This is a genomic window from Pseudomonadota bacterium (assembly GCA_018823285.1).
GTDB lineage: Bacteria > Desulfobacterota > Desulfobulbia > Desulfobulbales > JAGXFP01 > JAHJIQ01.
Map to the genome: position 1 here is coordinate 1 of JAHJIQ010000056.1, position 43,598 is coordinate 43,598.

37 protein-coding genes are annotated in these 43,598 nt (G+C 50.4%); 16 read left to right on the top strand and 21 right to left on the bottom strand.

The window, feature by feature from the left end:
- Nucleotides 1-369: 369 nt before the first annotated feature.
- From KKG35_12930 to KKG35_12950, 5 genes are all read right to left on the bottom strand, one after another.
- Nucleotides 370-1,404 carry a hypothetical protein gene (locus KKG35_12930; protein MBU1739029.1) on the bottom strand — a complete coding sequence of 345 codons (1,035 nt, stop codon included), beginning with the start codon at nucleotides 1,402-1,404 and terminating at the stop codon, nucleotides 370-372.
- 295 nt (nucleotides 1,405-1,699) lie between these two features.
- Nucleotides 1,700-2,002, bottom strand: coding sequence for a hypothetical protein (locus KKG35_12935; protein ID MBU1739030.1), 303 nt, complete (start codon nucleotides 2,000-2,002; stop codon nucleotides 1,700-1,702).
- Between the two features lie 248 nt (nucleotides 2,003-2,250).
- The gene (locus KKG35_12940) at nucleotides 2,251-3,429 is read right to left on the bottom strand and encodes a zinc-ribbon domain-containing protein (GenBank protein ID MBU1739031.1); all 1,179 of its coding nucleotides are present in this window, start codon (nucleotides 3,427-3,429) and stop codon (nucleotides 2,251-2,253) included.
- A gap of 6 nt (nucleotides 3,430-3,435) precedes the next feature.
- The gene (gene metF, locus KKG35_12945; protein MBU1739032.1) at nucleotides 3,436-4,323 is read right to left on the bottom strand and encodes a methylenetetrahydrofolate reductase [NAD(P)H]; all 888 of its coding nucleotides are present in this window, start codon (nucleotides 4,321-4,323) and stop codon (nucleotides 3,436-3,438) included.
- A 132-nt stretch (nucleotides 4,324-4,455) separates the two neighbouring features.
- Nucleotides 4,456-8,130: an AsmA-like C-terminal domain-containing protein gene (locus tag KKG35_12950; protein MBU1739033.1), complete on the bottom strand. Its 3,675-nt coding sequence runs from the start codon at nucleotides 8,128-8,130 to the stop codon at nucleotides 4,456-4,458.
- A gap of 523 nt (nucleotides 8,131-8,653) precedes the next feature.
- Between KKG35_12950 and KKG35_12955 the strand changes: the two genes are divergently transcribed.
- The 12 genes from KKG35_12955 to KKG35_13010 all read left to right on the top strand — a co-directional run bounded on the left by KKG35_12955 (nucleotide 8,654) and on the right by KKG35_13010 (nucleotide 22,696).
- Complete coding sequence (locus KKG35_12955) at nucleotides 8,654-9,622, top strand: Gfo/Idh/MocA family oxidoreductase (protein ID MBU1739034.1); 969 nt, start codon at nucleotides 8,654-8,656, stop codon at nucleotides 9,620-9,622.
- Between the two features lie 18 nt (nucleotides 9,623-9,640).
- Nucleotides 9,641-10,792 (top strand): lipid-A-disaccharide synthase, encoded by a 1,152-nt coding sequence (lpxB, locus tag KKG35_12960; protein MBU1739035.1) that lies wholly within the window; start codon nucleotides 9,641-9,643, stop codon nucleotides 10,790-10,792.
- A gap of 133 nt (nucleotides 10,793-10,925) precedes the next feature.
- On the top strand, nucleotides 10,926-12,203 hold the full coding sequence (locus KKG35_12965; GenBank protein ID MBU1739036.1) for an OmpA family protein: 1,278 nt from the start codon (nucleotides 10,926-10,928) through the stop codon (nucleotides 12,201-12,203).
- Nucleotides 12,204-12,279: 76 nt separating this feature from the next.
- Nucleotides 12,280-14,763 carry a right-handed parallel beta-helix repeat-containing protein gene (locus tag KKG35_12970; protein MBU1739037.1) on the top strand — a complete coding sequence of 828 codons (2,484 nt, stop codon included), beginning with the start codon at nucleotides 12,280-12,282 and terminating at the stop codon, nucleotides 14,761-14,763.
- Between the two features lie 59 nt (nucleotides 14,764-14,822).
- Nucleotides 14,823-15,479 (top strand): carboxypeptidase-like regulatory domain-containing protein, encoded by a 657-nt coding sequence (locus KKG35_12975; protein MBU1739038.1) that lies wholly within the window; start codon nucleotides 14,823-14,825, stop codon nucleotides 15,477-15,479.
- Nucleotides 15,480-15,616: 137 nt separating this feature from the next.
- Nucleotides 15,617-16,255, top strand: coding sequence for a hypothetical protein (locus tag KKG35_12980; GenBank protein MBU1739039.1), 639 nt, complete (start codon nucleotides 15,617-15,619; stop codon nucleotides 16,253-16,255).
- Between the two features lie 25 nt (nucleotides 16,256-16,280).
- The gene (locus tag KKG35_12985; protein ID MBU1739040.1) at nucleotides 16,281-17,387 is read left to right on the top strand and encodes a YedE-related selenium metabolism membrane protein; all 1,107 of its coding nucleotides are present in this window, start codon (nucleotides 16,281-16,283) and stop codon (nucleotides 17,385-17,387) included.
- 142 nt (nucleotides 17,388-17,529) lie between these two features.
- Nucleotides 17,530-18,516, top strand: a complete 987-nt coding sequence (locus KKG35_12990; protein MBU1739041.1) for a right-handed parallel beta-helix repeat-containing protein — start codon at nucleotides 17,530-17,532, stop codon at nucleotides 18,514-18,516.
- A complete protein-coding gene (locus KKG35_12995; protein MBU1739042.1) occupies nucleotides 18,516-19,838 on the top strand; it encodes an MFS transporter in 1,323 nt (440 codons plus the stop codon). Before KKG35_12990 ends, KKG35_12995 begins: the two co-directional genes overlap by 1 nt.
- A gap of 3 nt (nucleotides 19,839-19,841) precedes the next feature.
- Nucleotides 19,842-20,390: a DNA-deoxyinosine glycosylase gene (locus KKG35_13000; protein ID MBU1739043.1), complete on the top strand. Its 549-nt coding sequence runs from the start codon at nucleotides 19,842-19,844 to the stop codon at nucleotides 20,388-20,390.
- The gene (locus KKG35_13005; protein ID MBU1739044.1) at nucleotides 20,387-20,641 is read left to right on the top strand and encodes a hypothetical protein; all 255 of its coding nucleotides are present in this window, start codon (nucleotides 20,387-20,389) and stop codon (nucleotides 20,639-20,641) included. Before KKG35_13000 ends, KKG35_13005 begins: the two co-directional genes overlap by 4 nt.
- 279 nt (nucleotides 20,642-20,920) lie before the next feature.
- The gene (locus KKG35_13010; protein ID MBU1739045.1) at nucleotides 20,921-22,696 is read left to right on the top strand and encodes a right-handed parallel beta-helix repeat-containing protein; all 1,776 of its coding nucleotides are present in this window, start codon (nucleotides 20,921-20,923) and stop codon (nucleotides 22,694-22,696) included.
- 103 nt (nucleotides 22,697-22,799) lie between these two features.
- On the opposite strand, the gene KKG35_13015 is transcribed toward KKG35_13010, so the two are convergent.
- The 10 genes from KKG35_13015 to KKG35_13060 all read right to left on the bottom strand — a co-directional run bounded on the left by KKG35_13015 (nucleotide 22,800) and on the right by KKG35_13060 (nucleotide 33,085).
- The gene (locus tag KKG35_13015) at nucleotides 22,800-23,450 is read right to left on the bottom strand and encodes a histidinol phosphate phosphatase domain-containing protein (protein ID MBU1739046.1); all 651 of its coding nucleotides are present in this window, start codon (nucleotides 23,448-23,450) and stop codon (nucleotides 22,800-22,802) included.
- A 500-nt stretch (nucleotides 23,451-23,950) separates the two neighbouring features.
- On the bottom strand, nucleotides 23,951-25,288 hold the full coding sequence (gene miaB, locus KKG35_13020) for a tRNA (N6-isopentenyl adenosine(37)-C2)-methylthiotransferase MiaB (protein MBU1739047.1): 1,338 nt from the start codon (nucleotides 25,286-25,288) through the stop codon (nucleotides 23,951-23,953).
- A 64-nt stretch (nucleotides 25,289-25,352) separates the two neighbouring features.
- Nucleotides 25,353-26,630, bottom strand: a complete 1,278-nt coding sequence (locus KKG35_13025) for a TolC family protein (protein ID MBU1739048.1) — start codon at nucleotides 26,628-26,630, stop codon at nucleotides 25,353-25,355.
- Nucleotides 26,631-26,656: 26 nt separating this feature from the next.
- Nucleotides 26,657-26,905: a DUF4911 domain-containing protein gene (locus tag KKG35_13030; protein MBU1739049.1), complete on the bottom strand. Its 249-nt coding sequence runs from the start codon at nucleotides 26,903-26,905 to the stop codon at nucleotides 26,657-26,659.
- Entirely contained in the window at nucleotides 26,902-28,347 is a 1,446-nt protein-coding gene (locus KKG35_13035) for an adenylosuccinate lyase (GenBank protein ID MBU1739050.1), read from the bottom strand. The genes KKG35_13030 and KKG35_13035 overlap by 4 nt, the downstream gene beginning before the upstream one ends.
- Before the next feature lie 196 nt (nucleotides 28,348-28,543).
- Nucleotides 28,544-30,301, bottom strand: coding sequence for a single-stranded-DNA-specific exonuclease RecJ (recJ, locus tag KKG35_13040; GenBank protein MBU1739051.1), 1,758 nt, complete (start codon nucleotides 30,299-30,301; stop codon nucleotides 28,544-28,546).
- Nucleotides 30,298-30,849: a CDP-alcohol phosphatidyltransferase family protein gene (locus tag KKG35_13045; protein ID MBU1739052.1), complete on the bottom strand. Its 552-nt coding sequence runs from the start codon at nucleotides 30,847-30,849 to the stop codon at nucleotides 30,298-30,300. Before KKG35_13045 ends, recJ begins: the two co-directional genes overlap by 4 nt.
- The gene (gene miaA, locus KKG35_13050) at nucleotides 30,846-31,817 is read right to left on the bottom strand and encodes a tRNA (adenosine(37)-N6)-dimethylallyltransferase MiaA (protein MBU1739053.1); all 972 of its coding nucleotides are present in this window, start codon (nucleotides 31,815-31,817) and stop codon (nucleotides 30,846-30,848) included. The genes KKG35_13045 and miaA overlap by 4 nt, the downstream gene beginning before the upstream one ends.
- Nucleotides 31,818-31,997: 180 nt before the next feature.
- Nucleotides 31,998-32,378, bottom strand: a complete 381-nt coding sequence (locus tag KKG35_13055) for a response regulator (GenBank protein ID MBU1739054.1) — start codon at nucleotides 32,376-32,378, stop codon at nucleotides 31,998-32,000.
- A gap of 5 nt (nucleotides 32,379-32,383) precedes the next feature.
- Nucleotides 32,384-33,085 carry a response regulator gene (locus tag KKG35_13060; GenBank protein ID MBU1739055.1) on the bottom strand — a complete coding sequence of 234 codons (702 nt, stop codon included), beginning with the start codon at nucleotides 33,083-33,085 and terminating at the stop codon, nucleotides 32,384-32,386.
- Between the two features lie 339 nt (nucleotides 33,086-33,424).
- Here KKG35_13060 and serC point away from each other — a divergent pair, with 339 nt between their 5' ends.
- From serC to KKG35_13080, 4 genes are all read left to right on the top strand, one after another.
- Nucleotides 33,425-34,507, top strand: coding sequence for a 3-phosphoserine/phosphohydroxythreonine transaminase (gene serC, locus KKG35_13065; GenBank protein ID MBU1739056.1), 1,083 nt, complete (start codon nucleotides 33,425-33,427; stop codon nucleotides 34,505-34,507).
- Nucleotides 34,508-34,510: 3 nt separating this feature from the next.
- Nucleotides 34,511-35,380: a radical SAM protein gene (locus KKG35_13070; GenBank protein ID MBU1739057.1), complete on the top strand. Its 870-nt coding sequence runs from the start codon at nucleotides 34,511-34,513 to the stop codon at nucleotides 35,378-35,380.
- Between the two features lie 12 nt (nucleotides 35,381-35,392).
- Nucleotides 35,393-36,454, top strand: coding sequence for a 23S rRNA (adenine(2503)-C(2))-methyltransferase RlmN (gene rlmN / locus KKG35_13075; GenBank protein ID MBU1739058.1), 1,062 nt, complete (start codon nucleotides 35,393-35,395; stop codon nucleotides 36,452-36,454).
- Between the two features lie 169 nt (nucleotides 36,455-36,623).
- Nucleotides 36,624-37,022, top strand: a complete 399-nt coding sequence (locus tag KKG35_13080; protein MBU1739059.1) for a response regulator — start codon at nucleotides 36,624-36,626, stop codon at nucleotides 37,020-37,022.
- A gap of 115 nt (nucleotides 37,023-37,137) precedes the next feature.
- Here the strand turns inward: KKG35_13080 and KKG35_13085 are convergent, their stop codons facing one another.
- The 6 genes from KKG35_13085 to KKG35_13110 all read right to left on the bottom strand — a co-directional run.
- Entirely contained in the window at nucleotides 37,138-37,503 is a 366-nt protein-coding gene (locus KKG35_13085) for a response regulator (protein ID MBU1739060.1), read from the bottom strand.
- 94 nt (nucleotides 37,504-37,597) lie between these two features.
- Nucleotides 37,598-37,954: a hydrogenase iron-sulfur subunit gene (locus KKG35_13090; GenBank protein MBU1739061.1), complete on the bottom strand. Its 357-nt coding sequence runs from the start codon at nucleotides 37,952-37,954 to the stop codon at nucleotides 37,598-37,600.
- Nucleotides 37,955-37,996: 42 nt separating this feature from the next.
- Entirely contained in the window at nucleotides 37,997-38,203 is a 207-nt protein-coding gene (locus KKG35_13095; GenBank protein MBU1739062.1) for a hydrogenase iron-sulfur subunit, read from the bottom strand.
- Between the two features lies 1 nt (nucleotide 38,204).
- Entirely contained in the window at nucleotides 38,205-41,273 is a 3,069-nt protein-coding gene (locus KKG35_13100; protein MBU1739063.1) for an FAD-dependent oxidoreductase, read from the bottom strand.
- 64 nt (nucleotides 41,274-41,337) lie between these two features.
- Complete coding sequence (locus tag KKG35_13105; protein ID MBU1739064.1) at nucleotides 41,338-42,930, bottom strand: molybdopterin-dependent oxidoreductase; 1,593 nt, start codon at nucleotides 42,928-42,930, stop codon at nucleotides 41,338-41,340.
- Between the two features lie 48 nt (nucleotides 42,931-42,978).
- On the bottom strand, nucleotides 42,979-43,598 hold a 620-nt coding region (locus KKG35_13110; protein MBU1739065.1), incomplete at its 5' end, for a molybdopterin-dependent oxidoreductase.

Genomic DNA, 43,598 nt, shown 5'->3' on the forward strand with positions numbered 1-43,598 from the left:
GGAATCAGCGGAGCAACTTTCTCCCAAAAGGTATCGGAAACTTCCCAAGATTGAATCTTAGCCATAATCCCTCCAGGTTGTATTTAGCTAACTTGTCGGAATTATAACATATTATTTAGATAACACCCATTTTATTTACGGATAAGTTCTAAGTACCCTGGATTCCCCTCGCCTTGTACCGGACGTTTTTAATGCCGAATTCTGCTTACGGCCGGGTTCCTGTTCCAATAAAAAAGCCTTCTCTTGGTGTTTGAAGTCTGTAGCAGAAGACAAATACCTGTGATTTTGAGAAAAGGGGCCATTTGTAAAAAAAAGACCACCCCAAACAGGGCGGTTTTTTTTTTGTGTTATGAATCGATTTTTATTGCTTTAGGGCAGGTCTTTCTCCCGATGGCAGTAAAAACAACCATCCGTTACATTCCCGGTACCGTTATGTGCTGTCATGGTGTTGTATGGAAATCTCAGAGCATCAGGATATTGGGAGGCATGCGCTCTGTGACAGGAGAGACACATGACCTGGTCGCCAGCTTCAACTGTGGAGGGGTTTCCGGCGAGGGGCTTGGCGACAGGTACGGTAGGATTGTACGTGCTGCCGATTATTGCGGCGTACTCGCCATTGTTGGGGATATTCACATTGGAAGGATGCCTTAACCAGGGATTGTTTCCGGCAATATCATCTGTGTTAGGATCACCACCGTTAACCACGCCGAATATCGGATCAATTACGCCCTGGGCGTGAAAGGCGCCATGACAGCCGGCACAGAAGCGACCGATGCTCAGAGGATCGGTTAACGAAGGATCGGACCTGAGATAGAGGTTGTGATCCGTAGCGGTTTCATATTCCCAGTCGGGGTCTTCAATGCCCCGGACTTCGCCGATCGAGCCGCCCGGGTGACCACCGAGAAAGCGATAGGAGGTGTCGGCGCCGTTATGGTGACTGGTCCGAGTATGACATCCCCGGCAGCCGTTATAGATGGTCTGCGCGGTCGGACGTGAACTACCGACTGGGTCGGCTATGGCCAGGCTTTGATGGCAACTGCCTGAACAACCGACCACATCGCCGGGGGCCCAAGCCATGCCGTCGATTTCAGGGTCGGCAATTCCCTGCACGTTATGGCCGTAATTGTTTCCGGCAGCGCCGGTGGAGGTGAAATAAAAGTTTCCGCCGGCTAGCGGTGTGCCAGGATAACCCCCGGTGTTAAAAACGATGGGAACCAGGTTGCCCGAGCCGTTCATGTCAACTCTGGTGGAACCGGTAGTGGAGGAATGGCAGCCGATACAGTCGGATTTAAGCAGGGTTGCAATTGGTGAGGTACTCGTCCCGGAAGTAAGTGCGTTTGACCCGTCCCAGCCGGCCCCGGCGCCTGAGTGGGCCTGTTCTGCATCGTTCTGACTGTTGTGCATTGTATGACACAGCACACATGCACCCGAGACAGCCGCTAAGGCAACTGCGTTTCCGATGAAAAGAAAAAGAGCTGCAGCCGTGAGCGACAAAAAGGCTTTAGCTTTTGAATGATTAGTTTCCCCTGTTGGCATGATGAATGCCATCCCCCCCCACGCGTGTGCAAAATTTCAGTTATAAAATTTCTTTATAACCACTGTACATAATACAACAGAGAGAGGGGGAAAGTCAAGGCGCGATAATGAATTCGCGAAGATGTTGTTGTTGATTTTCCGTCATTTAAATGGAGCTTTTGTGTCAGTTGAAAGTTGCCTGATTCAAATCAATAAACTGTTGTAATTTCATCTTCTGATCATTTGAAAGAGGGCCGAACGCAACACTCCTTCTTTTGACGATCATCTTCTCATAGGCGATGTCGCTTCTTGTCTCGTAATCCGAAACAACACGGTAAGGAATGTTTTCGAGACGAAATTCCTCATCTTCACCGGAAACGATATCCAGAGTGTGGGATTCTTCCGGCCAATCTTTACGGTCTATATAGCGGAACGACAGCCCTCCCAAACCAATGTCAACGATGAGACCGGGTTTGGTTGAGTTCATGGTGTATGCACCACTCTTTACTTTAACTCGCTGGTGTTGCCTTCTCTCGGATTGAATGGATAACTCATGCATTGGCGCCTCTCCCTCGACAATGATTTTCTTGATCCTCCGATCAGATTAAAACGATTTGCCGCTAATTATACCTGTATTTACTCTGATTTCAACAAATTGTCACCGTCACTTCCTCCAACAGCCGATTCAGATGGCCGGGGCGGTGAATTGTCATCATCCAGGTTTTCTGTCGTCTGTTAACCCGACCCAGTTGCTGAATGGACAATAAGCCCTTTTTGGGCAAGTTTCAAAGACATGAAACCTGCCGTCCCATGCAGAACAGCGATGAGAAAAACTGATATTGGGACAATCCCGGGCAGTTTTAAATATGCCAGGGATATAAGAAGAAACCAGAAAGCAATATAGAGCAAGATTTCGGTGATTGCCAGAGATCTGTATCCGAGATAAATACTGCCGAGACCCGGCAACAGTATGGATCTTTTCCAGGCCTGAGCAGGATCTTTAAATAAGGATTTACAACCTGGACAGCTTGATGGCTGGCCGGTGATCGCAGTATAGCATGCAGGACAGAGATGCCATCTGGAGATACCATCAAAAATTCCTGAGGCCCCTTCTTTTTTTCTTTTGATGATCAGGTCTCTGATTTCTCGTGACAGGGAGGTGCGAACAGTGGTGAAATTCCACGAGTTTCCGTTTCTGGTCTGTACGATCAGAGAAGTGAAGAACATGCCGCGACTCAATCGTACAATCTCTTCGTAAAAGATCTGATAGAGATACCTGGTTGGCTTTTTCACCCTGCAATCCACATTGATGAAGAGCAACCGGAAATTTGTACAGACAATCGCATAATAATTTGTCGGCAGAGTGAGCAGTCCGTTTGCATAAGGGATTTCGGCTGGATAATAGGCGCTTCCCCTGGCAATGTTCAAAACATACTCGTTATTCAGCAGCAAGTTTTCTGTCAAGATCCTGCCGACTGCCTTCAGCAGTTTTACTTTAAATTTGTTGTTACTGTTCCGATACCGGCCTGTTCTGTTTTTTTTGAAAATATCTGCAAACCTGAATTTGTCGGGAGGGAGACTTTGTAAGTCGGGATATAAGGAAGTGATCTCTTCCGGATCAGTCAGGATATCAATGGGGTTTTCATTCTTGTCTGATTCCTCATGAGTACTTTCTGCGGATGCAGACTCGTTTGCTGAACAGGCTTCGTTTTGATGTTCAGGTAATTCCACACCGGAGTCGGTTGAGATGGTCTCCTGAACTGTCAAGGTGTCTGCGCCGGTAGATTCAGATGTTCCCGGAGAAATGATCATTCTGGTGCCGCATTTTTTACATTTTGCGGCAGATTTCTGTGCCGGGGCTATTCCGGTCGGTAACCGGTAGGGAGTAGCGCATTCTGGGCATACGATGGTCATGGCATATCAAACAAGCTGGGAGGAAGAGGTGACGCCAAGTGATTCGTAGATTTTAAGGGTCGCCTCGGAAGAATTCAATGTGTAAAAGTGAACGCCCTTCACATTATTGTCCAGCAGGTCTCGCACTTGTTCCGTTGCCCAATGGATGCCGACATTTTCAACATAGTTATCATCCTGGGCCCTATCAATTGACTTTAGGAGCCTTGCCGGCAATCTGGCCCCACCGGCCAGTTCGGCCATTCTGATCATTCCGTGTTTTGTTGTAATCGGCATGATTCCAGCCAGAATGGGGACATTGATTCCGGCAAGCAGGCACCTTTCGCGGAAATCGTAAAAGTCCCTGTTCTCAAAAAAAAGCTGGGTGACTATGTAATCAGCTCCGGCATCGACTTTTTCCTTGAGAAATTCTATCTCTTTGAGTCGGTTCGGCGTTTCAGGATGTCCTTCGGGAAACCCGGCAACGCCGATGCACATTCCCGGAAAATTCTTTTTGATAAATCCGACCAGTTCTGCGGCATATTTGAAACCATCCGGGGTTTCCTGCCAACCGGTCTGTCCCTTGGGGGGGTCACCGCGCAAGGCCAGAATGTTGCTGATTCCGGAAGCCGAGTAATTTTCAAGGATGGATTTCATCTCGTTTCTGGTTGAACCGACGCAGGTAAGATGTGATACCGCAGTCAGATCGGTTTCCTTGTTAATCCTGACAACCAGATCATGGGTGTTGTCCCTGGTGGACCCGCCTGCACCATAGGTGACGCTGACATAGGAAGGCTTCAGCGGCATCAGGTCTTTGATATGAAAAAAAAGGGCGTTCCAGCTTTCCTCGGTTTTAGGGGGGAAGAACTCGAAACTGAATGATGTTTTCTCTTTTTCCAGGATATCTTTAACAAGCATCTGTTTCTTCCATTAAAAATGATTTGTACCACCGGTTTCGTTTATCAATCGACGATAGTAACTTCCAGAGCGATCAATATCAAGATGATCTTGAATTTGGCAGAGAATATCGTTAAGGGGGAAGCAGGATGTTCAGGGTGAAACTTCCTTGGTCAGAGGACTGAAAACAGTAAACGGCAGGGAGAGAGTGTTTGTTATCAGATTGAACAACCCTTTCCCGATTGCCCCGGGAGGCAGAAGAGTGACTGCCGGATCGTGGAGATTCCCTTTTATTCCTACCGGTATTGATATCAGGGCGTTGTCTGCTCCGCCGGCGATCTTGCCGATCAAAGGAATATTGGTGACAATTGCATCAACTGTTTTGAGTGGCGCCACCATCATGGTCAAGTCAGCCTGGTGTGAGCCCAGATCATATTCTCCCTGGGTGAAGAGATTCAACCCCGAACCCTTCAAGACACCTTTTTCAATGAAAACCTTATTGTCCCTGATGAAACTTTTGATGTCGAATCTGGAGTAGGTGAACCCCTCGTTGGCCATATCAGGCAAGGTGTTTTTCTGAAAAAGATCGGTAAGATTTATGATGCTGAAAGCCTTTGAGAGAAAACCCAAACGTTTGATAAAACCGTTTTCTGAATATATGTTTGCCTCCCCGCCAGTCCAGATACCGTGAGTTCCGCTGACGTTGATATCGGCATGAAACGACCCCTCAATGAGATCCTGTTGTATCCCGAAACATGGCAGGGTCTCCTGCAGGAGTGGCGGGGAGGCACTGTCGGTGTAGATATTGAAAGAGTTGTCTCCCAGGGACGGCGTGGAATGAAATGTTCCGGAAATATCAAGACCGCATACCTTTGAAGATCTGACATTCAGTGAGTAGTTGCTTTCGGGATGGAGGGTAACGAATCCCTGGAACGGGGAGACAATATATCTGTTCCCCGGTTGTTTTGCCGTGTTCTGGTCAGGCGGGGGGGCAGATTCAAAACGGTCTATCTGGAAATTAATTCTGCCGGTGGTCTGAACAGGGGGGGAATCGGTTTGTTTATCACTGTCCTCACCTAGAGACTTTCCGACGCTCTCCAGCACTTCGCCAATGGCCTCTTTGTTGATTTTTTTTGACCTGAGAGCAAGGGCCAGATCCAGCAGGTTGTCTGAGATCCCAACCGTCCCGGATATCTCGAAATCATTTTCTCCTGTCGCAAACAGAGATGGCCTGATGGTTATATTCAGGTCATCAGTTGATGCAATGTCCAATTTTTTAAGTGTGAACCCCCTGGAATCGCTTTTGTCAGGTTTTTTGTATTCACTTGTCCGGAGCCAGCCGTTGAAAGGGCTTGTTTTTCCTGTAAAGGGCAGGAGAAGAGAAAAATCTCCTTCAAGGTGTTCTGCCCTCAGAAGGTTATAAGGCAGGAGCTTTCTGACTGTTGAAGAACTGACGAAACCCTGCCATTTCAGTTTGAAACGGTTGCTGTCGTCTTTGAAATATTCAAGGTTCAGTTTGCCGATTTCTGTTTTGGATGAAAATACCAGTTCGTTGATAACAAATCTGTCTGTATTATCGACAAGATCAATTCTGACCGTTGGTGAATCACCAACACCAAGTCCGGCGGCGATTGTTCCGGTGAGCGATACTTCATCACGGGCCCAGTTTATTTTCAGGTCTTTCAGGGTACACGGCAATTTCGGGAAATACTTTTCAGGGAACAGTTTTTTGCTTTTCAGCCACTCTGCAGATGTTTCCCGGATCGTCCCGTTGAATTTCAACCAGCCATGCAAGTCGGTAAGCCTGGTATGAGTCAATTCTCCGGATACGGTTATCGGTTGCTCGATAAACCAGATTTTTGAGTTTTCAATGCCGATCGTTTTCTCAGTGATTTTCAGTTGCAGATTTTCCGCAAATATCGGGTGGGGAAGCAGGTTGCTTGCCCACCTGGACCCGCTGCTTGAAAGGAGACAGGAATATGACCATGATGCCGGATCGGAAAATTTTCCTTTCACGGTTGTACTTGTCAAGTTCAACGGACCTTCAATATTTTCCAGTTTGTCCGCAACAGACACGGGGATGATTGCCTTGCGTTTGAGTTCTCTGAGGAGGGGAGTGCTGTCTATTGATGATTCCAGTGATTTCACCGAGAACGAAATATCCTTGCTCCAGTCCACATTGCCCGAGAATCTCTGAATCAGATGGGGGCCGATACTGCCCCTGGCGTTCATCCAGGAAACTTTGTGCGGTTCCACTTTCAGTTGCCCGCCATTGAGAAGAATCGGCCAGGGAAGATGGCTGTTTTTAGTTTTGACATTCATCGAGTCAACCAGGACGTTGACCTGAAGGTTATCCAGCGTGTCGCCGATCTTGAGATGCCCTTTCGCCCATCCATTCGAATTGACAAAACGGCCTGTTTCTTTTCTGAACTGATCATGGTCGACAAGATCGATTAAGACTTTCGGCAGATCAGAAACATCAGCCTTGATATCGAGATCAAGTTTAAAGGCCTCCGTTTTGCCGGTGAGATCAAGCAGTAACGAACCGTTATTGCCCATACTCTTCCCGAGTTGCGCGGTGAGTCCGGCACCGGTCAGAAATCCATTCTTGATTTCAATAGGCCCGCTGGCATCTGTCAGGTGCAGGTTTGTCATGGGAGGCAGAACTATTACTCCATCGGCGTCGGCCTTTATTGTCATATTCTCTATATGATCGAATCCTTTGAGGGGAGCCTTGAAATAATATGAGGCGGTTTTTGCTCTGCCTCCGAGAACAATTTCACATACTGTCCGGGCAATATGATTGTCACCCCAGAGAGTCAGGATCGTTTTTCTGATGGAGGTCAGATCAAGATCCCTGCCGGCCAGATCGATCAACCAGAGAGGACTTTCATCATTTAGTGAACTGTCCGGATCAACATTTTCATGCAGCCTGGCGATTCTGCCGGAGAGAGTCAGCTCGGGGGTTTTAAGCTGCAGTTCGTCTATATCGATCTGGAGATTCTCTTCGTTTTTTTCGATCCGGAAACGAGCAGTTCCGCAATTGAGGAACAGTGAGTCGATGTCCGAAGGAGAGGCGAAACACGGGAAATCCCCGTCGGCTTCTACAATATAACGGTTGAACCCGTTTCCTTCGAGATGCCCGCGCAGGTTCAGCATTGAACGGAACGGAACCAGCCTGCCGTCGAGAAGCGCAGGGATGATTTTCTGCACATCTAGGCCGGCCAGTTCGTAGTCAATCCGGTATCCGGCGTCCGTTCGACTGTAGAAGCCCTGGATGTCAAGAATATTACAGAGAGAGGAGCTGCCGGAATATCCGAAGTCGATCCTGTCCCCTGAAAAGGCAAGAGTTGCCTCAATCCCGGATATGACAACGGGGGGAGCCTGAGTGACCCCGGGCGGGAGAATTCTGCCGGGAAAAGTCAGTTGCCCGTTAATTATTTGTATTGACCCGGTGGTGAAAGGGTTTGAGGAATGTTGAAAGCTCAGCAAGTCCGGGTTGTTGATTTCAAGAAGAGGGGAAAAAAGAGATATTTTCCCAAATTCAATTTTCCCGCGAATCAGCGACTTCCAGGAAGGGAAAATGCGTGTTTCGGGCAGATGTATACTCACCCCTTCCTTGTTGATCGATGTGTCGTAGAGAGCCGCATGGGGCAGGGGGAGCCATCGCCAATGAAAACGCTCTGTATCTAGGGCCCACCCGGTTTCGACCGAGATGCGGTTTACAGCCTTGTCTTTTATCGATTTGATTTTCAGAAGTTGCGGGGAGAAACAGAGAAGCCCGACAAATACCAGTACAATAAAAATGACAGGGACGGTTTTTTTCATTTTATTAATATGATCTGGCAATGGCAGGGGCTGGTGGTAGCAATGAGGTCTCCAGGATGAATGTGGCTCAATTCGGGCGGAAGTTCCGCTCTGTTGCGCAGCAAGAGATGTGTGACACTGAGTTTTCTGTAAGCATTGGTTTTATGGTCCGACAGTCACATGTTTCCTATGAGAACCTCATCTGAAAATCAACAAAGATATTATCATGGAGGCAGATATTCACCAACTTTATTGTTTATAGCAGTGGAACATCCGCCTGAAGATTGGTGATTTCAGGAAGATATCCATATTTATCCTGCGGCTGGACTGTGCATCCTGTCTCTGTCTGATAATAAGCTGAAGGTGACGGCTCTGGTCCGGTTTTTTTTTTACAGAAATTCAGATATGGTCAAAAAAAGCGATTTAAGCCGGAAAAACAGCGTTGATTGTTTAATAAAGTCTTGTCCCCGTCTGGAAATTGCCTTAATCTCCTTTGTTCCTGAATATCCCGGTCAAAAGTTTGAAAATAGTTGAGGCGTTGGAAATGAAGAAAGTCAGAGTTGGAGTGATTGGTGTAGGCTATCTTGGGAAATTTCATGCCCAGAAGTATGCCGCCATGGATCATGTCGAATTATGCGGTGTTTCCGATGTGGATCCGAAGATGGCGGAATCGGTTGCCCTCGCCAACAACACCAGGCCTTTTACGGACTACAGATCTCTGCTCAAAGAGGTTGATGCAGTCAGCGTTGTTGTCCCGACCAGTCTGCACCACCGGATCGGCAAAGAATGTCTGGAGGCAGGGGTTGATGTGATGCTTGAAAAGCCGATGACCACCACAGTTGCCGAGGCCGATGAGCTGATCAGCATCGCTTCCGAACGGGGCCGGATTCTTCAGGTCGGTCATCTTGAAAGATTCAACCCGGCAGTCCTTGCCATGGAAGAGTATCTGACAAAACCTTTATTTATCGAATCGCACCGTATCCACATGTTTAAAAACCGGGCGCTTGATGTGGACGTGGTCCTTGATCTGATGATCCATGATATTGATATCATTATGAATATTGTTGATTCTCCGATCCAGACCATCCATACCGTCGGCTTGCCGGTTGTCACCCAGACGACCGATATTGCCAATGCCAGGTTGATTTTTGAAAACGGCTGTACTGCAAATGTGACCGTCAGCCGCATCTCCAGGGATAACATCAGAAGGCTGAGAGTGTTTCAACCGCATTCTTTTATTTCGGTTGATTACGGAAAAAAAGAACTGACGGTGATCAAGCAACTTCCGGAACTTGACAGTGAAGGGATGCCAAGGCGCGAGGTTTTTAATTCATGTTACGTTGAAAAAGATGCTCTTGAAATGGAACTGCGGGATTTTGTCGACAATGTGAGCTCCAGAACCAAACCCAGAGTTTCTGGCATAGAGGGAAAAATGGCATTGAAGATTGCCACGGAAATCATCAGTCAGATCAACGCGCATCTCGCTTCGCACAAGGACCATTTCGGTCTCTGATCGGTTCGGGCGGATTTAATGGCGGATAAAAAGATAATGATCGTTGCCGGGGAGGCCTCCGGTGACATGCATGGGGCCAATCTGATCAAAGCCATGCGGAATGTGGCCCCTGATCTTGATGTTACCGGGATGGGAGGTGCTGCCCTTGTCTCTCAGGGAATGAAGTCTCTCTATGATGCCTCCAGGGTCTCCGTTGTCGGGCTTTTTGAGGTTTTTAACCATCTGGCTGATATCAGAGAGGCTTTGCGTATTCTGGAGAACTGGATGGTGCAGGAAAAACCGGCGCTCCTGATCCTGATTGATTTCCCGGATTTCAATATGATGCTGGCCAAAAGGGCCAAGGCGGCAGGAATTCCTGTTTTCTATTATATCAGTCCCCAGGTCTGGGCATGGCGGAGCGGCAGGGTCAGAAAAATAAAACGTCTGGTTGATCGTCTGGCGGTGATTCTGCCTTTCGAGAAAAAATTCTATCAGGAATGGGGGATGGACGTGGATTTTGTCGGACATCCGCTTCTTGATACGGTGAAACCGGAGAAGAATCGCCGGGAATTGCTTGCATCTCTGAATATTGATCCGGAAAATCCGGGGCACGTTGTCGGGCTGCTGCCGGGAAGCCGGCGTAAAGAGGTCCAGGCCATGCTCCCTCTTTTCCTGGAAGGTGCCAGACTCCTTGAAAAAGAAATCGGCAAGACAACATTTTTGATACCGGCGGCTGAAGCACTTGAGGATTCCGTATTTGCCCAATGCGGATTATCCGATTGCGGCCTGGATATCAGGATCTCCCGTGATGACAGGTATGGTCTGATGTCGGCATGTGACGCTGTTCTCGCCGCATCAGGAACGGTGACTCTTGAGCTGGCTATCCTGAAGGTGCCCATGGTGGTCTCCTACCGTGTCTCGCCGATCTCCTATTTCCTTGGCAGAAAGCTGATCAAAGTGGAATTTGCTTCACTGGTGAATCTGGTGGCGGGCAGGAAGGTCGTTCCCGAGCTGTTGCAGCATGATGCGGTCCCTGAAAAAATATGTTCCGAGCTGCTTGCCACAATTTGCGACCAGGAGTTGCGGGCGGAGATGCTTGCCGGTCTTGAAAAGGTGGTCGCCGATCTTGGTGGCCCCGGAGCGTCACACCGGGCGGCAGAGATTGCTTTCGAGACCGCGGGATTTAAATAGAGAACGGATAATTCCCTTGCGGGACTGATATCTTGTTGACAATGTCGGACGAGGATATAGTATTTAACGATAATTCCTGATGGAGTATTTTTTTTGATGCGATTCGTGTTGTTCAGTTTGCCCGGGGTATCTAATGCGTAAAATCCTGCCACTGTTTATGCTGGCATATTTTCTCTTCCTCCCTGCCGATCTCCATGCGGTTCTCCCGGAATTCATGCTCAAAAAACTGGGGACCTTGAGTGGCGATATTCATGTTGACGGCCAGCCAGTCCCCAATGCCATTATCTCATTTTTTTCAAGCAAGAACGGTCCCCCTCCGGTGGAAGGGGCGATGCGCCGGGTTCCGGAGTTTTTAACCAGAACTGATGGAAACGGCAGATTTAAGACCAGGCTCCATAATGGTGAGTATTATATAGGCATTCTGATAAGAACGCCCGATGCCGGCTCCGGACCTCCAAGGGGTGATGAAAAATTCTTTTTTGCCGGGACTGGCAAGGAGTCATTGCGGACTTTCAGCATTGACCAGGGGCGTGATATTGATGTTGGAATTATTAATGGGTTTTCCCCGGACAAATTTATCCGCAGGGCAGATTTTTTCACCGTGAACGGCATTGTAAGAGATGAGAATGGCGCGCCTTTTCCCGGGGTGATCGTTCTCGGTAAATCGCAGCTCAACATTCCCCGCCCCGGCTTTATTTCAGAGAGAACCGGGGAGGATGGTTTCTATAACCTGAAACTCCCCGCCGGGGGTGTTTATTTTCTGGTTTCCAGAGAAACTATTGCCGGCGGCAGGCCCCACCCCGGAAATTACGTCGGTACTTATGGGATAAAGTCATCCACCGGTCTGGCAACGCCCTCAATATTCAGCGCCGGGAGCCCGCCTCCGGGGGTTTTGGCTGATGATACCGGCGGCAGAGCTTTGACCGTTAGTGGGACCAGCGGAGAAGTTGTCAGTGGCGCCGATATTTTCATGTACCGTGTTCCTGATCCGGAGGCGATCAAATCATCCATCCAGGGAACGACCGGCGCTCCGCAATTTGAAAAAGGAACATCTCTGAACAATATCCTTTTCTCTTCGGGGAGTTCGGTTCTTGATGAAAGTTCATTCAGTGAACTTGAACGCTGGGTTTCTTTCCTGAAGGGCAGGGATGATCTGGCGATTGAATTGAGCGGTTACACGGACAATGTCGGCAGTCTGCAAATCAACAAAGATCTTTCCGGTGAAAGGGCCAGAGCGGTTGCCAACTTTCTAGCGGAAAAAGGAGTGATGTCCCAGCGGGTGACAACTGTTGGGCATGGCGCTGATCATCCTGTCGCCTCGAACGATACAGAAGAAGGGCGGAAACAGAATCGCAGGGTTGAGATCAAGTTTGTCAGCAAACAGGATTCTGTAGCTGTAAGGGAATACTGATCGTCTCCGGGGCAAACGCTGCATCTTCCGAGCAATGTTCTGTTCTCTGTTAGAGGTAAATCAGTTAAAGGAATTAATGATCTTGATATTCAAACGATTCGCCATCCCTTTTCTTTTTCAGGCCTTGTTTTTTGCTGTGCCTGTGCAGGGAGAGGTCCTTTCCGTTGATACCTCCTGGCAGGGGGTGGTCGAGCTGCGGGAAGATGTGGTTGTTCCTCCGGGGATCACCTTGAGGGTCGCTCCGGGAACCATCATCAGGGTTCATCCGTCGGAAGGGACCCGGATTGATCCTGAATATCTTTCTCATCAGACGGAGATCCTGGTCCGGGGCAGCTTGCAAGCGGAAGGGACGGCTGACCGGAGAATCCGATTTACAAACACCGATGAAACAAAGGTCGATCGCTGGGCCGGACTGATCGTTGATGATGGCGGCAAGGTCTCGCTGAAGAACTGTATTCTGGAAAATGGAGAAGCCGGTCTGACTGTCATGGACGGCGAGGCGGACATTTCGGACTCCGGAATTACCAATAACCGTTACGGGATTGTTGCCTATGGCCCGAAATCGACGCTGAAGATTGGTTCTTCAAGGATCAAAAATAATGAGTATGGTCTTTCCCTGTTCGATTCTCCGGGGCTTTTTCTGGCAAGCGGCGTCGAATTCAAGGACAACAGCAAACAGGATCGATTTTCCGGGAATGCCTCTGCAGTTGCCTTTGCCGGGAGGTCTTATGAGGCGGGGGATATCCCGGTAACCGCGGTGTACCGCGATGAGGCGCTGACTTCTTATACCGAGTGGCGGGGGAGAGTCCGGGTGGAAGGCCAGTTGCGCCTGCCGCCGGACAGTCGTCTGATCATCATGCCGGGTACCGTTGTCGAGTTCACTAAAAGAGATACCAATAATGACGGTATTGGTGAAAATGGCATTCAGATTCAGGGGATGATTGTCGCCAAGGGGACTCCCGACCAGCCGATAATTTTTCGCTCCGGAGAAAAGGTGCGAAGGATGGGTGACTGGGATTCAATCAACATCCTGGGCGGTGATCAGGCCCAGAATATCCTTGAATACTGCCGGATCGAAGATGCCTATCGCGCGGTGCATTTTCACTTCTCGAATGTTGCGGTTCACAATTCCGTACTGAAAAACAACTATCGTGGCGCCCAGTTCCAGGAATCAGTGGTCTCGATTATCGGCACCCAGTTCTACGGCAACAAGAGCGGGATTCAGGCCCGGGACTCGGATCTGATTTTCAGGGACAATGAGATCATCGGCAATATGAACGGGGCCAATTTCTTCAGGCTGAATCTTCAGGCTTCGGGCAATGTCTTTGCGAATAATTCATGGGACGGTCTCAGGGTTCGTGAAGGAACCTCGCTGGTCACCGGCAATCTTTCCGCCGGTAACCGGGTGGGGTTGATCATTGCCGATACGGTATACGGTGAATTCTCAGCGAATGTGGTGAGCGGCAATCTGGAGTCGGGATTTCTGGTCAGGAATTCCGACAACCTCATCCTGCGAAGCAATGCGGTTATCAGAAACGGGGTGAACGGGATCAGTGTCAGGGATACCCGGGCGGAGATCAGCGAAAATCTTATCGCCGACAACACTGAACGGGGTGTCGGGATCACCTCTTTCACCGGGACGATTGCCCGCAACAATATTGTCGATAACGGCATCTATGCCATCGGTCTTGAAGGTGGAGACCGGATTTCTGCCGAAGGCAACTGGTGGGGGAACAGCGATCTCGACAAGGAAATTTTCGATGTCCATGATGACCCCGCTCTGGGGGAGGTCGTTTATGAACCCCGACTGGAAAAACCTGTCACTTTCAAATGGCCTCTTAATGAAGTGAGGGTCGACACCTCTTTTTCAGGCATCGTACATATTGACCGGATGATGACTGTCGCCAAAGACAGGGTTCTGTCTGTAAAGCCGGGGAGCACTCTGGTGTTCACCGATGATGAGGCCGGAATACTGGTCGATGGCGGCATATTCAAGGCGGTCGGCACTCCCGGAAAGAGAATCCTTTTTACTTCCCAAACCAAAGATGGTCCTTCCGACTGGCTTGGGATCAGGCTTGAGCGCGCCACAGGGAGCAGCATCGAAAACTGTGATTTCGAATATGCCGAGTGGGGGCTTCATGTCCATTTCGTGGCAATCGACATCACCGGTTGCAGTTTTACCAACAATGATATCGGGATCAAATTCCGGAGCGGCCCGGTGAACTTGAGCCGGTCAAAATTTATCCATAACCGGATCGGCATCAGGTCTTTTCTTGGCAGGATGAATCTCTTTGAAAATGAAATCGTTGAAAACGAGATCGGGATTTTTGTCCGGGAAGGTGGTTCAGGGATGAAGATCTACCATAACAACATCCATAAAAATGAGCGCTACGACATGCGGATGGGTGATTTCAACAAAGAGGATGTTCAGGCCGGAAGCAACTGGTGGGGTGGAGAAAACCCTCTTGACCGGATCTTTGACGGCAGACAGGAACCTGGCATCGGCAAGGTTGTTTTTGAACCTGTTCTTGACCACCCTCTGGACCTTCCGGGACTGTGATTGCTATGGTAAAATTTCTGGTTAAGTTCTCGTTGTCATTGGTTTTGGTTTCAGGATTCATGTTTCCTTTCGATCGTGTTTCGGTCGCTTCGGCAACCACCTTTGTCCTGAAAGGAAGGATTTCCGATCTTGCCGATCGCCCGGTGGAAGGCGCCGAGGTGTATGTTTTTGATTCCGGCAATGTAAAAAGGCCCGCTGACTTTATTTCAAACCGGACCGCCCGGGATGGTCTTTACCGGGTTGAACTGCCGGACGGAAAATACTGGCTGATCGCCATCGACAGAAAAGGGGGTGGAAAATTCGGCCCTCTCGGCAAAGACGATCGCCATTCCGGCGAGCCTGTTGAAATATCTTCTGCCGGAATGAAAGAATATGCTGCTGACTTTACGGTCCTTGATCTGCGTGAGGCCGCGAGAAGAAACCAGAAGAAAAACGACGAGCTGATCAAGATCTCCGGACGGGTGCTTGATGGCGCAGGGAAACCTGTCTCCATGGCTTATGTTCTGGCCGACAGAAACAGAAATGTCGGTGGTTTACCGCACTTCCTCTCTTTGTGGACGGATCAGGATGGTCGTTACACCATCTATGTTCCGCCCGGAGTCCTGTTTGTTGGAGTAGAGAAGAAGTTCCCGCCTGAAGAAGGTCGACCGCTTTCCAGAGAAGTGAATTTTGACAAAGATACGACGAATGTGGATCTTGAGTTTGTTGACCCTTAGACAGCTTGTGATTATTTTATTGCTGTTGAGTTGCTGAGGGGAAGATGACTCTTGCGTGAAACGCAAAAATCCATTGCTAGTTGTAATATTCTTGCCGCGGCGCTTGCTGACGATGTGTTTTATTGAAGTAATTCCATTTGGATGCAGATTTGCTGACCACTGAAGAAGATATAAAAAATCAGGATTCATGCCGGATATCTCCCGAAGAAAGCGGAGACGAACAATCGTTCCCGGACCTGAAAAATCTCGATGGACTCGACAAGGGCTCCCTGCTGGCCGTTGTGCTGCTGGTTTGTGCTCTGGTTGTCGTGCTCCTGCTCCCGGCAAGTGAAGAGCTGTCGTCCTCACCTCGGAACAGACGCTCCGGTTCTCAGGTAGTGACGGTCAGTGCCGAAGCATTGAACAGGATCGCTGTCGCCAGGAAACTTGTCACCAATAATACTCTCGACCAGGCGGAAGAGATTCTTGCCGGTCTGATGAAGGAAATGCCTTATGAAGGTGCGCCATATATGTTGATGGGTGATATTCTGGTCCGCAGGGACCAGCCGATCCAGGCCATGCTCCAATACCGGAAAGGTGTTGATTTAAATCCTGACTTTCTTGATAAAAAGATGACCGATGTGTTCCAGGGAAAGAAAATCAAACTGCTCTTAAACGAAGTCAAAATCGCCATCGATGCGGAGGTCGAAAGCGGTACGGTTGACCGGGAAACAATCTCCATGCATAAAGATGTTCTCTATTATATGCTCCGAAAAATAGCCGGCAGCTGCGGCTGATCCTGGATACAGAGGAGGTACGGCAATGCATAAAGGATGGTTTGTGCTGATGGGGGCGGCGATCGGGGTTGGCGCCTTGACCCTTTCATATTACGGCAATCCGGCAAACACCGGTCTTTGTGTCTCCTGTTTCATGGAAAATACCGCAGGGGCTCTCGGGCTTCATGACAATATCCGAATGCAGTATCTGCGCCCAGAACTGATCGGTTTTGTCCTCGGCGCCTTTATGCTCTCCCTGTATCGCAAGGAATTCGTGCCCTCAGGCGGCAGCTCCCCGCTCATCCGCTTTCTGATCGGTTTTTTTCTGATCATCGGCTGCACCATCTTTATCGGCTGCCCGGTCAAGATGGTATTGCGGCTTACTTCCGGTGACCTGGGAGCGCTGATCGGTCTGGTCGGCCTGATCGCAGGAATTTATATCGGCCTTGAGTTTGTCGAGAACGGTTTTCAGCTGGGCGAGCCGTCGCCTCAACCCCGCAGCAACAGTCTGATTATTCCGCTCTTTATGGCCTTTCTGCTGGTGCTGCTGATCATCGAACCGTCGTTTGTCTACAAAAGCGCCAAGGGTTCCGGAGCCTTGCGGGCGCCGATGCTGCTCTCCCTCGGGATCGGTCTCGTGATCGGGGGGCTTGCCCAGTACACCCAATTCTGTATCACCGGCGGCATCGCCAGGATTTTCCTCTGGGGCCCAAGAGAGGTGTTGAATTGTCCGCGGTCCACAGGATTGCTGATCAGTCTTGGCTCTTTCTTTGTTTTTGCGACCGTAGCGAGTATATTGACCGGCCAGTTCAATCCTGGTCTGCAGGGCCAGCCGAGTTCGAATGACAGTTATGGCTGGGCCTTTCTGGGGATGATGATGGTCGGCTTCGGCTCGATCCTGATCAGAGGGTGTCCGATGCGGCAGCTTATTGCTTCAGCCCAGGGGGATAACGATGCCGGCGCCGCGGTCATGGGCATGTTTGCCGGAGCGGCGATGGCCCAGAACTGGGGGCTGGCCGGAACTCCTGCCGGAACGCCGGTGGCAGGGCAGGTTGCGGTTCTCACCGGGCTTCTCCTGATGATCGTCATCGGCATGATGAACCGGAGAAGGGGGTATGGGATTGCCCGTGAATACCAGGTCGGGCTCGACTGATCCACTCCAGATGTTTCAATCCCATATAATCGCGATTATATTGAAGGAAATGTGGTCGAAGGATGAGAGTATCATCCTGTCGAAGAGCTTTTAGCTGAAATAAAGTGGTAATCACAAACATTTTTCAGGTAAGGATTTCCAGATGAAAAATAGTCTGCGCGTGTTCTCGGTTGTATCAACTCTTTTGCTGCTTCTCTCTTCAGGTGGCTGCAGCCGCCAGGAGAGTGTGGAAATCAGGATGGGCACCCTGGAGAAAGACACCACCTGGAGCGGTCAGGTGACCGTCACCGGGGATGTTTATGTCCCGCCGGGAGTCACTCTTACGGTTTTGCCCGGCACCATCGTCAGATTCAAACGGATCGAGGAGAACATGGACAACAATCTGTACGGACTTGATTCACCGTACTATCCGGTTGCCGAGATCATCATCCGGGGGAAACTTCTGGCGGTTGGAACTCCTGATAAAAACATCGTGTTCACCTCGGCCGAGCTTGAACCGCAGCCCGCCGACTGGGGGGCGATCAATTTCCTCGGCAGCGAAGGCAATGTCGTGAAGTACACGAAACTTTTCCATGCCTATAACGGGATCCATGCCCATGGTTCTTCCGTTGAAATTTCCGACTGCGAATTCGTCAAGAACGGCGTCGGAGTGAGTTTTAAAGTAGAAGAAGAGACACAAGGGGTCCCCTGGTTCGGAAAAAGATCGACGGTGTCGATCACCAGAAGCCTGTTTGCCAAAAACAAGGGCGGTATCGGTCTCCGGAGCTCCGACGCCGAAATCACCCATAACGAGATCATCGACAACAAGTTCTTCGGGGTCTGGCCCAAGGAAAACTGCAAGGGCGTGATCAGCTACAATGAAATAACCGGCAACAAGAAGGGTGTCTATCTCTACCAGGCCCAGGGAATCAATATCGAATTCAATAATATCTATGACAACAAGGATTACAACATCGCCGTTGCCGAAGCCCAGGATTTTCCGGTGGAAGCCCGGAACAACTGGTTCGGTTCGAAAAACCGGCAGAAAATAGATGAACTGATCTTTGACAAACAGGACGACGCGGATCTGGGCGAGATCTTTATCGATCCTGTTCTCGACAAACCGGTCGACTGGAAAGCAGGCAAATAATGAACAGCAATGAACAGAAGTTGACCTGGCTCGCCGGGTTTTCCCATTTTATCACCCATGGCTACATGAGTCTTCTCCCTGCAGTCCTGGTGATGATCACCGCGGAACATTCAATGAGTTTTACCGATATCGGCATTATCGCCAATATCGGCTATTTCCTCTACGGGTTGGGAGCGATCCCGGCCGGGTACCTTTCCGACAAGTTCGGCTCCAAAAGGGTCCTGACCTTCGGGGTTGGCGGGATGGCTCTTTCTTCGTTGCTGGTCGGGGTGTCCCAGGGCATTTGGGGGTTTGCGGTCTGCTACGCCTTTCTGGGTGCATTTGCCAGCATTCACCATCCGGCCGGGCTTTCCCTGATCGCGAGAAGGGTGGAGTCGGCCAAGGGCAAGGCCCTTGGTATTCACGGTGTTCTCGGCAATGTCGGCATCTTTCTGACCCCTCTGGTGGCGGTGCTAGGGATCAAGTTCTTTCACACCTGGCGGGCGGCCTACGTCCTGTATGGTCTTGTCGGCATCCTGTTTGCGGTGATGATGTACCTGTCCCGGGTGGATGACGAGCCCGATCTCCACTGGCGTTCGTTTTTCAGGTGGGGCGGCGCTTTACGTGACCCTGTGGACGATGAGGTTGCAGTGCCCGGATCAGCAACCGGCCAGGCTGCTCCGGCAAAAGGTGGGGCGGATCTGCCGGGCGCAATGCTTATTCTTCCTGTTTCCCTGCTTCTTCTTTACTGCGGGAGTATTCTTTCCGGGTTTATTTTCCGCGGTTCCCTCACTTTCATGCCGTCGCTCCTCCAGCAGGAAGTGCACTTTATCACCAGCAGTGATGAACCGGTTGTGCTTGCCGGAACGGTGACGACGGTTGTTCTCTCCCTCGGCCTGATCGGCGCCTGGTTCGGCGGCTGGATCAACGACAAAATCAAAAGGCCGGAATTTTTCCCGATCATCCTTTTTGCCATCGTGGCGCCGCTCCTTTATATGGTCAGCAGCATGACCGACAACGGTCTCTTGTCATCCATTTCCCTGTTCAGCCTTTTCTATTACGCCTGGCAGCCTTCCCATAACTATCTGATTTCCAGATATACCAAGAAAGCCTCCCACGGCATGGGGTTCGGGGTGAATTTTTTCCTGATCTTCGGGGTCGGCTCGATTGCCACCGCGATCGGCGGCTATGTTGCCGATGATTTCGGGGTCGACCGCTTTTACCTGGTGATGGCGGTCATCGCCGTTGCGGCCCTTGCCGCAGCCATCGGCGTGTATCTGGTGAAACCTTATCTGATCAAGGGTTCCCTGCATCTGGTGCGGGAGAACAACAACGCCCGGTAAACGATGACGGAGAGATCCGGATTCCCGCCGGTTGTCGGAAAAAAGCCGGAGTCATTGATCCTGGGCAGCATGCCCGGCGAAGAATCCCTCCGGCAGGGTGAATACTACGCCCACAAACGCAACTCGTTCTGGACGATTCTCTGTCGACTTCTGGGGTGTGATCCAGCCAATCTTGATTATGAAGGCAGAACAAAACTCCTGGAACACAACCATCTCGCCTTATGGGATGTGCTGAAAAGCTGCAGAAGGGCAGGGAGTCTTGATTCTTCAATCGAAACCGAAACCATCATCGTCAATGACTTCAACTCCCTTTATCAGCAGTACCCGAGCATCAGGACCGTGTTTTTCAACGGAACCCGGGCCGAGCAGGAGTACCGGAAAAGGGTTCTGCCGTTTTTAAAAGATGAAGGTGCCCGCATGAAACTGATCCGGCTGCCGTCGACCAGCCCGGCCATGGCCATGATGAAGGTAGAGGAGAAGATTGAAAAATGGTCATTGATTCTCAAGTATTCGAACTGTTTTCGAAACCCCATAAACTCGGTGGACACGTGAAAAAAATTATCGCTCTTTTGCTGCTCGCCTCTCTTCTTCACTGGCCCGTCATGGCTCCGGCGGATGAATGCATGGATGGAGACTGCGAGAATGGAACCGGCACCGGCTTTACCGAAGAAGGCTTGATCTATAAAGGTGAATGGAAAAACGGTATGCCCCACGGATCCGGCAAGCTCACCATCTCAAAGGACAAAGCAATTGAAGGCCGCTGGGAAAACGGCAAGCTGGTGGATGATCAAAAAGAGAAGTGAAATTCCGGCTGTCACCACTCTCAAGGTTCCCGTCATTCCGGCGAAACAAAACGAAAATGACAAGTTGTTCCCGGAGTTCTTGCCTCGTTGTTTCTGTATTCATAAACGGTATAAAAAAAATGGTCGGGCAGTTGTTCTCCCATGTCGCCATGGTTATGGTGATTTTTACCGGGAGTACCGGGAGATAGGCTGGCGTTCCGCCGTCTTTCCCCTTTATTTTGCTGTGCACGATGTGGTATAATACCCTGTTTTCAATAATTAAAACCGTATGGGGGGGGTATGAATATTCTAGGTCGGTTTCTGTCTAGAGCGTTTTCCTTTTTCGTTCTATCTTTTTTGCTCATATCCTGTGGCAGCGGCGGGGGAGGCGGCGGTGAAGCTCCGCCCGCTGACCCGCCGGTTGATCCTCCGGCCACCTCTCAATTGAGTACTGTTGGTCCTTTATATCCTCTTAATGGTGCCGACTGGAATGATTATGTGGTTGGCGCCGACATTTCTTCCGCTTCAGATACCGCCTGTGTTGCAGGGACTCCACCATGTATCCACGGGGGAGAGGTCCGGAGCATGGAAGTAACAGGCCGGTCAAGCTGTTCCGGCCTGACGGCGAGTGATAATCTGGAGGTCTTTGAATGGATGTGTCAAGTAAGCGGGCCTAGTACAATCCGGTTTGTTTCGACCGGTTTCAAACAGGGGAAAGGACTAAGCAACCTGATCGATTTTACGGGGAGTGGCTCCCTCCGGCAAAACGCCCTGACCGTGCTGGATGGTGCGACCCAGATTGCTCATTCCCTCCCGGCGGTCTGGTGGAGCAATCCTGTGCTGGTTAATAATGACGGCAGTAATTTGTCCTCCCCCGGCACAATTTATATTGTTACTCAGGATGCCAATGCTAAATACACCATCAATGCTGACAGGGTTGCGTTAGTCACAAAACCAAATTTGGTGACTATTAAGGATACAATTCCTAGTACAGCAGACCCGAATGTTTCAGCCAATGGCTTCAATTTTTTATGGTTGGAGGTAAAAGCAGATGCTACAGCTACTCCTCCCGGGCTACTAGGAGTAACGGGAGGAATTTCTTTGACTTCAACCAGACATTCGGTCTTGCACAATGTTGTTGCAGATAATTCTGCTGGCTTGGGTGTGAGTCTTGTGAGTGCTTCATATAACCGCCTGAACAATATCTCCGTTAGCGGTAATGTCAGTTCTGGGGTGTCTCTAAACAATTCCTCAAACAACACACTGAGTGATATTGTTACCGGAGGAAACGGCAATTCAGAGATCACTCTCAATAATTCCTCAAATGACAATATTCTAATCGGGGTGACCGCCAGTGGGAATAATTCCGTAACCGGTGTCAAACTGGATGGTTCTCGGAATAATTATCTGAGCAATGTAACAGTCAGTGGAAACAATCACGGTATCGAGCTGGATACATCTACAAACAATTATTTTGGCAATGTGCTTGCCAGTCGTAATACAAAAAACACGAGTATCGGTTTGTATATGTACAATGCCTCAAGTGACAACTTCATCAATAATCTCACCGCCACCGAAGACAGTAATTACGGTATTCGGCTGGAAGGGGGCTCAAGCGGTAATACCTTTGACGGGCTGTTGCAGGTTGGGCTCAATACTGCTGGTAATTGTTCAGTTGTTGACACGAGTGGAGATCTAGACAGCAGCTGTGCCGGTTCCGTTGCAAGTTCTACAACCATCTCCGATCCAATCTCGTTTGTTGATGCTGCCGGAGGTGATTATGCACTTAAAACCGACGATCAGGTAGTTTTTAATAAATTCACTGCTTTGCCGACAGGAGATGATGTGCTGACGGATGCATGGTTCACGGCCCCTCCCAAGCTCATGAACGCTGTTGAGATAAGTGGTGACGGAATCGGTAATGACAATCTGTTCTGTGAATCGAATGAGACCTGTCTGTTCACTCCGAACATGGGTTCTTACCAGGGGCACGGCAATCTGATTTCGGCCGGCACATTCACCGGTGGGACAATAACCGGGGTGACCTTGTTGAAATATCAGACCAACGGCAATTAACCCTGATCTGATCCGGCATTAATCAAAAACAAACAACAACGGCCACCTTCGGGATTCCTGAAGGTGGCCGTTGTTGTTTAGATATATGACTTGCAACAATCAATCAGGCGGTGACCCTTTCCACCAGTTTGTCCATATCCTTTCTGATCTTCGTGTAATCCTCTTCATTTAAACCGGCGCCGAGGGCTACTTTTTTTGCCATTTCGGCGGTGAGAAAGTCGCCGGGGCCGTGGGCGTCGGCGTTCACGGCGAGCATGGCGCCGATTGCCTTGGCGAGTTTCGCCACGTGGCCGTTGGTCAGGGAATGGCCCTTGCGGCCGGAAAGTTCGAGCATCACCCCTTTTTCTCTGGCGAGTTCCACATCTTCCCTGGTGATGAAGCCCGGATGGGATAGAATATCGACCCCGGCTTCGATGGCGGCTCGGTTGGTTCCAGGTTTTACTGGTTCAACCGGAGTTTCTCCGTGCGCGACGACGATCAGGGCGCCCAGTTCCCTCGCCTTTGCGGTGAGTTTGCTGAACAGCTCCGGCGGCACATGGGTCAGTTCGATTCCGGGGATCAGTTTCGTTTTGGAGTAGGGGTTCAGGTCTTTTGCGGCCTGGACGATTCGGGGGATAATGAAGTCCATGTTCGAGGAATCGGCATGGTCGGTAATGGCCACCGCCGTGTATCCGAGGATTTCAACCCGGCGGAGATGCTCGGCCGGGACCAGTTCCCCGTCACTGAAGAAGGTATGGGTGTGAAGGTCGATCATGTCAATCCTTTACTTTTGGTTATTTTCCAAGATTGCTTCTCTCCGGATCAGATCCGGAATGAAGGTGAAAAAAACAGGTGTTTCTCAAATTTGACGCGGCGGACTGGATGTTACGGTGATTCCTCGCAATTTGAGTCATGGACTCTTCGACAAGCTCAGCGTGAGTGGAATTACTATTGAAGCTCCCCGCGGCAAGCCACGGGGAATCTCCGTATGGAAGGTTGCTTTCATCAGATTCGCTCACTAACCCCGCAGCAGATAGCGAACAGCGTGAGACTTCGAGCTGCGGGGAATGCGTTTCGCTTTGCATGTTCAATTTGTCACTCCGAGCCAGTCGAATTTGTTCATCCTGACCGTGAGCCTGTCGAACTTTCGAAGCCGTTCATCCTGAGCCTGTCGAAGGATGGCTCAACGTCCTTGCTGCCTCACACCAGAAACAAGATTCGGTGGTATTTATAGAAGATCCAAATTTGTACTTGAGCCTTTCCGGATATCTTAAATCAAACGAGCTTCCCGCGCAATGAATGCTGGCACGCTTCCTCAATCAGTGCTTCGTGGGTCTGACCCGGAGCAAGCTCGGGCTTGCCGGCGAAATTCACTATCTGATTGGTGGTGGTCCGGCCGCTCCACTGGCCGTCCCCGGTTCTGCTTTCACCTTCAATCATCACCTGCAGAGTTTGTCCGACATACTCCTGATACCTCTCGACCGTGATCTCCTGTTGCCTTGCCTGCAACCGCCTTAAGCGTTCGCTTTTGACGGTTTCAGCAACTTTTTCCTTGAAAGTGGCCGAGACTGTTTTTGGCCGGTCGGAATATTTGAATGAGAAGGCGCCATGATAGCGGACGTTTTCCAGAAGCTGCATGGTCATTGCAAAATCACCGTCGGTTTCGCCGGGAAAGCCGACGATAATGTCGGTCGTGATGGCGATCTCCGGGGAATATTTTCTCAAACCCGAAACTTTTTCCAGATATTCTTCAATGGTGTATTTCCGGTTCATTTTTTTTAAGACCGCATTGGAACCGGACTGAACCGGCAGGTGGAAGTGCGGGCACAGGTTGGCGAGTTCGGAAAAGCAGGCCATCAGTTTTTCCGACAGGTCTTTCGGGTTTGAGGTGGTGAAGCGGAGTCGCTCGACCCCGTCGATTCCGGCGACCATCTTCAGAAGTTCCGGGAAATCCGGATACGATCCGGCGGGGCGATCGAGACCATAGGAATTGACGTTCTGACCAAGCAGGGTGATATCCTTCACCCCGGCTTTCAACAGGTTTCTGATCTCGTCGGCAATATGATCGGGAGGGCGGCTCACTTCGCGGCCGCGGGTATGCGGCACCACACAGTAGGTACAGAAATTGTTGCAGCCCTGCATGATCGTGACGAACTTCTTGTGCCCGACCGCCGAACTTTCGAGATCCGGAATAAATGACGGAATTTCAAATGAATCCGACTGGCTGATTGCAGTCCGCCGGTCCGCGCCTTCCGACACGGATTGAACCAGTTCCGGCAATCGGTAAATATTCTGCGGGCCGACCACCAGGTCAACATGGGGCATCCTGGCCAGGATGTTGTTTCCTTCCTGCTGGGCGACGCAGCCGGTCATCGCAATGATCAGACCGGGATTATTTATCTTGCTTCGTTTCAGACTGCCAAGCAGGCTCATGGCCTTCTGTTCCGCCTTACCTCTGATGCTGCAGGTGTTTACCACCACCAGGTCCGCTTCATCGATTTCCCTGGTGAGCTGATAATTGGAACGGCATAACAGCTGTCCCATGATTTCGGAGTCGCGCTCATTCATCTGACAGCCGAATGTTTCAATATATGCCTTGCCGGTATTTGCCATGTGTCTATCTAAATCTCTGAGAATCCGAAAATTTAATGGGCGGGAGTGATCCAGTCAGGATCGATCAATCCTCTTTTCTGCCGATGGTCCCCTCGGACCACTTGAGCCGGACGAGGGCGATCTGGAAATCGAAAAGGGCGTTGAAGTTGTTTGTTCTGGCCCGGGTGAGAAGGGTCTCCGAGTCGAGAAGTTCTGTTGAGGTCCCCAGCTGGGCCTGATAACGGGCGGTGTTGATGCGGAAGTTCTCCTCTGCCTGTTCAATGGCCTTGCGGGTGACCCGGATGTTTTCTTCGGCGAGTTGAATATTCAGGAAGGCGTCTCTTGCCTGGAGAACAAGATGATCGAGAAGCTTTTCTTTCCCGGATCGTGCTTTTTCCGCCTGCAGCATGGCTGAGGCGGTCTTGTCTTTCTGCTGTCCCCATGACCAGAAATTCCATGACGCGATGATCTGCGCCTGTTTCACTTCTTCGGACCCCGGGGGATAGTCGCTGGCAGCCGGATCATCTCCCTGGCGGGTATAAGAGGCGTTCAGGTCAAGGGAGGGGAGGTAGGGCGCTTTTTCGAGGATGACTTTCAGTTCAGCCATCCGGGCGGAGGTGTCTGCTTCAGCCAGTTCGGGGCGATTGGTTTTCAGCCTTTCGACTGTTTCCTGCCATGAGGCACGGTAAGGCTGATAATCCAGACTTCCCTGAATCTCCAGGGCAAAATCAACCGGCTGGCGCATCAGGAGATTCAAAGTCGAGCGGGCGAGGGAAGTTCTGCTTCTGGCGAGCAGCAGATTCTGTTCGCCCTGGGCCAGTTCAAGTTCGCTCAAAAGAAGGTCGTTCTTGGGAATCAGCCCGACTTCATGAAAAGCTTTCGCGTCTTTGAGATGCGATTCGAGCCTTTTTAAGGAAAGGGCCGCCTCATTTTCCAATTCTCCCGCTTTCAAAAGATTATAAAAGGCAGTGTGGACCTCAAGAATCAGATCATTTCTGGTCCGGCTCAACTGGTGATCGGCGGTAACCTGGGCCAGATGATTCATATCAACTGCGGTGACCAGGGCTTTCCCATGGTAAAGCGGCTGCTCAAGAATCACCGAATAGGCGTAGTAATTGTCAATGCCGGGGGTTGCCAGCGAATCCGGTTGATAGGTGTAGCCATATCTGGCGCTTAAAGAAGGGTAGATATCCTTTTTTGCGGCAGCATAAAGACCGTTTCTGGATTCGCTTTCTGCCCGGGCGGCTGACAGCCCGGGATCACCCTGCAGCGCCCTGGTGACACACTCGTCAATCGTCAATCCCTGGGCATAAGATGAAACAGGCAGAAGAGAAAGAATTAACAATAGCGAAATTTTATTCATAAAAACAGGTGATAAAATAAAAAAAGTTAATGTTTAACATCAAGTTTGTTTCTGGTGATTGCATCTTGCATGCTGTCGAGAAGGGACACGAGCTCCGGTTTGAAGCCGTGAAAATATTTCAAGCTGATCAGGCCGTCCTTTATATCGACAGTTGAAAGCGTTGAAAGACCATCGTACCCTTCAAGAATAAATTTAAGATACGCGATTTTTTCTTTTGCCACCACTGCGTACAGGCAATTGAGCAGGGGAGGGGTGGTATTTTTTGTCGTTTTCATACCGAAAGAGAGGTGTCGATACCACCCATTAACTCTTTGTGGGCCTCCAATACAGGCGCAACAACTTCATCGAGATATTCCTCGGTTTGCCTGCCGGCCCTGCCGGTGAATTCGCTGCCATCGCCAACAAGCATGGAGAGTTCCTCAAGATCGAATGGTATCGCGGGGTCGTTGGCGAGTCTTTGCAGGAGATCGTTTTCAAGGCCTTCTTCTTTGACGGCTCGACCCGCCTCAACCGAATGAACCTTGACGACCTCGTGCATTTCCTGGCGGCTTTTCCCTCGTTCCACGCTGGCCATGAGAATTTTTTCTGTTGCCATAAAGGGCAGTTCCTGGAGAAGATGTTTTTTGATCTGCTTCGGGTAGACAACCATATCGCTCGAAATGTTAAGGTATAACTTTAACACCGCGTCAGTCAGCAGGAAGGCCTGGGGGATATCCATGCGTCGGATTGCGGAGTCATCAAGGGTTCTTTCAAACCATTGGTTGGCGTAGGTGGCTGAGAAATCGGCGGTCAGCCCCATCAGTTTACGGGAGAGCCCCGTCATTCGCTCGGAGCGCATCGGGTTTCGTTTGTAAGCCATGGCTGAACTGCCCACCTGGTTTTTAGCAAACGGCTCTTCCTGGACCTTGAGGTTGGAGAGAAGGCGTAGGTCGACAGCAAATTTGTGGGCTGAAGCGCCAATTCCAGCGAGGGTTTCGGCTATTTTCATATCAAGTTTTCTGGTATAAGTTTGACCTGTCACTGCAAAAACATCGGAAAAACCAAGCTTTGATGCAACAAGTTCATCCAGTTTTCTAACCTTGTCATGATCGCCCTTGAACAGTTCGATGTAGGTGGCCTGGGTGCCGACGGTGCCCTTGGCGCCTCTGGCTTTGATCTGTGAGGCCAGGTGATTCAGGTAGTCCAGATCCATCAACAGATCCTGGATGTACAGGGTGTGCCTCTTTCCTACAGTGGTCGGTTGCGCCGGCTGGTAATGCGTGTAGCCGAGTGTTGCCAGGTCCTTGTGTTTGCGGCAAAAAACAGCAAGGTTGCTGATGGTGTTCAGCAGGGATTTCTTGATCAGCGCAAGGGCATTTCTCTGGAGGATCAGGTCAGTGTTGCAGCCGACGAACTGAGAGGTTGCCCCCAGATGGATGATTGGCTCGGCGGTTGGGCATTTGAGCCCGTAAGCGTAAACATGGGCCATGACATCATGGCGGATTTCTTTTTCCTTTGCAGCGGCAGCCTGAAAGTCAATATCGTCAAGATTGGCTTTCAGTTCGGCAATCATTTCGGGCTTGATGATGTCAGTCAAGCCCAGCTCGTATTGTGCTTCAGCCAGAGCCAGCCAGCATTTGCGCCAGGTTCTGATCCTGTTGCGCTCGGAAAATATTTTCTGCATCTCCGGGCTTGTATATCTGCTTACCAGCGGCTCCTGGTATATATCGCGGTCCATTTTTTCTCCTGTTAACTGTCTATGCTTGCGAAATTCAATAGCTTGGTGAGGCATGCTTTCAGAGTCAAAAAACCTTTACCAGAATTCTCATAAAAATGCATGGCTAACCAGTTCATCGGATTTAATTGATCCAGGGCCTGTTTGTGCAATGTCGCATAATGTATATTATGTATAATGAAATAAAGATATCGGTAATTCAATTACTTGTGTTGAAAACCTCCGCATCTTCGATCCTCGCCTCCCAATTCGAAATGCCACGAAATTCATTTAAAGTTATTTTATAGGCCAGGTTTATGGAACTCCGGGAAGTCAGATTACTGAAAAGATCCGCCTTGCCGAACCCGACACTGTTTACCGAAACAGACTCTCCTTCATACCGGAGACGGATTGATCCATTCCCGATTCCTTTAATATCTTTCAAATGACCGGCGTCAAAGGAACAACAAAAGATCGGTTGTGGATTATCAAAACCAAATGGCTCCATTTTTTTATAGGTATCAAGGAATGCCGGATCAAATACGTCTTCAAAAGAGGCTCTGAGGTCAACGGTCAATGGCGGTTTCAGTTCACGGTCCTGCAGCTGCCGGTGGACCAGTTCGTGAAATCTCTCCCTGAACAGATCGATGTTCTCTTCATGTATCGAAATCCCGACTGCTGCCTTGTGCCCTCCGAATCTAATGAGCATCTCAGACATATTTTCAAGTATGGTGTGGATGTCGAGACCGGAGACCGACCTGCCGGAACCCGTCGCCGTCCCGTCTTCTTCAATGGTAAAGAGAATGGTCGGATGGTCATATTTGCTGACCATTCTGGAAGCAACAAGTCCCAACATGCCTTTGTGCCAATTCCGACTGGCCAGAACCAGCCCCCTTTCACCTCCGGCAAGCTGCTGATCAGCCGCAACACAGGCGTCGGCGAAAATCTCATCCGAGATGGAACGCCTCTGCTGATTGGCCTCTTCCAGAAGCGATGCATTTCCTTCTGCCGCTAAGGGGTTTTCCGCCATTAAGAGTTCAAGGGCCACCAATGGGGTTCCGATTCTTCCCGCAGCATTTAATCGAGGCGCCAGGTGAAATGAGATGGATTCCGCAGATACTGAACCGGGGGTGATGTTTGCTTTTTTCAGAAGAGCTTTTATCCCCGGCCTTGGTGAGTTTCTGATCATTTCCAGACCTGCTTTCACCAGAATGCGGTTTGCTCCGGTTAAAGGGACCATGTCAGCCACCGTCCCGATAGCGACCAGGTCAAGATATTCCTTGAGATTGGGCTGTCGTTCGTCCTGCCAACAGCCGATTTCCTTCAATCGTGCCCGCAGCCCGGCAATCAGGTAAAATGCAACCCCTACCCCGGCAAGATCGGTGAAAGGAAAGGCGCATTCCGGCAGGTGCGGGTTGATGACGGCATCTGCTTCAGGGATGGTTTCCGAGGGGCGATGGTGGTCGGTAATGATCACCGAATAGCCCATCGCTCTGGCTTCGTCAACTTCCTGATGATTTGAAATGCCGCAGTCGACCGTCACCAGGAGCATGCCGTTCGCCCCGTCCGGAGAATACCTGTTTTTCAATTCTGCCAGGGCTTTGCGATTGAGGCTGTATCCTTCCGTCAATCTGTCGGGAATGTAGCTCGAACAGCGAAATCCGGCGTGTTTCATAAATGTTGCCAGCAACGCGGTTGCGGTGGTTCCATCTGCATCATAATCCCCATATATGACTACTTGAATTTTCCGTTCGAGAGCATTAATCAGCAGGTCGAGTGCAGGTTTTAAACCATGCAGGGTGTCCGGTACCGGGAGTTGGGCGAGTGTTGGGTTGAGGAAAATCCGGGCAGCTTCGCCTGTTATTCCTCGAAGGGCAAGGAGTTTTTCGGCAAGAGAAGGGAGAGCGCTGTCCGCACCCGCCTCGGGCAGATCATCCACATGATCCGCAAGTATTTTCCAGTTTCCGGAGTGACTCATGCCTGATCAGACTCTTCATTGATCCGATCATACAGCCGGAAGCCGATAATGATATACCTGGTGCCGGAGATGGCGGTCATCAGGGCGGTGACAAGCATCAGGTATGCACCGAAACGGGAGTCGGCAGCCGCATGATTATAGGCCAGCAGATAGACAACCGTGGACATCTGGAAGAATGTTGTGATCTTGCTGTCGATAGTGGGTTTGATGTCGGGGAAACGGTCGTAGGCAGATAATACGGCGAGCCCGGACAGGATAATGACGTCCCGGCTGACGATCATCACCGCAAGCCAGACCGGAACGAAATGATAGACGGAGAGAATGATATACGCTGTCGTTAAAAGAAGTTTGTCTGCAAGGGGGTCAAGGAAGGCTCCCAACGAGGTTTTCTGTTTAAAGGCCCTGGCGATGAAGCCGTCGACCCCGTCACTGATGACGGCAATCACAAACACCACCAGTGCGTGGCCATGCTTCCCGGCAAGAAGAAAAATGACCATTACCGGTACGAGAATGATTCTAATGAGGGTGATCAGGTTTGGTAAGTTCATTGCTGTTCGATAAATTTCGTAATGGTAGTCAGGATTTCATCGGATTGCACGGGGCTGAACCACTTGATTTCATGATCCCTGTTGAACCAGGTGAATTGTCTTTTGGCATAATGACGGGTATCCCGTGCGAGATTCTCAACGGTCTCATCAAGATTCCAGGCGCCGACAAGATACTCCGTAACATGTTTGTAACCTATTGACTGCATGGATTTGAGGTCAGCGGAGTAACCTTTTGCAAGCAAACCTTCCACTTCCTCAATCAGGCCTGATTCGATCATGGCCTTCGCCCTTTTGTTGATTCTCTCATAGAGCTTCTCCCGATCAGTTGCAAGGCCGATTTTAAGAGTGTTTCTTCGTCCCTGCGAGGGGTTGTTGTGTTGCCTGGTCAGATGTTCAGACCAGGTTATACCGGTGCTTTCAAATATTTCAATCGCTCTTGCCATTCTTGATCTGTCGTTTCTGTGGATTCGGGCTGCGGAAAGAGGATCGATCTGTTCAAGATAGTTGTGGAGTCTTGCTCTCCCCTCTTCATCGGCAAGCTCCCCGAGAAGTTTCTTTCTGATTGGTTCCTGGTCGCTTTTTCCCTGCGCCACCTGGTCCGGAATATCAAAGAGGCCGTTTTCAAATGCCTTGAGATAGAGACCTGTTCCACCGGTGAGGAGGGGCAATTTCCCCTCAGCAATGATCTTTTGGCTGGCCTCTCCGGCATCACTTACGAAGCGTTGCACGTTATATTCGTCATCAGGATCAACTATGTCAACCAGATGATGTTTAACAATCTGCTGTTCTTCCCGGGTCGGTTTGGCGGTGCCGATGTCCATGTAACGGTAAACCTGCATCGAATCCACACTGACAATTTCTGCATCAAGGAGAGAAGAAATCCGCAGAACGAGATCTGTTTTTCCCACCGCCGTGGGGCCCACAATGGCAATAAGCGGATTGTCTGTTCTATGTTCTTCCGGGTGCATCAGATAAAAATCCAGGCAGAGATCAGGTTTCGATCGGCAAACAACCGTACAATAATTTCAAAGAAGTCAGTTTGTGATATTAACAGCCTGAACACGGCCCAACAAGATTTAAAAAAAAGGGGGAAAGAGGGGCAGGATGATAGAAGAACAGCGCAGACCAGGGAACATATCTTAAAGAGGCTATTTCCCCCAGCGATCGAGGCGTTCAAAGGCAAGTTTTGCCGCCATGAAGAGCATTTCAAGCTTGACCGGTTTGGTGAAATAATCATCGAAACCGGCTTCCCGGCAGTCGGAAAGCTCAAACAGGGTCGCATAAGCAGTCATGGCGAAAATGCATGCCAGAGGATGATCGACCCTGATCTGCCTGCAGAGTTCCAGCCCGTCCATGCTTCCCGGCAATTTAAGGTCCAGAAAAAAAACTTTTATATCCGGAGTAAGCTGTTTCAGGGCATCATCACCATCTTTAGCGCAAACCGTTTCATATCCCTGCGTGGAAAATGCCTTGTCAAGCATATCTCTGATGACCTTTTCATCATCAACGATCATGACTTTTTTATTCATATTCTTCACTCTCGGGATTTTTTTCCTTTATCACTCGACTCATCAAGATCAATGATATTGGTACTTCCAAGATAAGGCTTTGTTTTGTTTCTGGTGAGGCTCATCAGCTTGTGGGTAATATTGCCCATCCGTTCAGCCTGTTCACTGATGATTGTCGCCTGACGGAATATCTTGCTGTCTTCCCGGCAACCCATCTTCAGCAGATCGGCATACCCCATGATTGCGTGTAATGGTTGGTTCAGTTCATGACAAATGGCACCGGCCAGCTCGATAATGCTCTTGAATTTCTCATCCTCGAGCAACTGTTCTTTCATTTGTTTGTTGGTCAGCGCAGAACCTAAGCGGGCCAGAAGCTCAACTCTGCTGATCGGTTTGCATAAATAATCCGTGCATCCGGAGGCGAAAGCTTTTTCCAGAATCTCATCTTCATTGTCGGCAGTCATGAAAATCACCGGAATCTCACTGGTGATGCTGTTTTTTTTCAGCTTCATGCAAGTCTTGATACCATCAGGGTCAGGCATGTTGATATCAAGAAGAATGAGATCTGGCTTGTTTTTCTTCGCTTTCTCAAGGCAGTCTCTGCCCGAAAGCGAGGTCAGAACCCTGTAGCCTTCATCTTTTAGAACATCTTCGACGATATCAAGGCTGATCTGCTCATCATCAACGACCAGAACAGAAGTTCCCGCTTCTTTGCAACTCTTGTCCATGTGATTTCCCAAAGGAACACCTGCCTTAATGTTCTAACAGACCATAACATCTGATTTAATCACAATAAAAGAAAACAAGTCCAATAAAAAAACACTTTCAGGAGTGACGGCCCACCATAATTTATGGTAAATAGCCTCGCAATAGATTATCCATTAATGTTTCGGTTCGGAGATCGAATACATCTGTAAGCAAGCTGACACGATCCCCTGCTTTATGATCTGGAATATACATTGTCCCATTCTGGAGGGAGTTGACTCCGGAGGGGTTGGATAACCCACGTCCGGTCATACCGGAATATCTGTTCATAACAACATAAAGCATTTCCACAGGAGGATAAAATGCCTGAAAGAATTTTCAACTTCAGCGCCGGACCGGGAACATTGCCGGTTGAGGTGCTTAAACAGGCCGCCAGGGATATTGTCAATTTCAACGATACCGGGATCGGCCTTATCGAAATGAGCCATCGCAGCAAGGGTTTCATGGCGGTTGCGGCAGAGGCGGAGGCCTCGCTGCGAGAAATCATGTCTATCCCGGACAATTTCAAGGTCCTCTTTCTTCAGGGCGGGGCTTCCACCCAGTTTGCCATGGTTCCCATGAATCTGCTGGCGCAGGGTAAAAGGGGCGTCTATCTGAATACCGGAACCTGGTCCAAAAAAGCGATCAAGGAAGGGAAATTGTTCGGCGAAGTCGAGGTTGCCTACTCTTCAGAGAAGGATAACTTCAACCATGTCCCCGGTGCCGGTGATTACAAGGTCACTCCGGGTGCCGAATACCTTTACTTTGTTTCCAACAACACCATTTTCGGCACTCAGTTTCATACCTTTCCGAAAACCGACAGCTATCTTGTCTGTGACATGTCATCAGACATCCTGTCCCGCCCCGTGGATTTTTCCTCATTCGGGCTGATCTTTGCCGGCGCCCAGAAAAACATGGGGCCGGCAGGGTGCGCCGTTGTCATTATCCGTGAGGATCTCCTGGACCGGGTTCCTGAAAACACCCCGACCATGTTCAAGTACAAAACCCATGCGGAAACGGATTCCATGTTCAATACCCCGCCCTGCTTTGCGATTTATACCATCGGGCTGGTTCTGAAATGGCTCAAGGGGCTTGGCGGAATACCCGTCATGGAAAAAATGAACCGGGAAAAGGCCGGCATTCTTTATGACGCCATTGACTCTACGGATTTCTACAGAGGGCATGCTTTAAAGGAGTCCCGCTCCTTTATGAACATCACCTTCAACCTGCCGACCCCGGAACTGGAAGCTGCTTTCATCAAGGAAGCGACCTCCCGAGGCTTCGATGGTCTAAAGGGGCATCGTTCAGTCGGCGGTTGCCGGGCCTCGATCTACAATGCTTTTCCCCGGGACGGTGTTGAAAAGCTTGTCGATTTTATGCGGGAGTTTGAAAGAAAAAACGGCTGAAAAGTGCACTACGAAGGAAACATCATCCGCCCGCCCAGTGAGGCCGACAGCATCATCCTCCAGGTGACCGTCGGCTGTTCGCATAACAGATGTTCCTTCTGCGGCACCTATCGTGGCGAGTTGTTCCGGCTCAAAAAAGAAGAAACAATCCTTGAAGATATTGAGTTTGCAGCACGATACTGTGGTCGGCAGAAGAGGGTTTTTCTGGCCGATGGAGATGTCTTAAGCCTGCCGCAGAGAAAACTGGTACACCTCTTTTCCCTGATCCGGGAAAAACTGCCTTTTGTCAACCGGATCGCTCTCTATGGAAATGCCAAAAACATTATCCGGAAAAGTCAGGATGAACTGGCCGAACTGAAAGAACTGGGGTTGGCCCGGGTGTATATGGGCCTTGAAAGCGGCAACAACCAAACGCTTCAGGCCATCAACAAGGGTGTTGATGCCGAAACGCTGATCCGGGCCGGGAAAATGATCCGCGCCGCCGACCTGTTTCTCTCGGTTACGGTTCTCCTCGGTGTTGCCGGTAAAGACCGCTCTTGTGAACACGCCAGGGATACCGGCAAGGTGATCAGTGCCATGGAACCCAGTCAGGTCGGGGTTCTCACCCTGATGCTGCTGCCGGGGACGCCCTTGTCCGATGACGCAGCTTCCGGCAGATTTTCACTCCCTGACAAATCAGGTTTACTCGCCGAGCTTGCGCTTATTGTAAAGAATATTGATCTGCATCAGGTACAGTTTCAGGCCAATCACGCCTCAAATTATCTGCCGGTCAATTGTCGTTTGCCGCGGGACCGGGAGAAGGTCCTGGCGGCTATTGAAATGGCGCAAACTGGTGCCATCTCCTTAAAACCTGAATATCTGCGGGCCCTGTGAACCCTGAGCAGCATGACGAAAAAGATTGATCTGAAAAATCTCAGCGAACAGATGCTCGTTGACTATGTCACCGGAGCCGGGATGCAGGCTTTCCGGGCCCGACAGCTTTTCTCCTGGTTGTACCGTCCTGGAATCACGAGTTTTGAGCAGATGACCGATCTTTCCAAGGAGTTCAGGACTGAGCTGGCCAAGAGTGCTCGGATCAGCCGCCTGGTCCCTGAGATTCAGGAAAAATCGGAGGACGGCACGATCAAGTTCGGTTTTCTGCTTGAAGATGGTTATCTGGTTGAGTCGGTGCTGATTCCAGAAGAGGATCGCAACACCTTATGCGTCTCCTCCCAGGTCGGTTGCGCCATGGGATGCGCCTTCTGCCTGACCGGGAAAATGGGGCTGAAAAGAAACCTGGAACCCTCGGAAATCGTCAATCAGGTCTGCGCCGTAATCGATTCACTGCCCGACGAGGCCTGTTCCAGCGGAGATAAAAAAAGCGGCTGCATCAATAATCTTGTCTTTATGGGAATGGGTGAACCGCTGGCGAATCTTGACAATTTGCTGGTCGCTCTCGATATTATCATGGACCAGCGGGGGCTCGATTTTTCCGGGCGAAGGGTTACCGTTTCCACCTGCGGCCTGGTGCCGAAGATGAGACAGCTGGGCGAGAAGGCGCCGGTTAACCTCGCGGTTTCCCTGCACAGCGTCAAGGATTCAGTCCGGGATGAATTGATGCCGGTCAACAGGAAATATCCCGTCGACAAACTCCTTGAGGCTTGTCGCACATTTCCCCTGCCCCGCCGACGGATGATCATGTTTGAGTATATCATGATCAAAGGCCTGAATGATTCCCTCGAAGATGCCCGAGAACTGGTCGCCAAGCTGAAAGATATTCGCTGCAAGATTAACCTTCTGCCCTACAATGCCTGTCCGGGGATGCCCTACGAAAGACCATCAATCGAGACGATCGAAGCGTTTCAGAATGTTTTGCGAAAAGCAGGGTTTTCCGTTTTTATCAGGTTCAGCAGGGGGAGCGATATATCTGCCGCATGTGGTCAACTTGCGGGGACTTATGGGAAATGAGCTGTAACGGAAAGTGTCTCCCGGGAACTTGAATAAAGCTTACGCAGCTCAGATGGAGTTTTAACAACTCTATTTTCCTTTTAGTCTTTGAGATCTTCAAGCTTGAAATGGTATCATCTCAGATTATTGGAACGATACAGCCCGACAACTCTTAAACCACGGGGTAAACATGCCTTCCATCAGAATTCTCATTGTTGATGATTTCGATACAATGCAGAAAATTATTCGCAACATCCTGCTGGAACAGGGATACACAAATCTGACATTTGCAACCGATGGGGAAAAGGCGGTAAAGATTCTTGCCGATGAAAAGATCGATCTCATTATCTCCGACTGGAACATGCCCAGAATGACCGGGGTGGAACTACTTAAACATGTCAGGAAGGCCCCTGCCCTCGCCCATATCCCGTTTATCATGGTGACTGCAGAGGGAGAAAAAGAAAATATCCTGAAAGCGATCCAGGCTAAGGTTGATCAATACATCATCAAACCTTTTACCCCTGAAATGCTGGCTCAAAAAATCAGGAACGTTCTCGAAAAGGCTGAAAAAATTGCCCGGGAAAAATAACGTCCATCCCCCCTCATGGTGATTCTACACCGATCAGGTAGTGCGCATGCAAAGCGTAAAGAATTCCAGTAACCAGAAGTCTCACGTTATTCGCTCTTAAATGCGTAGAAATTCCTTACCCGCAGCAGAGAACTTTCCCGAGAGCGGTGTTCAGCTGTTGCAGATCAAAGGGTTTGCTCAGGAACCCCTTGACCGCCGGATTACTGCGGAGTGACTCATCCTCTGCCATTGATCCGCTGCAGATAATGACCTTCATTGCCGGTTTTAACGCAATCAGTTTAGGCAGCAGGTCAAGGCCGGAGATGTCCGGGAGGGTCAGATCCAGCAGCAGAATGTCGATTTCGTTTTCATTTTTTTCTGCGGCCTTCACAGCATCTCTGCCGTTTTTTACAGCGGTTACCTGATGGCCGCAGACTTCCAGAAGTTCTTTGGTGGTCTCCATGATCAGGTAGTCATCTTCTACCAGTAAAACGTTACTCACTTGGTACCTCTTTGGCTCGGCTCAATAAAAAAAGCAGGAAGCATTAACCTGATGTTAATGGCTTCCCGCTTGATAAAACAAGTGATTTCAATAATCAGCCGGTGATTGCGGCAATTGTTTTGCTGAGTTTTTCATCAACCGCGACAGCGATCGACTTATCAGTAATCCCCGGGATCTCCTTGCGGAGTTCTTTACTCAAGTTGCCAAACCCCATCCGGAGCTTTCTGTCGCTGACCAGCGCCAGGGCTTTTTCCGCCCTCTGTTTTGCTTCTTCCGGTTTCAGCCCTTCTGCGTGTCCAAGTGGGCCAAGGTTCTTTACCGTATTGGTAAAATCGGTAATCAGTTTAACAAACCTGGGCGCTTCTGCAGCTGAAGCCCATTGCAGACTGAATCGGGCAGGATTGAGCCCGACCTCCTGCAGCACTTTAATGATAAGACCATTCACTCCCATCGCGTCGTAATTACCAACCTGGTAATGACATTCACCAAGTTGTCAGCCGCCGGTGAAGATTCCTGCCGCTCCTTCGGCAAAACCCCGCATCACAAATGCCGGATCGATTCTTCCGGTACACATGACCCGGATGGTCCTTAAATTTGGCGGGTACTGGTATCTCGATACCCCGGCCGAGTCAGCTGCCGCGTAACAGCACCAGTTGCACAGGAAACCGAGAATCTTTGGGTTGAACTGTTCACTGCTCATCTTATTTTTCCTCCAAAGCTACGCCGAAGGCTTCGATCTGGGAATTAATCTGTTCATTTGTGAATCCTCCCATGGAAATCGCAAAAGTGGGACAGTGCGAAGCGCAAATCCCGCATGCTTTGCAGGATGCGACAATGGTCTCGGCTTTAGGTAGTTTCCCGACCTTGACCATGTCAATCGCCTTGTACGGGCAGAGGCTCGTGCAGATACGGCAGCCGATACATTTCTCCTGGTCGACATGGGAAACTATCGGGTCTACGGAAACCACGCCTTTCACCAGAGGGATCGCCGCCTTGGCTGCAGCCGCCTGGGCCTGGACAATGATCTCGTCCAGTGGTTTTGGTGAATGGGCCAGGCCGCAAAGGAACACCCCGGAAACCGGCATTTCTACAGGACGGAGTTTAACATGCGCTTCAAGGTAGAATTTATTTTCATTGATCGGAATTTTAAGCAGTTTGCTCAATTCTTCCGTATCCTCCGGCACAGTCCCGACGCTCAGAGTGATCAGGGAAGGATTGTAGGTCACATCCTCCCGCAGGATCGGATCATGGAAGGAAACCTCAACCTTCGACCCTTTAGCACTGATAACCGGCTTGTTGTCCATTGAATAAGGGATAAAGATAACCCCTTTCTCGCGGGCTTCACGGTAGGCATCCTCGGCATAACCATAGGTCCGCATGTCTCGGTAAAGGACGATGATCTGCGATCCGGGGTTGATAGCCTTGATTTTCAGGGCATTCTTGACTGCCTGGGTACAACAGGTTTTGCTGCAGTAGGCAAGATCGTCACCCCGGGAGCCTGCACACTGAATCATGACGACCGAATCAGGAGCGCGGTTCTTGTCTTTTCCGGCGAGCCGGGCCTCAAGCTCCTGCTGGGTTATGATATTGGCTGATTTCGGCACACTTTTCCCGAGTACGGTAAGCGGTTTATGCTCCCGGCCACCGGTAGCGACGATGATCACCCCGTGGTCAATGGTCTGCTCCTTCCCTTTGCCGGATCTGATCACCGATGAAAAGTTACCGACAAATCCGCTGACCTCCGCCAGTTCGCTGTTGGTAAAGACATCAATATTTTTACTCTTCCTGACCTGATCGGTAATACCCTTCAGGAAATCGGCGGTGCTGTCGCCTTCGAGGGTATAGTGCTGATTGACAAGCTGGCCGCCAAGTTTGTCTGACCTTTCGATAATCGAGGTGTGGAAGCCCTGTTCTGCCATGTTCAGCGCCGCAGTCATTCCGGCTGCGCCACCTCCGATAACAACCGCTTTTTTGGTGACCGGAACGGTCTGTTCAGCGAGGGGCTGGATCTTCTGGGCCTTGGCAATTCCCATCCTGACAAGATCCATGGATTTATTGGTCGCTGCCTCCGGTTCATTGGCATGGACCCAGGAGCAATGGTCGCGGATATTGACCATCTCGAAAAGATTACGGTTCAGACCGGCATCCTTCAGTGTTTCCTGAAAAAGCGGTTCATGGGTCCTCGGGGAACAGGCGGCGATCACGACCCGGTTCAGGTTGTGCTCCTTGATCTTCTGCTTGATCACCTCCTGAGCATCCTGGGAACAGCTGTACAGGCTCTGGGCATGGAAGACGACCCCTTCCATGTCCTTGGTGTAATCGTCAACCTTCTGGACATCGACAACCCCGGCGATGTTAATTCCGCAGTGACAGACAAAGACGCCGATTCGCGGTTCATCCTGTTCGCTGACTTTTTTCTCCTTGGGGTAACTCTTGATGACCACTCCCTGGCCCCGCTGACTTTTGATCAGACCGGCAGCAACCCCAGCTGCGGCACTCGACTGGGTGACGCTTTCAGGAATATCTTTAGGCCCCTGGAAAGCTCCGGCGACAAAGATCCCTTCTTTGCTGGTGGCGAGGGGGGCAAAGGTGCTGGTCTTGCAGAAATCATACTTGTTCAGCGCAATGCCGGTAATGTTGGAAAGATCATGGGCACTGGCAGGCGAATCAAGTCCCACCGAGAGAACAACCATATCGAAGGCTTCGAAACTGTGGACGCCGTCCATGGTTGAATAGGTGAGCTTGAGGTTTTTCCCCCAGGGCATGACATCGGCGACCTTGGCCCGGACAAACTTGATTCCGAAATGCTCTTCCGCTCTGGTTCTCGCGGCATCAAAATCCTTGCCCTGGGTTCGCATATCCATATAGTAAATGGTGATCTCGCAATCAGGATCGTGCTCCTTGGCGACCATCGCTTCCTTGATCGCATACATGCAGCAGACCGAAGAGCAGTAGCCGTTGTTGCAACCGAGGTCCCGTGATCCGACACACTGGATGAAGGCGATTTTTTTCGGATGTCTTTTGTCGGAAAGACACCGCACCTCTCCTTCAAATGGCCCTGAAGGGTTGAGAAGCCTTTCGAATTCCATGCTGGTGACCACATCAGGATGCTTGCCGTAGCTGTAGCTGGTAAGCGCCTCGTCGGGCACCCGACCGAATCCCGGCGAAAGAATCACCGCCCCGACCTCCAGAGTGAGCTCTACCGGTTTCTGGTCAAAATCTATCGATTTGCTGCGGCAGACCGGCACGCATATTTTACAGGTGCCGTGCTGCAGATGCATACAGGCATCCGGATCAATATAGTAGGTCGCCGGCACCGCCTGCGGATAATCGATGTGGATCGGCCGGGTAAAGTCTAATCCTTCATTGTATGCGTCGGACAGATGCTTCGGGCAATAGGTCGTACAAAGACCGCAGGCGGTACAGCTGTCGGCGTCGATATAACGCGGACGCTGGCGGATTTTTGCTTTGAATTTACCAGGTTTGCCGTCCAGGGAAAGCAGATCTGAGTTGCTGAGAATCTCAATATTGGGAGACCGACCGGCCTCTACCAGTTTAGGTGCGAGTATTCAAAGCGAACAATCATTGGTCGGGAAAGTCTTGTCGAGCTGGGCCATGGCCCCGCCGACTGCTGGAGACTTCTCGACCAGGTATACATAATAACCAAGATCGGTGAGATCGAGAGCCGCCTGAACACCAGCGACACCCCCACCAACGACCATTACAGTCCCTGACTTGGTCCCGGTTTTCTGCTGTTTTGCTTTTGCCATAATTTGTTACTCCGGGGAGTTGTTTATTAGCATTTTAAAATAAATGTGTACGCTCCGCCTCCACTCAGGCGGCTTTCTTATCCAATACCTCAAGTTTTATTGCACAAAGCTTGTATTCCGGTGTTCTTGAAAGCCTGTCAAGGGCATCAAGGGTCAGGAAGTTAACCAGCGCTTCCAGGTGATTATAGGTGGCGAAAACTGTTCCTTCCTGAGATTTGTCGGTAATTTTCGCCCTGAGTTCAACGGAACCTCGGCGGGAGGTCAATCTTACCCAGTCCTTGTCGTTGATCCCATACTTTTCCGCATCGGCAGGATTGATTTCGGCAAAACATTCAGGGCTGATCAGGTCAATCTCTGCGGTTTTACCGGTCATGCTGCTGAAATTGTAGCGGGCCAGGTCACGGCCGGTGGTAAATGAGAGCGGATATTCATCATTCGGCAGCTCGACCGGCGGGATATAATCCTCAGGAATGAACAATCCTTTTCCACGGGTGAAGGTTTTGGTGTGAAGAACGGTGGTTCCGGGATGATTCTCATCCGGGACCGGCCATTGCAAGCCTTCTTTTTCCAGACGCTGATAGGTGATTCCCCTGTACTGGGGAAGAAGGGTCCGGATTTCTTCAAAAATCTCCTCGGCTGAAGTGTAGTCAAGCTTATACCCCATCCGGGTGGAAAGATCGCAGAATATCTGCCAGTCCGGCTTCGCCTTGCCGGGCGGGTTGACCGCCTTTCTTACTCTCTGAACGCGCCTTTCCGTACTTGCGAAGGTGCCGTCTTTTTCGGCGTAGCAGGCTGCAGGCAGGACCACATCGGCCATTTTCGCGGTATCAGTCAGGAAGAGATCCTGGACCACAAGGAAGTCGACCTTCTCCAGGGCCTCCTGGACATGGGCGATATTGGCATCGGCCACGGCCGGATCCTCTCCGAAGATATAGAGGCCCCGGATATTGCCCTTGAAGATGTTCTCCCAGATTTCCGTTGCCGGTTTTCCGGGATTTCTCGGCAGTTTCACTTTCCAGAGTTTTTCGTACTTATCGAGGACCTCCTGATTGTCGAGCGCCCCGTACCCGGGGAGAGAGTTGAACAGCGCGCCCATATCACAGGCCCCCTGAACGTTGTTCTGGCCACGGAGCGGGTTGCAACCGCCTCCTGCGACTCCAACCTTCCCGCAAAGCATCGCAAGGTTTGCGATACTTTTTACCCGGTCGGTTCCGGTGACGTAATGGGTGATCCCCATGCCGTGAAAAATGGCGTGTCGTCCTTCAGCAGCATACATTCTTGCTGCCTGTTTAAGCTGGTCGACGGGGATGCCGGTTATGTCCGCAACCTTTTCCGTCGGATATTTCCTGACGGTCTTGACCAGGTCGTCAAAATCTTCCGTTCGTTCCTCGACAAACTTTTTGTCCCAGAGATCTTCCTCCAGAATGATATTCATCAACCCGTTCAAAAAGGCAACATCCGTTCCCGGTTTGATCCGCAGCCAGAGGTCGGCCCTTTCAGCAAGGGCGGTCTTGCGCGGATCGACCACCACAAGTTTTGCACCGCGGTCAACCGCCTGGTGTATCCGCAAGCCGATCGTCGGGTGACTCGTGTCCGGGTTACTGCCGATCATGAAGAAAAGGTCGGTGATCTTGGTGTCGGCAATGGAGTTGGTCATTGCGCCGCTTCCGAAGGTGAGGGCCAAACTGGCCACCGTGGGAGCGTGTCAGAGTCGTGCGCAGTGATCGATATTGTTGGTTCCGATCGCTGTCCGCATGAATTTCTGCATCAGGAAATTCTCTTCGTTGGTTGCCCTGGCACAACTGAAACCGGAAATGGAGTCGGCGCCATACATCGACTTCAGGTCTTTAAAGCGGTTGACAATCTCGGTGTAGGCCTCTTCCCAGGTGGCTTCGATCAGCTGCCCTTCTCTTCTGATCAGGGGGGTGGTCAGCCGGTCGGGGTGCTGAATGAAATTATGGGCAAAACGGCCTTTGACACAGAGCGCTCCATAATTCGGAGCCAGATCGGGTTCTGCGGTTACTTCCATCAGGGTGTCGCCCTTCACCCGCAACAGCACCTGACAACCTGCACCGCAATATGGACAGGTGGATCTGACTTCCCGGACTTCCTCATTGTTAATGGGGACGATCATATCCCGTTTGTTGAGCGCTCCGGTTGAGCAGTTATCAACGCACTTGCCGCAATGAACACATTTTTCATTGAATCTGAAACTGATTTCCCTGGCTCCTCCCTGTTCATCAAAGGAACCGGCAGAAAGTTCGATTGCTCCGTATTCGCAGCTGTTGAAGCATTTCTGGCAGTAGACACATTTGTTCAGATCAA

What these genes read in the sequence shown, in the direction of transcription:
- KKG35_12975 (MBU1739038.1), top strand. Translation starts at nt 14,823, where the DNA reads ATGTTTCCTTTCGATCGTGTTTCGGTCGCTTCGGCAACCACCTTTGTC.
- KKG35_13035 (MBU1739050.1), bottom strand. Translation starts at nt 28,347, where the DNA reads ATGGACCGCGATATATACCAGGAGCCGCTGGTAAGCAGATATACAAGC.
- serC (MBU1739056.1), top strand. Translation starts at nt 33,425, where the DNA reads ATGCCTGAAAGAATTTTCAACTTCAGCGCCGGACCGGGAACATTGCCG.
- KKG35_12965 (MBU1739036.1), top strand. Translation starts at nt 10,926, where the DNA reads ATGCGTAAAATCCTGCCACTGTTTATGCTGGCATATTTTCTCTTCCTC.
- KKG35_13045 (MBU1739052.1), bottom strand. Translation starts at nt 30,849, where the DNA reads ATGAACTTACCAAACCTGATCACCCTCATTAGAATCATTCTCGTACCG.
- KKG35_12940 (MBU1739031.1), bottom strand. Translation starts at nt 3,429, where the DNA reads ATGACCATCGTATGCCCAGAATGCGCTACTCCCTACCGGTTACCGACC.
- recJ (MBU1739051.1), bottom strand. Translation starts at nt 30,301, where the DNA reads ATGAGTCACTCCGGAAACTGGAAAATACTTGCGGATCATGTGGATGAT.
- metF (MBU1739032.1), bottom strand. Translation starts at nt 4,323, where the DNA reads ATGCTTGTTAAAGATATCCTGGAAAAAGAGAAAACATCATTCAGTTTC.
- KKG35_12985 (MBU1739040.1), top strand. Translation starts at nt 16,281, where the DNA reads ATGCATAAAGGATGGTTTGTGCTGATGGGGGCGGCGATCGGGGTTGGC.
- KKG35_13000 (MBU1739043.1), top strand. Translation starts at nt 19,842, where the DNA reads ATGACGGAGAGATCCGGATTCCCGCCGGTTGTCGGAAAAAAGCCGGAG.
- KKG35_12970 (MBU1739037.1), top strand. Translation starts at nt 12,280, where the DNA reads ATGATCTTGATATTCAAACGATTCGCCATCCCTTTTCTTTTTCAGGCC.
- miaB (MBU1739047.1), bottom strand. Translation starts at nt 25,288, where the DNA reads ATGGCAAATACCGGCAAGGCATATATTGAAACATTCGGCTGTCAGATG.
- KKG35_12935 (MBU1739030.1), bottom strand. Translation starts at nt 2,002, where the DNA reads ATGAACTCAACCAAACCCGGTCTCATCGTTGACATTGGTTTGGGAGGG.
- miaA (MBU1739053.1), bottom strand. Translation starts at nt 31,817, where the DNA reads ATGCACCCGGAAGAACATAGAACAGACAATCCGCTTATTGCCATTGTG.
- KKG35_13105 (MBU1739064.1), bottom strand. Translation starts at nt 42,930, where the DNA reads ATGACCAACTCCATTGCCGACACCAAGATCACCGACCTTTTCTTCATG.
- lpxB (MBU1739035.1), top strand. Translation starts at nt 9,641, where the DNA reads ATGGCGGATAAAAAGATAATGATCGTTGCCGGGGAGGCCTCCGGTGAC.
- KKG35_13030 (MBU1739049.1), bottom strand. Translation starts at nt 26,905, where the DNA reads ATGAAAACGACAAAAAATACCACCCCTCCCCTGCTCAATTGCCTGTAC.
- KKG35_13095 (MBU1739062.1), bottom strand. Translation starts at nt 38,203, where the DNA reads ATGAGCAGTGAACAGTTCAACCCAAAGATTCTCGGTTTCCTGTGCAAC.
- rlmN (MBU1739058.1), top strand. Translation starts at nt 35,393, where the DNA reads ATGACGAAAAAGATTGATCTGAAAAATCTCAGCGAACAGATGCTCGTT.
- KKG35_12950 (MBU1739033.1), bottom strand. Translation starts at nt 8,130, where the DNA reads ATGAAAAAAACCGTCCCTGTCATTTTTATTGTACTGGTATTTGTCGGG.
- KKG35_12995 (MBU1739042.1), top strand. Translation starts at nt 18,516, where the DNA reads ATGAACAGCAATGAACAGAAGTTGACCTGGCTCGCCGGGTTTTCCCAT.
- KKG35_13055 (MBU1739054.1), bottom strand. Translation starts at nt 32,378, where the DNA reads ATGAATAAAAAAGTCATGATCGTTGATGATGAAAAGGTCATCAGAGAT.
- KKG35_13090 (MBU1739061.1), bottom strand. Translation starts at nt 37,954, where the DNA reads ATGGGAGTGAATGGTCTTATCATTAAAGTGCTGCAGGAGGTCGGGCTC.
- KKG35_13080 (MBU1739059.1), top strand. Translation starts at nt 36,624, where the DNA reads ATGCCTTCCATCAGAATTCTCATTGTTGATGATTTCGATACAATGCAG.
- KKG35_13010 (MBU1739045.1), top strand. Translation starts at nt 20,921, where the DNA reads ATGAATATTCTAGGTCGGTTTCTGTCTAGAGCGTTTTCCTTTTTCGTT.
- KKG35_12990 (MBU1739041.1), top strand. Translation starts at nt 17,530, where the DNA reads ATGAAAAATAGTCTGCGCGTGTTCTCGGTTGTATCAACTCTTTTGCTG.
- KKG35_12955 (MBU1739034.1), top strand. Translation starts at nt 8,654, where the DNA reads ATGAAGAAAGTCAGAGTTGGAGTGATTGGTGTAGGCTATCTTGGGAAA.
- KKG35_13060 (MBU1739055.1), bottom strand. Translation starts at nt 33,085, where the DNA reads ATGGACAAGAGTTGCAAAGAAGCGGGAACTTCTGTTCTGGTCGTTGAT.
- KKG35_12930 (MBU1739029.1), bottom strand. Translation starts at nt 1,404, where the DNA reads ATGCACAACAGTCAGAACGATGCAGAACAGGCCCACTCAGGCGCCGGG.
- KKG35_13015 (MBU1739046.1), bottom strand. Translation starts at nt 23,450, where the DNA reads ATGATCGACCTTCACACCCATACCTTCTTCAGTGACGGGGAACTGGTC.
- KKG35_13025 (MBU1739048.1), bottom strand. Translation starts at nt 26,630, where the DNA reads ATGAATAAAATTTCGCTATTGTTAATTCTTTCTCTTCTGCCTGTTTCA.